Origin of the sequence: Porcincola intestinalis (assembly GCF_009696445.1) — a bacterium.
GTDB lineage: Bacteria > Bacillota > Clostridia > Lachnospirales > Lachnospiraceae > Porcincola > Porcincola intestinalis.
Map to the genome: position 1 here is coordinate 1 of NZ_VULZ01000007.1, position 57671 is coordinate 57671.

Consider the following 57671-nt stretch of genomic DNA (forward strand, 5'->3'; position numbering starts at 1 on the left):
CTCATGACCCCTGTTGAATACCATGAGAACTATTATGTAGCGGCATAAGAATACCGCCAGTCGATCATTCGACTGGCGGCACAAAACTTTTTAATTATTCACTGTCCTCTTGACGGGTAGCACAGCACAAAGCGGAGGTGTTTTCATTTCTCGTTTCGTCTGTTATCTGCTGTCTTTTTTCTGATCAATATCCCGGATACTGGATGGCTCTGTGTAGAAATAGTAGGTGTCCCACGGGCGCTGCCGGATCAGCCGCATTGCGCCGCGGTCGCCATGAAGTGCCAGCAGCCTGTCTGCTGCCTGCCCCTTATCCAGCCGGAAGGCTCCAGGCACGGTGGTGGTGACGGTCCGCTCTGTCTCATCTCGGACCGCCATGCAGCCGTATGGTTTGCCGGAGCAGATGCAGTCGCAGACAAAGCGGGTGATCTGTCCGGCATCCAGGTAGGGCATATCCGCCGCAAAAAACACAGCCAGCTGCGCATGATCAGCGATGGCCTTCCTCGTCCCGATCCGAATGGAAGAGGTGATACCCTCCTCCGCCATATGGTTTTCCAGATAGGTGATGTCGGGATCCTGCATGTCCGCAGTCTGCTGCATGATCTCCGGGTACCGGGTTACAACCCCGGTCCGCACATACACCTGGTAAGACCGGAGCTGCTGCACGGACTTTTTCAGATGCTCCAGCGCATGCAGATACAGCGGTCTGCCATGAAAGTCTGCAAGGAGCTTGTTCTCGCTTCCCGAGTACCGTCTTCCGAAACCGGATGCCATCAGAATAAATGTCACATCGGTGACGTGTTCCTTCTCTCCCAGGCGGTACATATCACTCAGATAATAGGTGCTTCGGATCCACGGATACCGGATCCGAAGCGGACGGATGTAGCACGCCTCCGCCAAATGACGCAGCTGCGCCTCCGTCAGAGGCGTCTGCGGCTCCTGATCTTCCGGCGCTGTAATCCCACCCGCTACTTTGAGGCTGTCTGCCGCTATGTCCCTGACTGATGCTTCGCTGCCGTCTGATACTGGACTGCTTTCTGCCGCCACGAGCCGGTCTGATGCTGGACTGCCGCCTGCCCTTGTGCCCCTTTCTGAGGCTGGGCTGCTGCCTCCTGATCGGGCTGCGGTTTCGAACCGGGCGGCGTCATAGTGCTGGCAGACGGCCCGGGACGGGCGGCCAACCGCCTGCCGTCCCATCACAATGACAACCTCGTCCGTTCCCAGCGGCAGGACAGGCTCCCCCTCAAGCGGGATTTTCGCCGGCATAGAGTGGCTTCCGTCCGCCTCCACGTAAACGACGTCGTAACGGCTGCAGATCTGCCGGAAGGCGTCCGGCGATACCGGGCCGAGCTTCCAGCTCTGCTGCGTATCTTCCGGCTGCCCATCCATGCCCTGCAGCCTGCCAAAGTATGCCACGCCCCGGACGACTGCCACCGGCTCTGCCTCATCTCCGCTCCAGCTTTCCCGGATTCCGTACTGCACGCAGGGGTTATAGATGTGGGTCGTTGTGGTCACAGCCACGCGCTTTCCTTCCCCGGCCTGCCTCTCGGCCTGCTGCCGGATATAGGTACTCTTCCCGCCGGCGCCGGCAACCGCAATCACAAGGGCATGCCGAAGGGCGCCTGTTTCCTGCTCCTTGTCTCTTCTCTGCCTCTGGTAGTACGTGATCTGTTTTCTTCTATGCGCCTTAGGCATCCTGCTGCCCTCTCTCGTTTCCACCCCGCTCTGCATGCCTTGCACTGTCTGCCTTGCTCCGTCCGGCTTTGTCCGCCTTGCTCTGTGTGCTGCCTGCTCTGCCCGCCTTGCTCCGTATGTCCCGCTCTTTCCGCTTTACTGAACACTGTTGATCAGGCTGAAGATTTCATCCCGGATCGCTTCATTCACTCTTGCTGCAGCCTCCGCACTCTCCTGCCGTGAATAGAAGTAGAACTTGATCTTCGGTTCGGTTCCGGACGGGCGGACCGCAAACCAGCTGCCATTGTCCAGGAAGAAACGAAGCACATTGGAGGCAGGGATATCCTCATATCCATCCTTGTAGTCGATCACCTGCGTGACCTTGAAACCTGCCACCTGTGCAGGCAGGTTCCCGCGCAGCCAGGTCATCATCCGTCCGATGCGCGCAGCTCCCTCCACGCCCTTCAGAACAATGTTCGGCTCCAGCTCATTGTAGAAGCCGTACTGCTCAAAGATCTCCTCCAGCACCTGCCAGAGAGTCTTCCCCTGCTTCTTGTAGTAGGCTGCGGCTTCCGCCACCAGCATACCGGCGCTGATGCCGTCCTTATCGCGGATCTGCGGGCAGGAGGCATAGCCGACCGACTCCTCATAGCCAAACAGATACTGGTAGCCGAGCTTCTCAACCTCCGGAATACGCCCGCAGATGTTCTTGAACCCGGTCAGCGACTCAAACATCCGGACACCGTAGGCCTTTGCGATCTCGGTGGAGAGCGTCGACGTCACGATGGACTTCACCATCGCCCCGTTCGCCGGAAGCGTTCCTGCCGCCTTTCTGCCCTGGAGGATATAGTTCACCAGCAGATAGCCCGTCTGGTTGCCGTTCAGCGGAACGTACTCGCCGTCATCCGAGAGAATCTCAATCGCAAACCGGTCCGCATCCGGATCTGTCGCCATGAGGAGCTCCGCACCGGTCTTCTTCCCGAGCTGTTCGGAAAGACGGAAGGCCTTCGGATCCTCCGGGTTCGGGTAGCCGACCGTCGTGAAGTCCGGATCCGGACTTTGCTGTTCCGGCACGATATGGAAGCTTGTAAAGCCCCGGTCGGCCATCATCTGGCTGAAGGGGACAGCCCCCGCGCCATTAAGCGGCGTGTAGACGATCGGAAGGGTCAGATCAAGCTCCTCGCCGCTGTGAATTGCAATCGATTCAATCTCGTCAAGGTACATGCGGTCATATTCCGGGCCGAGAACCGTGATCATCCCATCCTTCTTCAGGGCTTCGACATCCCCGCGGCGCACACCGTCAAAATAATCCACCTTCTCGATTTCCGCCATCATTCCGTCCGCCACGGCGGAGCTGACCTGGCATCCGTCCTCCCAGTAGGCCTTGTAACCGTTGTACTCCTTCGGATTGTGTGAGGCCGTGATGTTGATGCCCGAGACCGTCCCAAGCTTCCGGATCAGGAAGGCCAGCTCCGGGGTCGGTCTGAGATCCGGAAAGGTATAAACCCGGATTCCTGCTCTTGCAAGGATGCCGGCTGTCAGCTCAGAGAATTCCCTCGAAAAATGACGCGGGTCGTGCGCGATGATGACGCCTTTTTTCTTTGCCGCCTCACCCTGTGCGCAGATATAGTTCGCGATGCCCTGCGTCGCCCGTCCGACCGTGTACACATTCATACAGTTCGTCCCGGCGCCGACAATGCCTCTCAGGCCGGCCGTACCGAACTGCAGATCCTGGATGAACCGCTCCCGGATCTCCTTCTCATTTCCTGCCAGCGCCTCAAGCTCCGCCCGCAGCGGATCACCCTCCGGCAGCTTTTCCATCCATATGCCGTACCGTTCCCTGTAATCCATCTGTCCCTCCTTGACTGATTTCGTCGTGTATATATTAATTAACATCTTACCGCATTTCAGCAGCAGATGCACCTGCAGATTCAGGAGGCACTGGGTATAGCCGGCCTATAGCCGGCAGACAAACCAGCACCATAACCGTACCATAACCACACCATAACCCAGATCCAAAAAAGCAGTGTGAATGTCATATTTATAACATTATTGGTCAATTCTCTGTATCATTTTTAAGCATCTGGATATTATAATGTAATCTCAATTGAGGCAGTTTTCCTAGCAATTTTCCAGGGAGGTTATTCATGGCAGAGAAAAAAACATGGTGGAAGGAAGCGGTTGTCTATCAGATCTATCCGCGCTCCTTCTCGGACAGCAACGGAGACGGAATCGGCGATCTGAAGGGAATCACGGCGCATCTTCCCTACCTGAAGAAGCTTGGGGTCGATGTGATCTGGCTATCCCCGATCTATCGCTCCCCCAACGATGACAACGGATACGACATCTCCGATTACCGCAATATCATGACGGATTTCGGAACTATGGAAGATTTCGACGAAATGCTGTCGACAGCACACAGCCTTGGTCTTCGGATTGTCATGGATCTGGTGGTCAACCATACATCGGACGAGCATCCGTGGTTTGTGGAAAGCCGGAAGTCCAAAGACAATCCGTACCGCGACTTCTACATCTGGAAGGATCCGAAGGGTGGAAAGGAGCCCAACAACTGGGGGTCCTGCTTCTCCGGAAGCGCCTGGCAGTTTGACGAGGCAACCGGCCAGTACTATCTGCATTGCTTCTCAAAGAAGCAGCCGGATCTGAACTGGGAGAACCCGAAAGTCCGCGATGAGGTCTTCGACATGATGAACTGGTGGTGCGGAGAGAAGGGTATCGACGGTTTCCGCATGGATGTCATCAGCATGATCTCGAAGGTCCAGTCCTTCCCGGACGGCAAGGTAACGGATGGCCTTTACGGGGACCTGTCGCCGTATGTCTGCAACGGCCCGCGTGTCCACGAGTACCTGAAGGAGATGAACCGCCGTGTGCTTAGCCAGCATGACATCATGACGGTCGGTGAGGCTGCCGGCGTCACGATCGACGAAGCGAAAAAGTACGCGTCCAGCTCGGGCGATGAGCTGAACATGGTATTTGAGTTCGAGCATGTGGATCTGAAGGGCAAGCCGATTGTCGGAAAATGGTCGACCGGCCGCTGTTCCCTGAAGGAGCTCCGCGCTGTCCTGAACAAGTGGCAGCTCGAGCTTGAGGGCTCAGCCTGGAACAGTCTTTTCTGGGATAACCACGATCAGCCCCGCGCTGTCTCCCGCTTCGGAAACGACAGCCCGCAATATCGCGTTGTCTCTGCCAAGATGCTGGCGACCTGCCTGCACATGATGAAAGGGACGCCTTACATCTACCAGGGCGAAGAGATCGGAATGACGAACATGCATTTCTCCTCCCTAAAGGACTGCAGGGATATTGAGGAGATCAATGCCTGGAAACAGTATGTCGAGGACACAAATATAGTTTCGCCGGAGACAATGCTGTCCTGCTTCGATGCCTATGGCCGCGACAACGCGCGGACACCGATGCAGTGGGACGACAGCGAGAATGCCGGCTTCACGACTGGTACGCCGTGGCTTGCCGTGAATCCCAACTATCGTGAAATCAACTGCAGGGCAGCGCTGGCTGATCCAGATTCCATCTTCTACTATTATCAGAAGCTGATCCGCCTGCGTCACGAAAACCCGGTGATTGTCTACGGTGTCTTTGAGCCGCTGCTGGAGGATTCGGACAGCATCTATGCCTACAGACGCCATCTGGACGGCCGAACGGTGACCGTTGCCTGCAACTGGACCGATCAGACGCAGCCCTGCAGTCTGTTTGACGCGTTTGGCAAAAACCCTGTCGGCGCACAGGAGCTGATCTCCAATTACAGCAGCCACAAGGCGGGTGCCCTGCAGCCGTACGAGGCGCGGGTTCTGCTCGAGGAATAACTGCTGGATATCAGTGCTGGATGGTTGAAAAGGGGGATATGACCAATATGAGTGTACAATCACTGCCGTCTTCTCTGAAGGAAACCCGGACCCAGGGCACTGTGACATTTCCGTGCACGGTTTACAGGGCGGATGCCTCCGCCTCAGAAGTCCCCCACCCTTTCATCACAAAAGTTCACTGGCATGACGCAGTGGAGATTCTGCACTTTATCCAGGGACACTTCCGTGTCCGCATCGGCATGGAGGAATACGATATCTGTCAGGAGGCATTCTGTTTTGTCGGAAGCGGGAAGCTTCACGCGATCTACAGCGCGGACGGCTACCTGGAGGAGGCTCTTCTTTTTTCTCCGTACATCCTGGAGTCGCCGGGTGTCGATTCCGCGGAGCGGGATCTGATCGCCCCGCTTCGCCGCGGTCAGCTCGCCCTCCCACTGATGATCGACGAGTCTTCCCCTGCCTTCTGCCAGATCCGGCATGAGTACCAGGTCTGCCAGGCCATCTTTGAAAGCCGGTCGAGAATCCAGGGCGACCAGCATATGCTGGAGGACGCCGCCTCGCAGCTGCGTGTGAAAGCCGCCCTGATGAACATCCTGGCGACACTCAGTGAAACCAGGCTTTTAGGCGAGCCGTCCGGCAAGGAGGATCCGCGCCTGGAAACCCTCAAGAAGGTTCTGGGCTATATCCGCGATCATTTCTCAGAGAAAATCTATCTGTCAGATCTGGCGCAGCTCATGAACATGAACGAACAGTACTTCTGCCGCTTCTTCCGGATGGCAATGGGAAAGACACCTCTGACATACATTAACGAAACGCGCATCCGTCAGGCATCTGTACTCCTGCAGAGCAGCGAGCTTCCGGTTGCGCAGATTGCCGAGGACTGCGGCTTCTGCAGTCCGGGTCACTTTATCACAGCGTTCCGAAAGTTTACCGGCACCACGCCGAAGCGGTACCGGAATCAGCAGCGGGTGCATCCCGCTTCATTCTGACCAGGAGGTCTGATTATGAATCGAAAATGGTGGCATGGAAAGGTTGCCTACCAGGTATATCCGAAGAGTTTCTGCGACAGCAACGGGGACGGGATCGGCGATCTGAAGGGCATCATCAGCAAGCTTGATTACCTGAAGGATCTGGGGGTTGACATCATCTGGCTGTCCCCCTGCTATGTCTCTCCGCTTGCGGATCAGGGCTACGACATCGCCGACTACTACCGCATCGATCCGCGTTTCGGCACCATGGCGGACATGGACGAGCTCATCACTGAAGCGAAAAAACGCGATATCGGCATTCTCATGGATCTGGTAGTCAACCATTGCTCTGATGAGCATGAATGGTTCAAAAAAGCCTGCGCGGACCCGAACGGACGCTATGGGAAGTTCTTCTACATCGAAAAGAGACGGCCGGACGGTTCGCTCCCCTGCAACTGGCGCTCCTGCTTCGGAGGTCCGGTCTGGGACAAGCTTCCCGGGCACGAGGATCTTTACTATCTGCATACCTTCCACAAGAAGCAGCCGGATCTGAACTGGGAGAATCCCGATCTGCGAGAGGAAGTCTACAAGATGATGAACTGGTGGCTCGACAAGGGGCTGGCAGGGTTCCGGATCGACGCGATCATCAACATCAAGAAGGTACTTCCCTTCAAGGACTACCCGGCAGACCGGAGCGACGGTCTCTCCAGCATCAACAATATGCTCAGTGAGCAGACCGGCATCGGCGCCTTTCTCGGTGAGATGAGAGACCGGACCTTCAAGCTTCACAATTCGTTCTCGGTTGGCGAGGTCTTCAACGAAAGACCGGAAGAAATTCCGGAGTTCATCGGGGACGATGGCTATTTTTCCTCGATGTTTGACTTCTCGGAGACTGTCTTCGGAAGAAGTCCGCTCGGCAGCTATGCGGACAGCGGCATCACCCCGGACGACTACAAGCGCTGTGTTTTCCAGACGCAAAGACGGATCGGTGATATCGGCATGATCTCCAACATCATCGAAAACCACGACGAGTCCAGAGGTGTCTCCCGCTATATCCCGGAGGAAGATGTAACCCCGACCTCCAAAAAAATGCTGGCGGCGCTTTATTTCCTCCTCAAGGGGCTTCCTTGGATCTATCAGGGGCAGGAAATCGGCATGGAGAATATCAGCTTCGACAGCATCGACGAGGTCGATGACATTTCCACACTTGACGGATACAAAGTAGCGCGCGCTGCAGGCCTCTCCGAGAAGGAAGCCCTGCGTGCGGTTGAAAAAAGCAGCCGCGACAATGCGAGGACACCGTTTCAGTGGGATGGATCAGAGAACGCTGGCTTCACCACCGGGAAGCCATGGCTGCGAGTCAACCCCAACTATACTGAGATCAACCTGGCGGATCAGAGGAATGACCCGGATTCCGTCTTCAATTTCTACCGCCAGCTGACAAGGCTGCGCAAGAATCCGGACTACCAGGAGACCTTTACATACGGAGAGCTGGTGCCTTATCTGGAGGATCGCCACAATGTGATGGCATACCTGCGCAAAAGTGAGAGCCAGTGCATCCTTGTCATGGGCAACTATCAGAAAGAGCCGCAGACCCTTCCGCTTCCATCCGCCCCGAAAAAGATCCTGCTGAACAATCTGCATGATCTGAAGATAGACGGCGGCTGCGTCGCGCTTGACGGCTACCAGGTGATTGTGGCGGAGCTGTAAGTTGTGATCCCACATTGTTGCGTGCACAGTCGGTTGTGCACGCAGCTATATGCAGCTATATTCTGCTCTGTTTTTGTCGTTGATACTTTTTGCCGTTATTCCCCACGGGGAGCAATACCCATGGTGAGGAAAGAACCTGTGTGCAGTACCGCTCAGAAGATGCAGGAGATCAGCGTCAGGATGGCCAGTCCGCCCTGCATCAGGATGATCTTCGGATTGCTGGTCAGGCTTCCATACAGAGCAACCGCCACAATGTACGCCATCAGAATAACGACGGCTGCCTTGCTGGCGAATGCGAACACCGCAAGCAGGATCAGCACGGAGAGCAGACCGTTATAGACGCCCTGGTTTTTGAACAGGACCTTCACACTCTTCTGGCTGAGTTCCTCGGTCGTCATGCCAAACACGCTGGATGTTTTTTCGGAAGTTGTCGCCAGCGTCTCCAGATAAAAGATGTACAGAAATTCCAATGCTACAAGAACTGATAATACTTTTGTGATAACATGCATAACTTATGGTTCCTCCCTGATCATATGGTCGCTATACATTTATGTATGCGGTTCAGTTCACTTTGCATACTGTTTATAACACCATGCCGCAATCTCTGCAATCAGATCTCCTGGCAGCGGCTGGGAATATGGTAACCGGATCGTTCCCTTACTCACATCATAATTCGTCAGTTTATCAGCAAAAACCGTAGTTGCTTCTCCACCCGGATAAAGTCCCAGATGCTTTTTCGACGCCGCGAAGTGAATGAGGTTCTGTCCCTTCCAGTATGTGGGCATACTCCACGAGATCTTCTCCTGTGCTTCCGGAATAGCGCTGCGGATGATCTGGCGGACTTCATTCAGGTACGCCCTGACGGTCTCATCCTGTTCTTCAATGTACTGATCTACTGTTTCGATCTTGCCACAATAATGCCCCTGTCCTTCACGACTGAAACTCCGACCACATTTCGAGCATGTCCACATATTCTTACTCCTCCACCTCGATCACCACATGGATCATATCGCCATCATGTTTATTCAGTTTGTTCCGGATCGTCTTCAATACGCCGATGATATAGCAGACAGAACCGTCCGGATTCTTCACGCCCATGTTGACGATGCTTCCGTCATATGGGATACCGTCAAACAGCGCGTGAGCCTTCACACGCCCCTTGCCAAATTCTTCCCGGACATTCCATGGAAAAGGTACATAAGCACCGCCACTATCATCCATCTCATGGAGAATCGTGTCGTATTCATATTGTTTCATTCTGATCACCGCAGCACTTTATCAAGAGGCTTGCCTTTGGACAGTTCATCTACCAGCTTGTCCAGCCAGCGGATCTTTTGCATGATTGGATCTTCAATGGTTTCCACCTGTACTCCGCATACTTTTCCTTTGATCAGTTCAGCCCTCGGATTCATGGCAGGCGCATGACTGAAAAAATCTCCATAGGTCATATCCTGATCAACCTGCTTCATATCGTATCCTGTCAGCCATTCGATGGTGGCATCCAGTTCTTCCTTTGACCGGCCTTTACGTTCCACCTTCTGCAGCAATAATGGATAGATTTTTGAAACCCTCATGTCAAAAATGCTCTGTCGTGCCATAGTATCCCTCCTCATACCCGATTCTACCATGAGCGTATATTGTAACAAACGTTTTCCGTTGAGCCAATCGGTATTCCTGTGTTCTTGAGCATAAAAAAACAGCCTCTCACTGGATGTGAAAGACTGATATGTATCATCAGCTATGAAGTTTTCAGTTTGACAAACTGGAATGCAGCCAATCTGATAAATTATGAATCTTGATGCCTTCATAGTCATAGGTCTCATGCCTCCAAAGGATAGTGCTATGAAAAAAGATATGGGGTGCGGACGCGGCAAGAAGAAAAAGGAATACAAGCCATATGAGCTTTCCAGATCCCTAGGCGCAATCTTTATTCGCATAGCAAAAGCGCACCCATGCCTACTATTTAGTAAAACACGAGTGCGCCCATAGTTTCTAATGATTATTATACATTCATAACAAGTTCAATTTCATCTTCATCCTCAACTCCCGTAGGCGAAAAACCAATATTTTCATATAGCGCTTTGGCTACATAATTATTTTTATTACAGGTTAGTGCAATTCTGCCAGAATCACCGAATGGTTTTTCTTTTATATATTCAATAATTTGGTTAAGCGCAGCTCTACCATAACCTTTACCTTGCAAAGATTCATCAATCATCATATGCCAAATATCATACTCAGGTACATCATAATCATATATCACCATGACATACCCAACCATCTTTTCATCAGCATATATCCCAAAGGGTTGACATTGACTCCTATATACATAAGCCTGCGCTAGACTTCGTACCGGATGAGAAACATACTCCTCTTGACCTTTAGCTAACTTGAGATTAAATGCATCTACAAAATTGTCCTCGTTAATTGCCTTCAAACTAATCATAGTCTTCCTCCATAAATATTCTGGTTCACTGATTCATTTGATCTTGTATGAATATCTACGAAAGCCATGACCTTTTCAGATGTCTGCCCGTGCAATTAGGGTAGTCGCTTAACAGTCTTGTGGTATAAAAAAGCCGTGGCAAAAGTCCACGGCATCTACTCATAATAAATTAAACAAAGATTACCGAGGGCTTCATAAGATATTCAGGTATAATATTTATTCCACTTGTCATCATCATGAAGCACCTCCTCTCTGAATAAGGATAATTTACTACAATATTTGCAAATCTGTCAAAAAAATGCATTCGTAAATTGCAATAACAAGTTGGACACCCTCCGCTAGGCAGTAGCCTGGTAGATTCGGTCGATTTCCTCCTCAAAGATTTCATCCGGGGTCTTGTAACCCAGAACCTTCCTTGGAAGGCAGTTACACCAGGTCTCCACATCGGAGATCTGCTGACCGGTAAAGTCATCAATCCGCTTACCCTTTGGTATGAACCTTCTGATCAGGCCGTTATGCCGCTCTACGGTTCCCTTATCGCAGGACGTGTAGGGATGAGCATAGTAGACAAGCGTATCAGCCATCTTCTCAAGCTCTGATAGGTCGGCGAATTCCGAACCATTACCGGTCGTGATTGTTTTGAACACTTCACTGAAGTGTTCGCTGTAAGTCTCCTGAAGCTGTTTGATTGCCTCCATGACACACCCTGATGTCTTATTTGAAATCGGAAGCATCAGGAACTCACGGCTTTTGCGTTCAGCAAGAGTGAGCAGAGCCTGATCATCCAGGGTCTTAGCGCCCAATACGAGGTCACATTCCCAGTGCCCGAATTCCTCACGGGATTCGATCTCCCTTGGACGTTCCGTGGTGCTGCGACCTAGCTTTTTCTTATTGATCCGAGATCTATGGTTCTTGAACTTACGCTTCAGCTTTTCGGGAAGGTTATGGTTCCTGATGCCAAAGAGTCCAAGATCAACATAGCGGTAAAGTGTTTTTGTGCAGACGATCTGTCCTCTGGTAAATGATAAGGGGGTGCGGACATTTTCTTGGACTGCCTAAGTAGCAATTCCAAGACTACGTCTGTACTCCAAAGGGCTCATGTTACCAAGTGATACCTTGATCCGTTTTTCATTATACCAAACGAGGTAATCATTTAAGATACTCATGAATTCTGGCAGGGTGATATTTTCCCATTTCCGGCTATAAAACATTTCGTTCTTTAGTCTTCCAAACAATCCTTCACAAGCTGAATTATCAGGAGAGCACCCTTTCTTTGACATGGACCGTTTAAGACCTGCTCTGTTCATGCGTTCAATCCATCCCGGCCAACGATAGTGGCAGCCTCGATCACTGTGGATCAGAGGATACTCTTCCTTGGATAAAGTAGCAATAGCCTTATCCAGCATTTCATTTACCAGAGCTGCGTTTGGTGCTGTGCTTATCGTCCATTCAGGAAGCATGCCATCAAAGCAATCAACAATAGAAGAAAGATATACTTTTCCTGCAGGAATTGCGAATTCTGTGATATCTGTCGGCCACTTCTGATTGGGGCATTCCGCATGAAAATCCCGTCGTACAAGATTTGGCACTTCAGGAGATATTTCCCCTTTATAAGAACTGTATTTTTGTCTCGATTTGATTCTCAGAAACAGCCCTTCTTCCCGCATCAGTCGACGCACTATTTTTTCAGAGACTGTGAACCCATTCTTTTTGAGCACGGCATGAATCCGCCTATAACCATAGCAAGTTAAAATCATTGGCAGCGTATATCGATCTTTTAAGGCGTCAACGATTGCTGCCTTCTCCTTGTTCTTCAATGGAGCTTTGCTGACGCCTGGGGCTTTTTTTAAGACATTGATGGTCTCTTTCAGTATATCTATCTCAAGCTGCATTTCCACCATCTGTTGCTTGAGCGAAGAGATCTCGTTCGTTGAAGAAGGTATTCCCTTCTTAAGTATACCTCTTGGATCATCTTTGGAATTCATTAGTCTTGCCGGCCTTCCGGATAGATATTTTCGACGCCATGTATAAATGGAAGCGCGACTGTATCCTGTTTCTTCTGAGACTAATTGTACGTTTTCTCCTTCGATAAAGCAACGATGGAGAATAGCAAGCTTTGTTTCAAATGATGGATGAAGGGGATGATTTGGTGCATTATTTATTTGTTTTCGTTCAGCTTTCTTCTTGGGAGGAGCATTTCGTTGCTTTAACCATAGATACAAACCTGCCCGACTCTCTGGATACCCCAGCGATTGCATGACTTTTGTGACGGAATGGCATTTATCATACAATGCCAACGCTTTTTCTCGTTGTTCTTTTGAATACATTTCGTGCTCCCTTTCAGAGCCCTTCAAAGTCCAGCTTTTTGTCCGCCCCATCGATTCAATGCTTCATCAGATTGTAAATGCAGAAGACTTTAACGGTTCAAGCCGAGTTTGTCTTTTCAGCACATTGTGTGATATTCAATTATGTTGGCACCGCCGGGATGACCGGCGGATTTTTCGGTTCCTTTATTATCTTAATAGTAGCGCCATGCTTACCTGCTTCATAGTACAACTCTGCCTGACATTTCGGACAGCGCACATATGATTTCGTACCACCGAAGGATTTGCTTAATACGGAGCCACAGCTGCTACAACATACCGTTTGCAGGAAGTCCTCACTCATAAGCATCACCCCCTACTTTAGATAATCAGCAATTATACTTCTTACTTCTGGAGAAATCTCTGCATCCATTTCCTGTGATTGCACAAGGTGCATTAGTTCCTCCCCTTTGTTTTCTATTACACGGAACCTGTCATCACTTGAGTAAAAGGCTTTCTCAACGATATATCCAGGTTTACCTTTAATCATCATAGGTGTAAGAAAAACAAAATCAAAGAAATACGAGTCTTTTTTACCATCTATCCCAAAACCGATCATTGCAAATTCCTTACCGTCTACAATTGACGCACAAGTATAGACATCATCTGCAAGTACAAACTTATAATCTGGGTTCATATGGTCATTCGCATGATATACAACCTTACCGTTTTCTTCCTCGGTAAACACCTCTGTATTCCTTAAGGTGTCGGAGAGATAACACACTGCACCACCACGATTTTCCCACTTTATATCGTTCCGAGCAGTCTGCTTACAGAGCTTATCAAGAAACTGTGTGACTAGCTTTGCATTACTATTCGGGATCATCAAATCGGCTTCAATAAGAGTCCTTATGTCGATCTCAAACAGTCGTGCTATCTTCCACACAACATCAATACTGAGCTTTTTTGCCGAGTTTTCCTTTGCTGTACGAGAGATATATCCTGCGCTCACGCCGATGAGTTGCTCAAGTTCTCCCATACGCAGATTAAGCTTTCGCAGAAAATAATTGATATTGCTTATCAAGTGACTGTTGTCGTATTCACCCAGAGAGTCGATGTACTCTTTGATATAACCCTCCTGCTCCTGTAAAAGGTCATCGTAGCCGCCTGGTTCCTCATCATGCATTAGGCCGCTTAAGTATGTTTCCAGTGCTGCCTTTACTTCCAATGCACGAATCAACTCGTCTATATTCTCAGGCTCTACAAGCCTATACTCTTCACCGTAGATATCGAAACGACCTTCCATCGCTTCATCAAATTGTCGAGACATAATATCCCTCCTTCTTATTACTTGTGCCGTCATTTTATAATTTGATCCATAGAATGTCAATAGTTCAAACGATAAATAAAGTTGAACCTGTACGGGGTTGTAATAACAAAAAATGCCTGTCGAGACAGAATTCCTCTACTAAGGTTCTCTGCTCATCAGGCGCTGGTAGTTATGGTGATCGATCATACTCCGATTTGCTCAGTACGAACTTTTTTCTTCATAAAGATAACCCGGATGACATTTCCGCACCGCTGGCATATTATAACGATCGCACCAGTAGTCTCTGGAGTAAAGTCAAATAGTCGTTTGTTCTTACAGCAGGGGCAGCCACCCGGGATTGATTGATCCTCGGTCATGCGTCCCCTCCTGTTGTTGTCTTCTTAATATTCAATTGCAGTATTTTTGTTTCAGGCTCAACCTGTATGGTCTCCGTAGGTTCCGGAACTATCGTTCCTTCCCGTAATCCCATAAGATCAGTCAAATCCTTGTCTGAAAGAAGGATTCCATATTTTGCAAACTGCACTCTTAATTCATGGGAGTCAAGGTAACCACCCTCAAATAGAATGTCCAAAGCACCCTGGAATATTGTACTGTTAAGATCCCCAGGAGCATCACCAGGTTCATGTTTTCTCCATCCATTCTTCGATACCTGACGCATCATATAAGAAAACTGATTTCCAGTGATAATACCAAGCTGTCTAGCCCTATACATCATGGCCTGCATCGACACACGCCACTTTTTCTTAAGATGCCTGTAATAATCAATCTCTGTAGCGTATGCTACTATATCCCTTCTGAACGCCCGTTTCGGAAGAAGAAGAGCACTTGCAAACATATTCGCCTGATCCTCACGCGCCTTAAAAGCATCTTTATCCAGGTCCTCGTTGCTTTCTTCCCAGGGATGAAGCAGAATGTGTCCCAACTCATGAGCCATATCAAACCGTAAACGCTCTATCGGTTTCTCCCCCAATGCCAAAGCAATAATGAAAACATATCCTTGCTCTCGACCTTTACCCAAGCGAACTCTCTGGCTGAAAGCATCTATTTCTGACGCCACATTTCGGGAACTTGTGACAATGATTCCATGAGATTCCAAAACATACTGGAAATTATCTATCGGTCCGGTTCCAAGCCCCCACTGTTGCCTCACCTGATTTGCTATCTCTTCAATCTTCGCAAACATTTCCGGAGAGTTGGTATAGTTCAAGTCATCATTCTGTTCAAACTCTATCTTAGGAAGATCCAGCTGTGGCAATTCCACATAATCCAAAATGACATCGTACATTTTTGCCACATATTCCATTTTTATTGCCTGCGCTCTTTGTGCGGTCTTGGTGGCTGCTGCCTGTGAACGGAAATATGTATTGTCAGTCGCAGTGGTACACAGATCTTCTACCATAAAATAATCCGCAGGAAAATCCAAAACCTGAGCAATCTTTATAACATTTTCATAGGGCGGCACATTTAACCCATTGGCGTAATTGGAAAGGGATTGTTTTTTGATTCCGATCTTATCCGCAAGCTCGGTCATTTTCATTCCCCTGAATTGCAACGCCTCCTTTAATCTTGTGCCATTAAATTTCCTATTGTTCATAATAATCAGAAACAGACTACATTATGCCTGTTTCCCAACCTCCTCACGTTTTGTCGAGATTTCCGGCTTTTTGTCCGGCTCATTGGAATTCTTACTCTTGATGTCTTTTCTTACCTTAACAAGACTGTGGGCATCCCTCTTCTGAGGTGCTTCCTCCACAGCAGCAACCTCAGCTGTCAATGTGCTAAAGTCAGGTTGCAGAAGATCCATTAGCGAAATATCTTTTACGACATCCAGATCCGCATCAAGAATTAAAAGTGATAGACTTTTTATCTCCAACCGCTCGGTTTCATAAGCAATAACGCAATGACGGTACCCTTCGTCTTGGCTGATTGCCGCCGCATCAATGATGCTGTCAAAGTCAGCTCCATACACTTCATCTGCGAACGGCGGATCAAAATCAACGCCTTCCATATCCGCAAGTGTCATCTGCTTGCATTCAGCTTTAAGATCCCCGTTAAGCACATGGCACATAGACTGCAGATAATGCGGATTCTTTCTCCCTTTTACTCCCTTGATTCTGTTCAAAGTTGGTCTGGCAGAAATCGTAATTGTGATATTATGCTTCCGATCTATCAGAAGACTTCCTGTCCACACAAAGCGCTTGAAGTGTTTCAGTTCGAGATTATCATTGATGGCGACCACCATATCCCGAAGGTTTGTGTTGATAAAATCCCCCCTGAGAAGTATGATCGCATTGTTAGTGTCCATATTGCTCCCTGTAAGGTAGCTTCTGGTATCAAGACCAATAGCCTTGGCAAGAGCATTTACAATCAACCTAAGCTCGGGTTGGATATCGATCACATCAAATTCATCCATAATATTCAAGGTGATTTCTCCTTTCAGAATTCTCTATTATTCATTTTACATAAATTCTTTGATTTGTCAATCGTGAATGCATGTTTCCAGTAATTTTGTCCATTTTGTTCCAATATAGTTTAATTGTTGCTTATAATCCGTTGCTTTAAATTCCGTTTACTTTTATAATGTTTAGCCGGAGGTACAGAAAAATGATTCAAGAAGAACTCGGCAAACGAATTCGTGAACTCAGAACCAGCAAAACTGGCTTGAGCCAAGAAAAGTTTGCTCATAAGATAGAGATGGACCGGACATACTTTGCCTCTGTTGAAGCAGGCAAGCGTAACATTTCAATAACAAACATTAAGAAGATTGCCGATGGCTTGGATGTAACGCTTAGTGAACTCTTTACCGGCCTGTAAATGGAGGGTATATGCCAGAAATCATCACTCTTGACATGAATACTGCTTCTATACAGTATCTATGCGCACGCGACAAAAGATTAGCTAAGGTTATCAGCATGGTCGGGCCAATAACATACTCACCGCATGAAGATGCCCCATACCGTTTCCTGATCCACGAGATTATTGAGCAGATGCTTTCTGTAAAGGCCGGTCAAAAGATATTCTCTCGATTAGAAGAATTATGTGCGGGAAACGTTGATCCAGATAACATTTCAGCTCTAACTGATGAACAGATACGAAGTACCGGAACTTCAAATGCTAAAGTTGAGTATATCCGAAACCTGACGAATGCTCTGGAATCTGGTACCCTGTCCTTCGATAACCTCAACGTAATGTCTGATAAGGATGTTATCCGAGAAATGACTAAGATTCGCGGGATTGGTACATGGACAGCAAAAATGTATCTAATGTTTGTGCTTAATCGCCCCGATATACTTCCTGTAGAGGACGGCGCTTTTCTTCAGGGATATCGGTGGGCTTATAAGACAGGAGACTGCACGCCGGCAAGCATAGCAAAGAAATGTAAAAAGTGGAAACCATATTCATCGGTAGCATCCAGATTCCTATATCGCGCACTTGACGATGGATTAACCAAAACTACTTTTCATCTATATAAATGAAGGAGGAAAAATGCCAAACTTTGATTTAGCCCGTCAACCCCAATACCCTATCAAAACTCTCGATACTGATAATGTCATACCGTCTGATCAGATTGCCTCATTATTGTCAACTTATCATCAAATAACTCTCTGTGTCAGATCAGAAAACGGGCATCCAAGAAGGGGCGGTTATTATTTTTGTATATCAGAAAAAAGCGCCAACACATACGATCTGGAAACAATAGAAGGCGTATATGTTGACACTTTTTCACTTGATGATCTAACCACATTAATCAACCATGCTTCAGGGAAAAAGTTCAATCAGGAAATGCTCGATTACTGTCAAAACAGCATCAATTTTCGTACTGATTGATAATATCTACGACATTTTTAGGCTTTTCATTCTTGGCGATTTCTTCGAAATCTCCGTCTTGTTCCTTATAGACAGTACACTTATATTTTTCAGTCATAACCACAAGATTGGAAAGCCTATAATATGCCGCAATCCTCAGGGCTTGATTCTTTCTTACATTCATCGCATATGCACTGCGATCCAATAAATATCCCAAATCTTGATCATCATACATAAGTGGATCAATTGTACCAGTTCCCAGCTGCCGCAGCTGTCGTTTCGCAAGAATTTCAAATCCCTTTAGAACTATTTCTTTCTGAAACAATAAGTATTCACGTTCCGTATCCAATAATTCCGGTGTTTCAACAGGCCTATAATCAAAGCCTTCCTTCCAGATTCTTGTTAGTTTTCCATAATTGCCCTGTTCCTTAGAATAGGTTCCTCCGGAAACTGTAACCGCATACCTAATATCAAAACCTTGATACCCATTCCCCAAGTTTGTCGGCGGCTTATTGAGCCAATAAGTGTCCCTTAGCATCGCCAAAGAATATGCATGAAAGACATATATTTTATACAGTCTGGGAGCTGAATCCCACTCACACTCTTCTTTTCCTGCATCATCCCAATCCCAAAGGCAGACAATCACATAATCGGTATTCGGATTAATGTCTTTTATAAGTGTGTCGAAATTAGCCGACTTCTCTTCCGCTATACATTGCAGGCTTTTTATTTCTAAGCGTAATAACCGATTTCCGCTATTTTCTCTTATTTCAAGATCAGGAAATCTATTCGCCACAACATAACTCCAGAATATATCAGTAATCCCTAATTCCGGTAAAAGCTCATTGGAAATACGTGCTAATTCAAACTCAATCAGAACACCCATTCTCGTCCTGACATCCGTTAGGTTTCTCTCATTTGCCGGTATCTGCTCATTTTGATATAAACCAAACCTCTTCCGAGAAGCTTCAGAATTGTATCGTTCCATGATTACTGGAAAATACTCATTCCGTAACCACTGACTAGTCACATCCGGTCTTTCCTCCGCATGTAGCATTTTAATAAATGTTTCTTTGTCCATTATCTACCTCCCGCCATCATAACAGCGACATCATTCAGTGTCCTTTTACTCAATTCCTCCGCCTCTTCACGTAATGCCTGGGCTTTGTCACGTAACTGTTTTTCACACTCTCGGTTTGTGTAAAGATTCTCCTTTACTCTTTTTTGCAACGTCTTATCCGGTAACGGTATCCTGATTTTTCTTAAATCCTTTCCGCTAATTCTTGGCCTTCCAATACCTGTTACATATGGCATTATTTGTCCAAACACAAAATCAGAGCGCAAAATTGCAGAGAGAATTTCCGGATCAATCAAAGGATCTCCGTTTTTATCAATTCTCACTGTAAACACAGAACATTCGGAAGAAACATATCCACCTTCATCCGTGCTCATCACTGCCACTTTACGTAAAGCAGGTCTCATCTTAGAAAAGATAATATCATTAGGTTCATATCTCTTTACTGAGCTTTTTATAGATGCCGCTGGTGTCAATTCTTGAACGGCTACCCCTGTATTGGATTCTATATTTGCTAATCCAGTAAATAAAATAGTAGTGGCAAGATGATCTGCCGCAGGAATATATGATTGATTCCGTTCATCGCACAATTCCGCCAATGTTACCAGTTGAGATTTGGATCTGCTTAAAAGCTCACGGCTCTCATTACGAACAGGATGATGGAACATATAGTCCATTCTGAGGCTCTTGTCTTCTTCCTTGTATTCTTCAATGTCTGCAACGAAACATCCCTTCTGCATTTTAGAGTAATCGCCATCTAAATAATAATTCCAGCATTCCAAAATTAGTGGCAAATCACTGTTCAATCTTGGTTTGCCGGTTGATGAATAAACAATATCGTCATCACCGTTTGTTTTTCTTCCTATGCTGTCAGACTTGGCAAAGAAGGTTTTTTCTTGTCGGATTTCTCCAATTTGCTTCTGTAAAATCAGAATAGACGAGCTTACATTTGCATAAGGTAAAAATGCACTTTCAGGCAAATCTATAATTCCTCTCACCATAAAATGTGATAGTATAAATTTCCTTACATCCGAATTTGTAGCTGCATTAAGAACTCCTTGATCGATTATAATTGCAACATAGCCACCTTCTTTTAATAGATTCCACGCCTGCTCAATAAACAATATACCCCGCCTTCTGGATGTCCTATTTTTTCCCAGCTCAAAATTATTCAATATGTCTGGATCCGTATAGTCACTACCAAAGGGTGGATTGGTTGTAATGACATCAACCTTTCCAAAATACTTTCTCGCAGCCTCTCCTAAGCTTCCGCCATTTTCCAAACATTCGATATTGAATGCCTCCTTTTCGTGCAATAGTAAATTAAGCGTTGACACCCAAGCTAATCGTTCATCGACTTCTAATCCGAGAATACAGATACCATTATCATCGGGAGCTTTAGTTAAAAAACCTGCCGTACCGCAAGCCGGATCACAAACGGTTCCATTCATAAATCTTGATAATGCATCTACCATAAAATCTACTATTTGATACGGCGTAAAATATTGCTGGTTATCACTTTTATCAAATGTACCTCTAATTGTATCCTCATAAGCGAGACCCTTGATATCCACTTGTCCTTCATCAATGGATGTATTGAATAGTTCCTCGCCACACAACTGTAACGCTTTCCCTTTTAACAGAATTTTACTAAACCTCTCCGGAATTGTTTTTCCAGATTTCTGCACCGCCTCCGAGTATTCTCTTTGTATACGTTCATAATAGTCTGATTCCGACTCATTCTTTATTGGCTTAAAAACACTTTTCCCAGACATCAAACGCACAAATAATAGCTTTGATATTTCATCAAAACGAGTTACTATATTACTATTAGCATCACTGTCTCTAATTATGTTATGCAGTTTGCTAACGACCTGCTTTACTTCCTTGCTTCCAGAAACATTAATTTTAACGCTTGTAAGATGCTTTTTCTCCACGGTATTGGCTCCTTGTACCTTTTGTTTTATGGCAATCAAATCATCAAGATCATATTGCCTATATCCGTTTATCGGATTTCTTATCGCCGGCAACTTCCCGTCAGAATCCCAATTACGCAATGTAGCCTTACTAACTCCAAGAAAGGTTGCTGCCTCCGTTAAAGATACCTTTGTTGACATGTTTTATAACCTCCTAACATTACTAAACATATTTTATAATTTTCGTACCTGCCCGTCAACTATATCATTCGCTTATTTTACGACCGTTCATTTGCCACTGATCATGCGACCGGATGCTTCGAACCGCCTGTCGCAGGGTGTTCTCCCTGCCGTGCTGGTGATACGGATGTGAAGCCTTATGCTTGTGGAATATGATCACCGTCCCCTGATCCGGATACTCCGGATTATGCAGATACCAGTAATGACCGGTATTCCTGGACATGATCGTCACATCATAAGCATCCGTGGTTATGATGGAGAAATACTGTGGATCCAGACATTTCAAGTCTTCACTGCTGAACATTGGCAGCCTCCTTTCCGGAGAACCTCGCATCCGGGGCCTTCATGACCAAATCCGTCCGTTCCTTCGCCTTCATTCCAGAGAAATACTTTTCCTCTGCTTCTGCTGGTATCTTTACGCTCACCGCTTTTGCCTGAGCAGATCCCCTGACCGGATGCAGGATCTCTTCCAGTTTATCTTCTGTCAGTTCGCCTCCTGCCGCCATGATCGACTTTGCCGTTTTCTCATTTATCGCCGCATCCTTCTCTGCCACAATGATCTGTTCATCTTCGGGCAGATACGAAAGCTCCACTGCCGCTGTCAGGGTCAGTTCGCCAGCATCCAGACGATCCTTGAATGGCCGGATCAGCTTGTCCACCCTCATGTATCTGGCGATGTTCCTGCCGGTCATCCCACACTCTTCCCCGATGCCGTCCCGGCTTCTCGACTTGTGGACATCATGTCCACAAGTTCCGATCTCTTCGATCTCCTGCAGGATATCATTGCGCCTGCCCTGACTGATTACCTTCTCATATCTGGCAGACAGCACAGCCGCCTTTTCGCTCGGAGTCAAATCTGTGAATGACCTCTGGATCACATTCGTCTCAATCACATAGACATAGGCTTCTTCATCGCTCAGATCCGCCTTGACGATGGCGGGAACTTCCGTCATCCCTGCTATCTGTGCCGCGTTCATCCTGTTATGCCCTGCCAGCATCTCATACCCGCTGTAAACCTTCCGGACGATCACGGGATTCAGTATCCCGTGATCTCTGACGCTCTGAACCATGTCATCCAGACGTTCTCCTTCATACAGGCGAAAGGGGTGGTCCCTAAATGCTCTGATCTTTTCTATCGGTATCAGCTGTACTCCGGCGATATTGCCCGGAGCATTCGGTGATTCTTCTTTCAGAAGTTCCACCGCATCTGCAATCGCTTTTCTTATCGTCGTGCTCGTCTTTATTCAGATTCACCGCCCCTCCCGTCTCTGCCTTGAAGCAGATTTCTTTTTGCCATAACCGGCTTTTCCTTCCGCCACGCAGAGCACCGGCTACACGGTCTCTTCTATCGCTTCTTCTTTCATGATAATGATCCGGCCGTCCTCACACTCCACTTTGACATGCGTGCCAATGTCAAAACTGAACTCGCTGAGCCATTTGTCCTTCAGCATCACAGTCGGCGTAGCCTGATACCCGTACCCGCTCTACCAGATCACCTTCAGGTTCCTTGTCGTTTTTACTTCGTTTGTCATAAATTTTCTCCCTTCTGCCGTTCTCGGCTGAAAATAAAATAAGCTGTTGATACGTAATCTTTTCTTACGCATCAACAGCTAAGTTTTTATCTCGATATACTATTTTGGTCTTATGAAGGGTTTTTTCTCCACCTCCTCGGCATCCCTGATCTGATAATAGTCGTCCATATTGACGGAAACTTTTATCGTATCATCGGGTTTTCGTCTGCCCAAGAGGCACACCGTTTCTACATGTTGTTCACTGTCCAAACCATCTCCAACGGATATTATCATATCCTTCTCGATGATTGGCAGACGGAAGGTGATCGACTTCAGCCATTGACCGTTTGGCTGGCGCTCTTCGCAGATCTGGATCTCCTCAATAAGCGACTCCATCAGCTTACGCCGTTCCTCCTCATTCATCAGTGAATAGAACTTATCAAAGTAAATCAGGATTTTATAGATGTTGTCCCCGGTGATCTTTTCGGATTCGATGGATTGCTTTTTCGCCTTCGCCTCTATGAGACTCTGCTCCTGGTCATCGATTTTATCATACATCCGGTACAGACGGTCATCCAGGTCTGCTTTCAGGCGATTATAGTGTCTACCGTCCGGATCCAGCGCCTCAATCTCCTCCAGTGTTTTCCGCTTTACGGCATAGGACTGTTTCAGCTGTTTTTCCAGAGCCGTGATCTCCTGATCAATGACGGTGGTGTCCACCTTCATATTGATCTTCTCCTGCATCATGGATGCGAACCGGGGATTGGCCACCAGTTTTGTGATCACTTCCACTACGGCCGCATCCAGAACATCTTCATTGATCTGCTTTTTATAATCACACTTATGGCCTCTGGTCATCGTTCTGTGCTTGCAGCCATAGTAAAAGAAATCCTTATACTTTGTACCGTCTTTGCGGTGCTTGATGCTCTTGTTGCCATACATGCCGGCTCCGCAGATCGGACACTTCACCAGTCCTGAAAGCAGGTGTGCCCTGGTATCCTTGGCCTTATTCACATGCTCGTATTTCTTTGCCTGAGCGATCATCTTGACCTGGGCCTGATTCCACATTTCTTCAGGCACAATGCCCTCATGCAGACCATCAACCACAAGATAATCATCCTGTTCGACCAGCTTGTACTCATTACGGGTACCGTGAACCTTCTCCGTCTTCCGGCGGCCATAGGCGATCTTCCCGCAATATACCGGGTTCTTAATGATATTGCGGATCAGTGCCGCATCAAACAGAGGATTCTTCCCGTTGTGTCTGGGAATTTTACGGATTCCATGGTTCTCCAGATATTTGGCAAGACCGTTCGCACCGATATCCGTGGAGACCCACTGTTCAAAAATAGTACGGATTGCAAGGGCTTCCTCCTCATTGATCTCCAATACGCCGTCCTTAAGACTGTAGCCGTATGGAGGGAAGCCGCCGTTCCACTTTCCATCTCTTGCTTTCTGAATCCGTCCTTCCATGGTTTGGACACGGATATTCTCACGCTCGATCTCCGCCACTGCCGATAAGACCGAGATCATCAGCTTACCGGCGTCCTTTGAGGAATCAATGCCATCTTCCACGCAGATCAGATTAACTCCGAAATCCTGCATGGTCTGCAGTGTGGAAAGGACATCGGCAGCATTCCGCCCAAAGCGCGACAGTTTAAAGACCAGCACAAAGGAAACATCATCCTTCCCGGTCTTGATATCCTCCATCATTCGGTTGAATTCATCCCGGCCTTCTATGGATTTTCCGGACTTGCCGGCGTCTTCATATTCTCCGGCGATCTCATACTCATTGAATTCAGCGAAGGCCCGCATACGGGTGCACTGTGCCTCCAGGGAGTACCCATCGATCTGCATCGCGGTCGAGACACGGGTGTAAATATACACTTTTGCTTTCAACTTATCCATTATTCATATCTCATAAAAAAATACCATTCATTAAACGCTACAAGAAAAATAATGTTCTCGATTATTCCAAAAAGTAGGGCTTAATCAAGTAACATCCCCCACGGAATAACTTCTTTGGCTTTCCCGTTCGGTTTATCTCTCCATGTTGTAAAAAGGAACTGATCAAAGTTATAAAAATCTGTTTCTCTATAGGGATACTGACGATCATAACTACCTATATTATTGATAAATCCAGTTCTCACAGTTCTTAGCTCGTATTGCTTATATTTTAGCGATGGCAATAAATTTTTATAAACTGCGTAATTAAAAGCGTCATCTATTTTTATATGATTGACTATATCTGAGTACTCTTTTTTATAATTAACAAATATAGACAAATTTATTGCACAGCGAGCAAAGGCTTCATCATATACTCTCTTCGAATAATATGCCACGCCGTCATACCCCATTTTTTTACATGCCATCATTACTGCTTGAGAAATGATATATTCTGATTTAAATGTTCTATTAGTCTCATTTATCCTATATGAAGTTGCAATAACTATCATTAGAAGTTTTAGCCATATATGGACTCGTTCACCTTCAAACTCGTTTAAACGTGTAAAATCTCTCACTGAGAGTACCAGATTCAAAACTTTTTGTGTTCCATCAAGTAATATAGGAGAAACATTGAACTCATTATCCGAAGGAAAACCTGTTTCTATCCAGCATCCATACGAAGAATTTGAAAGATATAAGCTCGGATTTCCTGGGATACTAAATCTGTAATTTCCTGATTTTGCTCTAAGAGACCGTGGTAAATGGAGCATCTCTTTTGCTGAAAAAGCATTTGCGGGGTTTCCTATCCTACATCTGAATAATTGTAGCTCTGAACCAATTTCACCTGGAAATGCATAACTTGAATTAAGAGCTGATATGGCAAAGGGATGTTCACCGATGTCTCTTAACAAATTCCTTATTATCGTATTACATTTTCCTATATCTGCACAATAATAGCACTTTAGCGCTTCTATTATTTTCATCCTATATTTTTTTATTATTAAAACACTATCTGTGTCTGCCCCCGCATTAATAGCTTGATTCAGCAACAAAGAATATCTCTCAGCTAAATCAGTGATATAATCGGTATCTTTTTCTACCGTAAAAGGAGCATATAGATCCTTACAAATAAAGCCATCATTCAACCATGTCAATCTCATATTTTTCTCCGAATAATCACACGTTTTGTCAGTACCGCATATTCTAAAGTCCCTATACTCAAAGAAATGTTTGGACTTACTTTTCACGTTCATCTTATCATATATGCACTCTGATTTCAATAAAAAAGCAGCCGGTCCATTGGTCAAATACTAATGCATAAACCAATGAACCGGCCAGTACTTATACCGCTTTACGTGCCAGCGCACTCAGCTGCATATACTTTCGATACATTTCTTTGATTCTATTCAGCTTATAATAATTATCCGGATCCGGCAGTGTGTCCAGATCCATCTTCCCGGCGTACTTCTCTATCATATTTGCAAGGAAGTCCGTCAATCCGCTCCATTCATCATTCCAGGGCATCTCTGTTCCTCCTCTGATTTCTGCTTCTGTCTCTATGCTGACGTCCCGCATAGATTTCCAGTATCTCCGGCGGTATCCGTTCCAACAGGGCGACCGCCTGTTCATAGTCCCTGCGAAGCTGCAGGTCCCCCATCCTCTTCAGAACACTTTCCTGCCGGCTCTCCTTAATATCAGCTGCCAATTTCTCATTTTTCCGGACAAGGGCTTCATTCTCTGCAGTCAGATCCTGAAAGGCACCCTTGTACTTCTTCATCTGGGTGCTCATCCGCTCGACATTCGGGATATACTTGTCCAGATACCTGCAGATCTCTGCCGCCTTTGCTTTGGCATTGAACATGCTGACCTGGGAGAGCAGCTTATCCAGCTTCTCGCGCTGTTTGTTCAGTCTTGTCATTTCCTTGAACATCCGGGGCGGGATGTGATCCCGACCAGTCTCGCCGGCACTCATGCCTCTCTCCAGATCCGGAAACTTTCTAACCATCTGTTCCCAGAAAGCATCCTGCCACTGCGTCAGTTTCTTCTTATTCCCGATGATCTCTTTAGCGCAGAGCCTGCCGTCCTCCGTCAGCGGGACAAAAGAAAGGTGCATATGGGGCGTTTTCTCGTCCATATGCACCACGGCTGAAATAATCGTATCCGGATTCTGTTTTTGTTTGATAAAGTCCAGCGCCGTCTGGAAGAAGATCCGAATCTCCTCCTGCTTCTTGCCCTTAAAGAACTCCGGGCTGGCAGTCACCAGCATCTCCACAAGCCTTACGCTGTCTGTCCGTGTCCGGCACCCGGCAGCAGTAATCTGCCGTTCAGCCTCTGCCCGGTACCGCCCAGACGGCTCCACCAGATGAAAGTTCAGGTGGCTCCGGCTGATATCCACGTCCGGATTACTTGCATACTTCTCTTTTGTTCTCTCATTGTGGGCCTCGATCCCGCTGATCTCAGGACCCTTATATTTCGCAAATCTCATAATCGCATATTGTGCTCCCATAGTGTCCTCCCTGCGTTTTTCCACGTAATAAAAGTCTTCATTTTTTGCGTTCGTACGTACATGCGTACATTTGATGGATGATTACTCAGTGTACGCTTGTACGCACGCACACAGCTTTTGCGCTGTTTTATAAAAACGGATTGTTGTGATCGATGATCTCTACGCCGCGATATCCCCGGCAGCGTTTGCCTTTCCCTCTATAAATGTTGTTATCAGGTGTCAGGTGATGAGTCCCTGAATAATGAGAAAGATAGTTGGCAAAACTCTTCATGGACAGCGCGTTCTCCGCATTATCCTCGCACCATTCTTTGTACGCCGCGTACAGATCGCTTGTCGCCGCTTTACTGTCCTCATGGAAAGTGAGATATCCTTCGGAAGTCAGGAACTCCGGAATGTTGTTGGCATCCTTTACAATGGCGGCAATATTCGCTTTTGACCGTTCGCTAATGGTGAAACGATAGTCATTAGCAATAAGACGCTGCAGGCCTTCCAGACACCACAGGAAAATTCCCTCTTTTTCAGCAGCCAGTTTGTCCATCAGGTAGGGGTCATCGACACGATCCGCCGGTTTGTCCTTCGTCGTGATCACGATCTGCCGGCGAAAGAATCCGTCAGACCGGTCGTGGAGTGCGGTGAGGGCACCATTCCCGAAACAAAGAAACCGGACATAAAGGAGTGTCTGATAGCTCTGCTCATGCTTTCTTTCGACATCCATCTGACATTCGGAAGTGACGATCGATTTGATATAGTTCGTTTTGGTCAGTGCGCTCATATCCATGTCGTCATCCACCATAAGAAGCCGGTCTTCCAGATCCGCCCGGGCAAAGTCATTTTTTTCAACCTTCTGGATACTGGTGGTATTCATATTGATTCCAAGAAGAGATCTCATGACAAGGCCAATGCGGGACTTGCCTTCACCGCCTTTACCGATCAGCATCAACATCTTCTGTGCTTTGGTAGTCGGGATCAGGCAGTACCCCATATATTCCTGCAGTGTCAGGATATCCTCCGGTATCAGAAGTTCCGAAAGGAATCTCAGCCAGACAACCGGCATGTCTGCATCCGGGTTGTAATCGACCGTCAGCCGGTTGCGGCAGTATTCCTTTTCCCCGATGAAACGACCATCCAGATACCAGGTGCCGTTTGCCACATGGATCCGGTCATAGTGCAGGGGGATGTCCTCCGAATAAGCCATGAGCTTGATCGTTTTCAGCAGGTCGTCCACTTTCCTGGCCACGCCGCTTTCCTTCCATTCACTGATATCATCAAAGATGATCTGTTTCAGGCCGCCTTCATCAGGCACAAGACCGTCCACTGTAAAAAACCTTCCGTGAATACATTTCATGGGATGTACCGACAGAAAGCTGCAGGAATAAATCAATTCATTGATCTGCCTGTCCTTTGTGACCCATGCCGGTGCATCAGCCGGCAATACGTTCGTTCTCGCCATACTCTGTTATCCCCCTTTCCTTTGTGCAGTCACGGCGGACCTTTTCCTCCAGTCCGCCGATCATTCCGTCCTTCATCAGATCCTTTACTGTCACTGTCCGTTGCTCCAGAGTCCCCACTGTCAGGATGTCTGCCAGATATTCAATGTAATCGAGCATCTGGCAGGCTTCCACAAACCGGTCATCAAAGTCTTCGTCCATACTTTTGGGCGCATACCGCACCTTCCAGTCCTCCAGAAGGTGCAGATAATCACAAAGCACCCTCTGACAGTATCGTTCGTCATCACGAAACGCACTGATCATCGGGTGCTTAGGTTTTGCAAATGCCGCTGCGGGTGAAGGCTTGTCCGGATCGATCCCAAAGTCCACAGCCAGCTTCCTCGCCGCTTCATAGGGGCTTAGAACGAAGAGTCTCCCTGTCAGATCGATCACATCCCCGGTGGCCCCGCAGCCGAAACAGTAGAAGTAATCTTCATTCAGCTTCAGGCTGGGATGCCGGTCATCATGGAACGGGCACCTAACCATGTCATGGTGATTTGGCTGCAGCCCGTACATCTTTGCCGCGTCAGGTACGCTCACACTTGCCTTTACAGTTTCAAATAGATTCATAGTCTGGTTCCTCCTTTGGATTTTATTTGGATATTTGATCCTGATGTCTTATACGGAGGAAAACCGACGGACTTGAAAAATTGGGCGATATTGAGATTTGGGAGGAGTGAACAGCAGAGAAATTGCAAAAACGCAATTCATTGTCCAGTCATTTGGACAGATATATGAGTATGATAGGGTCATGGAACTGAACTGGTTAAGAAAATCTCTACTGGACAAATTTTTGATTGCAAAGAATATTGTCCAGTAATAATGGACAAAAACAGAATTCTAAGGTAAAATGTCCAGTAGAAAAGATTGGCTTTTTGGAGGCATATGAGATGATTAAGCGTGAAAAATATATGAAACCTATCCGCGAATTCTATGATGGTGATCTGATCAAGGTCATTACCGGCATTCGTCGGTGTGGAAAATCCGTCATTTTAAAGCAGATAATAGAGGAAATCAAAGAACGGTCGGATAATATTATCTTTCTTGATTTTGAAGATACGGCTGTTTTAAATGCAATCCCGGATGAAATGGCACTGTTGGACTATATTGAAAACCATCGCAGGGAATCACTGTGCTATGTGTTCCTTGACGAGGTTCAGCGTGTAGAGGGGTGGGCCGGAGCATGCAGAACGCTTCGGATCAGAAACTGCTCCGTTTTTATCAGCGGCTCAAACTCGAAACTTTTATCCCGGGAGTTCACAAAGGAGCTTTCCGGCAGGTATGTGCCTTTCCGGATTCGGCCCTTTGTATATAAAGAACTCTCAGAATACGGGAAAGAACTCGGCAAAGAAATCAGTCTCACCGATTATATTATCTGGGGAGGTTTTCCGAAGAGGATCGAATTCAGCGGCGAGAGCGGCCAGCGAATCTATCTGAATGAGCTGAATGAAACCATCATTTTGAATGATATCATTAACCGCTATAAGATCAGGAAAACTGAGGTTTTCAAACGGCTGGCCAACTTTGTCTTCCTTTCAAATGGAAGAATCCTCTCCGCGAGATCCGTGGAAAAATATATGAAGGGTGCAGGTCTCCCATGCTCAGTGACGACGATCACAAAGTATATCGGTTACCTGGAAGAAGCATACGCCATTGCGACAGTCAAAAAATACTCAGCCAAGTCGAAACGTGAATTGGAGTATTACCTGAAGGTTTATGATGAAGACGTTGCGTTAAACTCGATCCGTGTCATGAATAACCGTTACGATTTAACACATAACTTTGAAAACATCGTATACAACGAATTGATCTACATGGGCTATACTCTCCAGGTATATAATGACGGAGCTCATGAAATCGATTTTGTGGCCAATAAGGGTAACAAGCAATACTATATCCAGGTTGCCTATTCTGTAACCGAAGAAAAGGCTTATGAGCGCGAGTTTGGAGCTTTTGCCAAACTTGATAATTCGTGCCAGAAGATTGTAATTACCAACGACGATATCGACTACAGTACGAGCACCGTCAGGCATATTCAATTTAAAGATTTTGTTTTCATGAATGAACTATAAGGAGACACTATGTCAGGAGCATATCTTCCCGGCGATACGCGGCAGCGCATCCAGGACTTAATCAAAGACAGCAGCATCACCCAGGCCGAGCTGGCAGGCATCATCGGCCTTTCTGAAAGTGCGCTCAGCCGCTACCTGAAAGGCCAGACGGAGATGCTCGGTGACGGGTATATCATTAAGATTGCAAAGCACTTTAATGTATCCACAGACTTCCTTCTGGGAGAGACGGACATCCCGGATCGGAAGAACTATGATATTGAAGAACTGGGGATATCCGTGGAAGCCGCAAAGCTTCTTTACACAGGCAGACTGGATTCCCGTGTTCTGAACCTGCTTCTGGAAAATCCTCATTTCCCCCAGCTCCTTGCTTTGCTGGCTCGCTATCAAAAAGAAATCGTGAGATCCGGTATCGCTGCCATGAACCAACAGCTCACTTTTATCAATTCCCTTCTTCTGGAACAGGCTGAATCCGTCCCGGACAGTGCTGGTGCTGCCACTCAGCTTGCAGCTGACCTCAGAGATGTCCACATGCCGGTGATCAACGCAGATACAACTGCTATTCAGAATCTTTTCATGTTGATTGTCAGGGATATCAAAGAGCAGGGTGAAACAATTGCTGCAGATAGTAATGCAGTCACAGCACAGGTATTGCAGCGCTTACGTGAAGAACTTTCCAAGGGTCAGGACTCTCTTGACCTCAGAAGAATAACCGCTGAAGATCTGACCGGAGCAGTCATGCGGGCAGTTTCGATCGCGGATATTCCCGAAGATGCTCTGCAGGGCCTGGGTTCTGCATTCAAAACAGTACTAGATGAAATGAGGAACTCCACCCATGACGAATGAGCAGCTCTGTTCTCTCGCCAGGGAAGGGGATAAAGCTGCCGAAGCAGCCCTGATTGAAAATGTTCTGCCGCTCATTCGGATCACCGCCGCAAATATCCAAAAGCGTTATTCCGGCATCCTGCTCGAAACGGATGACCTGGTGCAGGAAGCCCTGATTGGAGTGCTCCGGGCTATTAAGACCTATGACCAGGAAACCGGAAATCTGTTGCTGACCTATGCGCAGAAAACCGCAGAAAACGCGATGCTCGATTATGTGCGGAAATGCGCATCTGCGATTCCGGCTTCCGGCAGCATTCTCAGTCTAGATGCCCCGCCGCCGGGATTTGATTCCGAAGCAAATGTAACTTACGCAGATATCCTCCCGGACGATTGCAATAAAAATCCCGAGCAGCTCTTTATCAGAAAAGAGACGATCACAGAAGTCAGAAATGCCCTTGGAGAAATCTCTGATCGTGAACGGGCCTATCTCCATTACCGCTTTGGTTTTCTCGATTATGTTCTTCATGATCAAAGCGAAACCGCAGCGCATTTTCATCTCAGCCTGAGCCGGGCAAGGCATACGGAAAAAGGCGCATTAAAGAATGTCCGCCGCGCGCTCCCCGGGCAATAATCGTTCCTTTCGTTTTTTTGATATACCTCTATTCCGCAGACCGTGCCGGTACAGGTTCCGTGACATACGTCACTTCGCCTGTACCTTTTCTTTGCTCAAGATTCTCCCTCTGCGGGATCAGCCTTTCGCACAGAAAAAATACGGAAATGAATCGTGCTTCAACCGGGCACTCATCATTTCCGTATTCGGTCTGCTTCATAAAGGTATAACACACTAGACTTTGCAAGCAAAGTCGTGTGCCAAAAGGGACGCTGTCCCCTTTGGAATCCTCTGCCACGAAACCTAAGATTTCTTTGGATTTTTCCTTTTCTTCTCCGGTAGTTCTTCCCACATATTCCGAACCAGCTCACACAAGAACTCCCGATTATCCACATCATCAACCAGAATCATCTCCTTCGCCCCGTCATAAGGCAATTCCAACTCTGCATACGGAATCAGCTGCACCGCCACCGAAACCGGCTTTACCAAAAGCCGGTCATCGTATATTCCGCCAAACACCTTTCCGCGATAATAGAGAATATATTCCCCCATCATCGCCCGGCTGCTGACTTCATCCAATTCTGATAATTGTTCCAGAACAAAGTCCAGATACTCTTTTGTTGATGCCATCTGAGCCTCCTATGAATTCACAAGCTTCAGGAACTTCTTATCGTTCATCTGCTCATTCGTAATATATTCTCCGTCATAAAACAGCGCGTAGTTTGTGATCGGAGTCGGCGCGTTCTGTGCTTCCTCTCTGCTTTCAATATGAATTGCATGGAAGGGTATGTTATTCTCTTTAGCGGTCTGCTCCAGAACCGGAACATACTTTGCATTGAACGGGCACTGACTGGTGTAATACAGAACATATCCTTTTTCTTCTATGTGAGAATACTTTGCACATTCCCTGAACTCAGGCTTGTCTGCTTCCTTCCCAAAGGGCAAGTACCACAACTGAATCCCATTATCTGCCTCATCACATACGGTAAACCCTTTATATTTCAGGAACTTAGGATCGGCAAGGAACGGCTTCTTCTTAGCCGCTGTCAGTATACACAGTCCTTTCTTCCCCTTTTCTTTACTGTCTTCGATACAGGCGTTCAGTAAGTCTGTAGAGTATCCATGCCCCTTGAATGAACCGGATACCCACAGACAGTCGATATACATATATCCGTCAGCATTGATCGGAACCCATGCATTCTCTGCCGGAATATACTCAATAAAGCACTTTCCGCGCTCCACGCTCTTCAGGAAAACAAGTCCTTCATCAAACCTGTCAGCCAGCCAAGCCTTCTTAGAAGAAACCTGTACATCCTTATTATTGGAAATGGCACAGCAGATATGCTCTTTTTCCAGATTATCCATTGTAACTCTGATATACTCCATATGTTCAGCCTCTCTCTTTACAGGTCAAATATACTCATCTGCGGGTATTTCTCCGGCAGGTCATTCATAAACCGGAAACAATCCTCCGGACTTGACAGAATCCCGTTTGCCTTACAGATCCTTTGAAATATCTTAGTCAGTTCCCCGGCTTGGGGACTTGGCAGTTCATACGCGTTTCCATATCGTTTGATGTAGCGTTCCTGCATCCCCGGAAAATGCTTGTCCAGCGCAGCATAATAATATTCCCGGTCACCTTCCCTGAGTGTCAGTCCCATTCCAAAATCTATAATCCCTTTGACGCCGACCTGAACACACGCATGCAGGATAGATGTAATATTTTCTTCCGTATCATTGATGAACGGCAGGATCGGAGTCAGCCAAACTACAGTAGGAATTCCCCTTTTCTGCATTTCTTCCAGAACTTCTACCCGCCGCTTTGTATTACAGACATTCGGTTCCAGTACCTGGCACAAGTCATCATCCCATGTCGTGAGCGTCATCTGCACCACACATTTCGCGGAACGATTTATCTCCTCCAGCAAATCGATATCCTGAAGGATACGATCCGATTTCGTCTGTATCGCGGCACCGAAACCATATTGCAGTATGATTTCAAGACACTTCCTTGTCAGCCGCAACTTTTCTTCACAATGCATATACGGATCTGACATTGCACCGGTTCCGATTATACCCTTTTTTCTTTTTGAGCGAAGAGCCGACTCTAAAAGTTCCGGCGCATTCTGCTTGACTTCTATATCTTCAAAAGGATGCGTAAATTGATAACACCGACTGCGACTGTCACAATAAATACAGCCGTGGGAACATCCTCTGTATATATTCATTCCATAGTGACCACCGCTCCCGGTAAGCAGTCCTTTCGCATCCACAAAATGCATATTACATTTGATCTCCTTTTATTTTTATCGGATATATAATTCTTTGTATTCCTTCTTATAATCAAACGCCATGCTTTTTTAACTCTCCGTCAAATCCTTCTCTTCATAAGGTTTATTCCAGGAACCGATCTCAATCAGATTTCCTTCCGGGTCAGCGATATAACAGGTTCTCTGTCCCCATGGCTCAAGCTCCGGCTCCAACACAGATGTCGCACCATTTTCAACGGCTTTCTTGTAAGCCTCATCCACCTCTTCGAATGTATCCACATACAACGCCATTTCAAAATGACCGTTCAGCCCCTTGATATACTCATATCGCCGGCTTGTCATCTTCTCAAAATCCTTTCTGCCGTAAAGCAGAAAAAGTGTTCCGTCCTTTACAAGATAAACATTAGAAGTATTCTCTTCTTCCTTGATTTCAAATCCGAGAACATCTCTGTAAAAGCGAATCATCTTTGCCATGTCCTCAACAAACAATCCAAAGCCATCTAATCTCATTAAGCTAATCCTCCATAGATTTTTAATGTTTCTTCGGCATTCCTGCGGATAATATTCCGCGCTTCTACAGGCTCTAACACCTCTGCCTTTGCTCCAAATGTCATAAGCCATGTCACAAGGTTTTCCATATCTGTATAATCTGCCGAAAAGAGCAGCCTTCCGTCATCGGCTTCCGTAAAGCAGTGCGGTCCGAATTCTTCAACTAGCCGCCACTTCATATCCGGTGTAAAAAGAGCCTTTACTTTTATACCACCCGGAAAGATCTTTTCATTCGACAGATCCGGCATAGGTACATTTCGGCAAGCAAATTCCTTATCCGTTTCTCCAACACGATCCATGCGATTCAACTTGAACAGCCTGTAATCTTTGCGGTCTAAGCACCATCCCCATACATACCAATTTGACCATTGGAAAACCAGATAATACGGCTCTATCCTTCTGTTACTCTCTCCGGATGGTGCGTAATACTTAAATTCTATAAGGTGCCTGTTTTCTATTGCGCCCTGGATTACTTCAATCTTCGGAGCGAGAGAGCCCTTATACCATGAGGAAAGATCTATTAGCATGGAATCCCTGCCACTGATGAACTCAGATGATCCGGTTTGAATCTTTTCCATCAGCTGACTATAGTACTGGCTTCCGCTCACACTGTCCAGGCTCCGCAGTCCTGCAAGGATCACTTGCATATCCTTGGAAGTCAGAATCGTCCTGTCCATACGGTATCCATCCATAATGCTGATACCGCCGCCGGTTCCCTGAGCAGTCCTTATAGGAATTCCCGCTTTACAAAGATCTTCAATATCCCGGTTTATTGTCCTGCGTGATACCTCAAACCTTTCCGCCAGTTCAGGAGCCGTTGTCTTTTCTTCCTGCAGTAAGATTGACAATATCCCGATCAGCCTGTCTATCTTCATAATCTCTCACACCCAATACATATTGTAGCAAGTTAAACACGACATCTATATGTCATGTTTATTATATCAGTTTTGATATACATGTAAATAAAAAGCAACCGATGAAATGATTTTCTTCCACCGATTGCTATTTCTATGATATTTCGATATTGCTTTATATTATCATCTGGAAATGTTTCAAGGCTTCCTCTATGGCTTGCTCCTTCTCTTCCGGACATCCGGGCTGTCTGCTATCTTCAGACTTAGGTTTGTTATAATTCTCCCGTTCAATAATCCCATGCTTTCGTTTCACCTGCGCGATATTCAGATGTGTCACATGGAACCTGTACTTCTCCTGCACCCATTCCTGGATTTCCTGGTATGTCGCCTTACTCTCCGCCGCCGTCAGATCCATTTCATCCATATCGACCTCCACACTGATGTGATTCTTGACTTCAGAGAGTTTGGACAATAGACATACCGTCTCGACGTGAACCCCCTGGGGGAACATGTCAACTGGCTGAACTTTCCGTGTCTGATATCCTTTCTGAGCAAATATTGCCAGATCCCTGGCGAGTGTCGCACTGTTGCAGCTGATGTAGACAACGCGCTTCGGTGCCATGGCTGCGATGGTGTCGATCACACCACCCTCCAGCCCCTTGCGGGGTGGGTCCACAACAATGACATCTGCGTAGATCTGATGTTCCTGGTACTCGCGCGGAAGCACTTCCTCCGCTTTTCCCGTCAGGAACTGTACGTTATCGATATGATTCAGCTTCGCATTCTCTCTGGCATTGTCGATGGCATCCGGAACGACTTCTACCCCGTACACCTGCTTTGCATATGGCGCCAGAAACAGAGATATGGTTCCCGTCCCGCAGTACAAGTCCCATACGATTTCTTCTCCCGTCAGCTCTGCGTATGACCGAGCTGTTTCATACAACGTCCGGGTCTGGTAGGGATTGACCTGATAAAAGGACAGCGGAGATATCCGGTACCGGATCGCACCGATTTTGTCCTCGATTGAATCATGTCCCCAGAGCGTCCGGTTCTTCCGTCCGAGGATGACATTCGTCCGCTCCTTATTGGTGTTCAGGATAATCCCGGTGATAATGCGTCCCGCTCCGTATGGATCCGACACCGAATCCACTTCTCCTATGGGATTCTCTGATGACAAATGAGCGCCACCCAGTCGATTTCCCGCCAGGCGGCTTTCTCTTGAACAACTTCCCGCACGGCATAAATCCGTACCTGTGCATTCTGTCTTCGGCAGGGCACCGCAGATCTTCTTCACGAGTTCCGTCTCGTGCGGCAGGCGATCTGCATTGGCGACGATGACGACCATGATCTGTCCGGTCGAAAACCCGCACCGGATCATGATGTTCCGGACCAGGCCTTTCCCGGTTTCTTCCTGATACGCCGGGATGTGAAAGGTCTCCATCCAGCCAAGGACAGCATCCAGAATCGGCTGATTCTCCTCAATCCCGATCACGCACTGTGCTCCGCTGACGATGGTGTGTGTTCTCCCGGCATAGAATCCAGCGACCAGTTTGCCGTTCTTATCCCGTCCGACCGGATATTCAGACTTGTTGCGGTAGTGAAAGGGCGCACTTGAGCCGATAATTGGGTAAAACAGGGCCCACTGCTTCTGCCCGGATTCGTGGTCTTGCGCTGACGGACGCACCTGCTCCGATTCCGGGCCTTGCTCTGATATCTGCTCCTGTCCCGATTCCGGACCTTGCTCTGCTGTCTGCTCCTGCCCCGCCTTCCGGCATGCGATTCCGCCGATCCGCCGGATATTGCCGAGGACCTTATTCTCCTTGAAATGAAGCTGCGCAAGGTAGGACATCTCCTGGATCTGGCAGCCGCCGCAGGATCGCGCGACAGGGCAACAGGGCGTGACACGGTCTGGGGAGGGAGTCAGAATCTCTGCGACGCGTCCGAAGGCATATGTTTTTTTGACCTTTGTGATGGATGCGCGGACACTGTCGCCGATCACTGTGTCCTTGACGAAGACTGCAACCCCTTCATCCGTGTGGCCGATTCCGAGTCCCTCGTCCGACATGTCCTCGATCCGGAGTGTCACAATTTCATTTTTTCTCAGCATACATATGCTCCTCTTGACTGCCTGCCGGCCGCTGCCTGTCAGTACCCCCTCTTCCGTCCTCTGTCCAGTCTGCCCGGAAGGAGCATGACGTTGCTGTTTCCATACTGCGCCTTCAGCTTTTGCAGCAGGCTTCTGGTGATATACATCCGTGCGGTGAAACGCAGATTCCTGACGCTCTTCTGCTCCTTCGCATAGACAGCAATCCTGGAAAGTGCCACCGGTACGTCTCGGGACTGCGGGTCATTTGTTTTCTGCCCTTCGATCAGCAGGCTGTTCAGCTCGTCCGCACGCCCCGCGTAGGCTGCCTCGTCCGGGAACTGGAACCACAGCTCGTACGGAACATCCTCAAACCGCCAGATTTTTTCTGCCAGAAGCTTGCTGGGCTTGTCATCCTCCACCGAAACCCTGCCCTCGATGAACAGTTTTTCATCCGCATTCAGAAGCTCGGAATATTGCTCGTAAAGCTTCGGAAAGACCAGCACCTCGACGCTTCCGACCAGATCCTCCAGGGTGATGAAGGCCATGGTCTGACCCTTTTTGGTATACTTGATGGTTTTCTCCTGCAGAATGCCACCGATCACCTGGTCTGAGGAATCCTGCAGCCGGTCTGCCTGACCGGTCTCGTCATTGATCGCAAAGTCATGGGATTTCGCGGTGATATTCTTCTCCCACACGCTGATATCCGACTCCAGCGGATGGCCGCTGACATAGATGCCAAGAACCTCCTTCTCCATCTTCAGGCGCTGATCCCTGCTGAACTCCCCGACATCCGGCATCGGAATCTGCCCTGCGCCGGCATCCTCCTCTCCGTCCTCAGGTTTCAAAAAATCGAACAGGGACAGCTGACCACTCACCTGGTTCTTCCGTTCTCTCGCCGCCGCATCAAAGATCTGCGCGTAGGTCATCATCATCTGCTTCCGGGTCGCCCCGAAGCAGTCGAAGGCCCCGGCCTTGATGAAGTTCTCGGCGGCACGCTTATTCACCTGATCCCCGACCCGCTCCGCAAATGAGCGAAGCGAGGCGTACGGTCCGCCTTTCTGCCGTTCCTTCAGGATGGCGTCGATCAACGGGCGGCCGATCGACTTGATGGCATCCAGCGCATAGCGGATTGCGCCGCCGGACACAGAGAAGGATGCCTCTCCCTCGTTGATGTCCGGAGGAAGAATCTGGATCTTCATCGAGCGGCAGACCATGATGTATTCTGCCACCTTGCCCGGATTGTCGATGACCGATGTCATCAGTGCCGCCATGAACTCCACCGGGTAGTAATACTTCAGCCAGGCCGTCTGGTAAGCCACGTAGGCATAGGCCGCCGCATGAGACTTGTTGAAGGCATACTTTGCGAAATCGGTCATATCGTCGTAGATCTTGTTCGCGGTTTTCTCATCGATTCCCTTCGATATGCAGCCCGGAACATGCTCGGCTTCATTTCCATAGACGAAATTCTGGCGTTCCTGCGCCATGACGACAGCTTTCTTCTTGCTCATCGCGCGCCGGACCAGATCCGCTCGTCCCAGCGTGTAGCCGCCGAGGCTCCGCACGATCTGCATGACCTGCTCCTGATAGACAATGCAGCCATAGGTCGGCTCCAGGATCGGTTCAAGGAGCGGGGTATCGTAGGTGATGAGCTCCGGATGCTGCTTGCCCCGGATGTACTGGGGGATGAAATCCATCGGTCCCGGCCGGTACAGCGAAATTCCTGCAATCAGATCCTCAATGCTGCCGGGCCTCAGCTCTTTCATGAAGCTCTTCATCCCGGCCGACTCGAGCTGGAAGATGCCCTCGCACTTCCCTGTTCCGATGTAGGCGTAGACCTGCGGATCGGTGTAATCGATCTGGTCGATATCGATCGGGCGGCCCTCCTTCTTCGAAGCCATCGCGACCGCGTCCTGGATCACCGTCAGCGTGCGAAGCCCCAGGAAATCCATTTTCAGAAGACCAAGTTCCTCGATTGTCGTCATCGTGAACTGCGTGACGATTCCGCCGTCCTGAGAGCGCGCGACCGGCACAAAATCGTCCACACGCCGCTGGCAGATGACGACACCCGCCGCATGGACGGAGGTATGGCGCGGCAGTCCCTCGAGCCTCCTCGACATATCAATGAGACGGTGGATGGTCTCGTCCGTCTCGTACATCGTCTTCAGCTCCTGGCTCTCCTCCAGCGCCTTGTCGATCGTGATGCCGAGCTCCTGGGGAATCATCTTGGAGATCGAATCGCAGAGCGAGTAGGGCAGGTCCATGACCCGCCCTACATCCCGGATGACGCCCCTCGCCGCGAGGGTTCCGAACGTGACAATCTGCGCCACATCGTCCCGTCCGTACTTTTGCGTGACATAGTCGATGACTTCCTGACGGCGCTCATAGCCGAAGTCGACATCAATATCGGGCATCGAAACGCGCTCCGGGTTCAGGAAGCGCTCAAACAGCAGGTTGAAGCGGATCGGGTCCAGCTTTGTGATGCCGAGCGTGTAGGAAACGAGCGATCCGGCGGCAGAGCCGCGGCCCGGCCCGACTGCGATGCCGACCGAGCGGGCATAGCGGCAGTAATCCCAGACGATCAGGAAATAATCGACGTAGCCCATCCGCTCGATGACGCCAAGTTCATACTGCAGCCGCTCCTGGAGCTTCTCCGTGACCGGGTGGTAACGTTCCTCAAGCCCCTTCTGGCAGAGCTCCTCAAGGTACTGCTTCGAGGTTTTCCCATCCGGGACGTCAAACTTCGGCAGCTTGGTGTGGCCGAACTCGATCTCCACGCTGCAGCGCTGCGCTATCCTCTCTGTATTCTCAATCGCCTCCGGCGCGTAGGGAAACAGAGCCGCCATTTCCTCGGGGGACTTGACATAATACTGCCCGCCCGGATAGCGCATGCGGTCTTCATCGGAGACCTTCTTTCCCGTCTGGATGCAGAGCAGCACATCGTGCGCCTCCGCATCCTCCGCGCGCGTGTAGTGACAGTCATTTGTCGCAATGAGCCCGATCCCGGTCTCCTTCGACAGACGCAAAAGGCCTGCGTTCACCTGCTTCTGTTCCTCGAGACCGTGGTCCTGCAGTTCCAGGTAAAAGTGATCTTTTCCGAAGATGTCCTGGTACTCCAGCGCCGCAGCCTTCGCCTCCTCATACAGACCGTTAGACAGATCACGCGCTACCTCTCCTGCAAGGCAGGCAGAGGACGCGATGATGCCTTCGTGGTAGGTTCTCAGGATCTCCTTGTCGACGCGGGGCTTGTAGTAATATCCGTCAAGAAAGCCCGTGGACACAATCTTCGTCAGGTTTTCATACCCCTGATTGTTCTCCGCGAGCAGGATGAGATGATAGTAGCGGGCATCCGACTGCCCGGGCTCTCTGTCAAACCTGGAGCCGGGCGCCACATAGACCTCGCATCCCAGAATCGGGCGGATGCCCTGGGCCTTGCATTCCTTATAAAAATCGATCACGCCGTACATGACGCCGTGATCGGTGATGGCAGCCGCATCCATCCCGAGTTCCTTCACCCGGGTGACATAGGCCTTTATTTTATTCGAGCCATCCAGAAGACTGTACTCCGTATGGCAGTGAAGATGTGCAAACTTCAACCGTGTCCCCCTTCGGTCCTTTATCTTTCATATTGGTTACTGCATGGCAATGTTGATGCCGATAAAGACGATCGGGATCACAAGGCTGATCAGAAGTTCCGGCGAGAATGTTCTTCCGTCCTTTCCTCTCAGGCGGTCTCTTCCGTGCAGCGCATCGCGAAACTTCTGCTCATTGCCCCGGACCTTTGCCAGATGACGGATGACCATGACGGCGAGAATCACACAGGCTCCGGCAATCACAGCCAGAACAACGAGATACACGATAGACGATACGTCCGCCCTGGCCTGGTTAACTTCCCCGACCAGATTCTCCGGCAGATTGCCCACTGCAATGTACATCAGGATGACATTCAGGCCATTCACGATGCCATGAGAGATCATCGATGAAAAAACGGAACCTGTTGCCTCATCAAGCATCGTCCAGAAGATGCCGATCACAAACGCGTACAGAAACTGGTTCAGATTCAGGTGCGCCAGGCCGAACATCAGTCCGGTCAGCAGCGCAGTCTTCCAGAGTCCGCAGGGGCGGAAATACTGGAACAGCACGCCTCTGAAGATGAATTCCTCCACAACAGGAGGCAGAACGGCGAAGTACAGCAGGCTGACCCAGAGCGGAAGCGAGGTGGACGCGCCGAGCATGGCAGCTGCCGCATTGGGCACCAGGAACTGTGTCAGCAGATTCAAAAGTGCCATCACCGGAAGAAGCAGCAGTGACAGCAGCATGGTCCACAGGATGGTCGGCATTCCGATCACGCGAAGCTTCATGCCCCGCAGCGGTTCAAAGCGGTCCATGAACAGGATGACCAGAACCGGTACCAGAAAGATGGCCTCCGAGATTGCGATATCCCCTGTCATTCCGAAATCCGGAAGAGGCAGCTTTGTTATCAGACTGCCAAGCAGGGCAATCGCGACAACGACGATCATCATAATCAGATAAAGCTTGCCGCCCTGTTTTGATCTATTCTGTGTCATATGTAAACCTCCGATCCCTGAGCTTGTCTCATTCTAGCACGAAGCCGCGGGAAAAAGAAGAGCCGGATCGCTCTGATCCGACTCCCTCCCAGATCTGTACTTCTTCTGCCAGGTCATACGGAGCGCTGAGGGTCGCACCTGCAGACAGGCTCCCTCCGGTCTCCTTCATCCCGCCAGATACATGCACACGGTCACGCTGCCGCTTTCTCAGCCGTTCACCATGAAATTGAAGAGCTTCTGCACATCCTCCGGATCGTATGCGACAATCTCCATCTCCGGGATCTCCGGCACGCCGTCCTTGAAGATACCGGACAGGGAAATATACTGGCTCAGCTTGGACTTGAGATTCAGTCTGTCGCCCTCGCCCGTGACCAGCTCGACCTTTCCCTTGCAGGAATCGACAACCTCAAACAGTTTCCTGACATCCTTGACATTCTGAAGCTTCATAATTGTTTTTCTCCTTTCGCGATTGACTCTGCACCTCAGCAGACGTTTTATCTGTACAGTAATATAATTCCGCCCTGAAATCAAGACGGTATCTGAAAACAGTCAGGGCAGCTGCCCTTTCCGGTATGATCAGACCCTATAGATCCGCTTTCCCCGGATCTCGGCCCTGCCCTCCTTCATCAGGTGACCGACCGCCCGCTTGAAGGCATTCTTGGACAGCCCCATTTCCCGCCGGATGATTTCGGGGGATACGTTATCGTCAAATGGAAGCACCCCTTCATATTCATCGATGACCTTCAGGACCGTCTCCGCATCCTCATCAAGCTGCTGGTAGGCTTTCTTCCGCACCGAAAGATTCAGCTTGCCGTCCGGCAGCACTCTTGTGACGCGGGCGGTGATGACGTCTCCAATCCGGAAATGTCCCGCGGCTTCCTGCGCCGGGATCAGCGCCGAATACCGGTCGTCCACCGCGACAAAGACGCCGAAGTTCCCGCTCGTCTGATAGATGCGCCCCGTCACCTCGCTGTCTGCCTGGTACGGTGAATCCGTGCGGAGGTAGGGGTAGACGTTCATCGTGGCACAGAGGCGGGAGCTCTTATCGATATACAGCGATACGAGTACCTCCTCGTCTGCCTTCACCTTCTTTGTCTGCTCATGGTACGGAAGCAGCAGATCCTTCTCCAGCCCCCAGTCCAGGAAAGCGCCGATCTTTGTCACTTCCTTCACTCGCAGAAGCTTCGTCTCGTGCAGGGTAATCTTCGGCTCCCGCATCGTGGCGACCAGCCGGTCTGACGAGTCCCGGTACAGGAAGACGTTAAGCTCGTCTCCAATCTCTGTGTCCTCCGGAACCTCCTTCACCGGAAGAAGGACCGTCTCGTTCCCCTCCCCCAGGTATACTCCGAAGCTCTTTCTGTGGTCAATTTTCAGTGTCTGGCGTTCTCCCAGCTTTAACATCGGTTATTCCGTCCTCTCCCGGAAATACTTGTATTTCCGCATATGTATATTCGCAGCCGCATGGCTGCCCCGCATCATCCTGCAAGTCTTCGATTGTTTCTCATGTCAGTCCGTCCGCAGCCGCAGGTTTGCGTAAGGCTCCCCGCTCAAGGCCCGGAGCGATATGGCATACCCGTCCTCTGTTCTCCGGACAACAGGCGTGATGGTGTCTCCCAGATAAGCCTGCTTCTTATACTCTACCAGAAGCTCTGCCGGCTTGATTGCGCGCGGCAGACACTCCATCGCCATCGCAACGTACTGGGCATTGTTCACATGATGGTTTGTGTCCAGGTTCTGCCGCCCTACGTTGAAGCTTTCCATGACTTCACCGCCCTCCATATCAGGGAGCTTTCGCGGGGCATACTTCATATCCGCCCTCGGGTGAATCCCGAAGGCATTCACGATGTTCTCCGGTACCCGGACCGGCTTCTGCGCCTTCGTATCGTACAAGAACCAGACGCTATTCGCGGTGACCAGGGTGTTTCCGTCTTTGTCCAGGAGCAGGCTGTTCCTCATCCCGAAGATACTCTGGAACTTCCAGCCCCAGGTCTTCACCAGGATCTCCTCGCTCAGCGCCGGCAGCCTTCCGATCTCGATCTGCCAGGAAGAGAGGAGCCACGCCAGATGCTGCTTTGCAAGATATCTCCACCCGATGCCGAGCCGGTCTCCGTGAAGCTCGGCGGCATCCTGAAAGTAATCGACAAGTGCCGGGAGGGACAGTCTCCCGCTCTCGTCTGTTTCGCTGTAGCGCACAATCGATGGCAGTGTCTGGATCATTCGGACTGGAGTGCTTTCATGGAAAGCTCTTCAAGAAGATCTGCCTTGATCTTGTAGAGCTTGTCTGACAAGTCGACGTACATCTCATGCGGATTCACGAAACGCTTTGTCTCATCCCAGAGCGAATCCTTCTCCCTCGTGCAGATGTCGCGGATCTCAAGGACGGAAGGCGACTCATAGACACACTCTCCGTTTTTGAAGATCGGGACAAGCAGCGGGCGGAGATCATAGGTTCCGGCCTTGATCTTTGTCTTCTTCCAGGTTTCCTTCGGATCGAAAATAATCAGATCCTGCTCCGGGTCAAAGACCTCGTCATCCATACTGATCAGATCCGCGCGGATCTTGTGATACTGCCTGTCGTAGATTCGCCAGACCTGCTTGTTGCCGGGGTTCGTGATCTTGTCGGTGTTCTCGGACAGCTTGATCTTCGGGATCAGGCTTCCATCCGGTCCCTCGATCGCCGCCAGCTTGTAGACACCGCCGAAGGCCGGGGTGTTCTTCGATGTGATCAGGTTTGTCCCGACGCCCCAGGAATCGATGCAGGCCCCCTGCGACTTCAGGGACTGGATCACGTACTCATCCAGATCGGACGAAGCGGCAATGGAAGCATCCGCAAAGCCGGCGTCGTCAAGCATCTTCCTTGCCTTCTTGGTCAGGTACGCCAGGTCGCCGGAGTCCAGCCGGATGCCGTACTTCTTCGGCTTCCAGCCCTTTGCCTTCATCTCGGTAAACACCCGGATGGCGTTCGGCACACCGGAGCGCAGCGTGTCGTAGGTGTCAACCAGCAGCACACAGTTGTCCGGGTAGTACTCGGCGTACTTTTTGAAGGCCGTGTACTCGTCCGGGAAACTCATGATCCAGCTGTGGGCATGTGTCCCGAGCACCGGGACATCGAAGAGCTGTCCGGTCAGGACATTGGACGTGCCGATGCAGCCGCCGATCACAGCCGCCCTTGCACCATACGTGCCGGCATCCGGCCCCTGTGCACGCCTCAGGCCGAATTCCATGATGCCGTCCCCCTTCGCCGCGTAGCAGACGCGAGCGGCCTTGGTGGCAATCAGGCACTGGTGGTTGATGATGTTCAGAATCGCGGTCTCCATGAGCTGTGCTTCCATGATCGGCGCGACCACCTTAACCAGCGGCTCCCGCGGGAAGATCACCGTTCCTTCCGGGATGGCATAGATATCGCCTGAAAAATGAAAATCCGCCAGGTACTGCAGGAAGTCCTCGTCAAACGTGTTCAGGCTTCTGAGATAGTCGATGTCCTCTTTGGAGAAGGTCAGCCGCTTGACGTAGTCAATGACCTGATCCAGGCCTGCGCAGATGGCGTAGCCTCCATCATCCGGATTTCTGCGGTAAAATGCATCAAATACGACCTTCTGGTGCATGCCGCATTTGAAGTAGCCCTGCATCATCGTCAGCTCATAGAAGTCTGTGAGCAGTGTCAGTTTCATGGTACTCATGTCATCTGTCCTCTTTTTCCCACCACTGGATTATTGCATATATGCGTATCTCAAGGCGCTGATGCTTCCCAACCGACTGTCTGATAGGCTGGCGCCTTGCGCAGTCACGATGTGATTATACCATCCCGGGAGGCATTTGAAACGCAAACTTTCCATTCAGCCTCTCTGGCCGAGCGGCACATAGTCTACATTGTCATGAACCGCGATGTAAGCCGGGCGGATGATCTTCCCGCGTCTCGCCAGCTCCTCCAGCCTGTGCGCACTCCAGCCGACGGAACGCGCGATGGCGAAGATCGGTGTGTAGAGCTCCCTCGGCAGGTCGAGCATGTCATAGACGAAGCCGGAGAAGAAGTCCACATTTGCGGAAACCCCCTTGTACATCCGGGATTTCGACGCGATGATCCGGGGCGCTGTCTCCTCGATCAGATGGTAGAGCGCCATCTCCTCTGCGCGTCCCTTCTCCTCCGAAAGCTGCTTCGCGAACCGCTCCAGAATGACAGCTCTCGGATCTGAGATGGAGTAGACCGCATGTCCGATCCCGTAGATCAGCCCGGAGTGGTCAAAGGCATCCTTGTTCAGAATCTTTGTCAGATACGCTGCCACCTCATCCTTGTCCGTCCAGTCCTTCACATTCTCCTTAATGTCAGCCATCATCTGCATGACCTTGAGGTTCGCGCCTCCGTGGCGGGGTCCCTTCAGGGAACCAAGCGCCGCCGCAAAGACGGAATAGCTGTCCGTCCCGGAGGATGTCACAACCCTGTCCGTGAAGGTGGAGTTGTTGCCGCCGCCATGTTCCATGTGCAGAACAAGGCAGATGTCCAGAAGCCGCGCCTCCAGATCGGTGTATTTGCCGTCCTTTCGCAGCATCTGCAGAATGTTCTCTGCAAATGAAAGCTCCGGCTTTGGCTGTCTGATGACGAGGCTCTTCCCCAGATAGTAATGCTGGTAAGTCCGGTAGCCGTAGATGGCAAACATCGGCATCATGGCGATGACCTGCAGACACTGCCGCAGGACATTCGGCAGAGAAATGTCGTCCGCCGATGCATCGTAGGAGTAGAGGGTCAGGATGCTTCTTGCGAGGACATTCATCATGTCACTGGACGGGGCGGTCATGATAATGTCGCGCACAAAATTCTGCGGGAACAGAGACTGGTTTCTGGCCAGAATGTCATGGAACCGCCCAAGCTGGTTTTGATCCGGCAGCTCGCCAAAGAGAAGCAGGTACGCCACCTCCTCATATCCGTACCGGCCTTCGGACGCAAATCCCCGGACAAGATCCTCGATGTTCCTTCCTCTATAATAGAGATGTCCCGCGTCCGGAACTTCCTTCCCGTCCACGATCTTTTTTGCCTGCACACGGGATACCTCTGTCAGGCCGGCGACGACCCCCTTTCCGTTGAGATCCCGGAGCCCGGGCTTGACATCATACTTCGTATAGAGAGCCGGGTCGATCTGATCCGTCCGCTCACACAGTCTTGCCAGCTCCATCATCTCCGGCGTGATTTCTGTGTAAGCTTCTTCATATGTCTTGTCATTTCCCATTGGATATACCTCCTCTGTCTCATTCTGACGTTCTGGAAAAAAGCTTATCAGAAAATTCGTTTCTCCACAACTGTGGAGAAACGAATTTTCTGTGAATCCGTCCGCCCGCCTTGCACTTCCGAAAAAACATATTCTTTAAAAATGATGCTTGCATTTCCCTCTGTCTTTGCGTATAATGACATTCGTCGCTGAGACATAGATACATAGGGCTATCGCCAAACGGTAAGGCAACGGACTCTGACTCCGTCATTTCCAGGTTCGAATCCTGGTAGCCCTGTTTTTTGAAAGCTTCCGGATGATCATCCGGAGGCTTTTTCAGTTTTTCATGAGTTGTTCATGACACCTGAGAGCATCCTTGCGACGATGTTCGAGATATGCGCGATCTGCTTCGGATCTGCCGTCATTCCCGGCTGCCCGTCCGCTTCTGTCTCAGCTATGGCCTGCGGCCGTTCGCCCCCGGCCAGGCTTGCGTCCCCGGCCGCCTCCGATGTCCTATCCACGCCCGGCTGGCCTGTCTCGCCCTGCTGCGCTCTGTCCACGCCCGACTGACCTGTCTCGCCCTGCTGCGTTCTATCCACGCCCGGCTGACCTTCCGTCTCTGTTTTCCCGGTCGTCTGCCCAACGCCGGTCCATCCGGGGATGTACTGCGTCAGCGCTGCCGCAGGAAAGCCTGCCTCCGCAAATGAATGCTCGGACAGCTTCTGGTCTTTGATGCAGTCCCACGGGGCGGGCGCTGCCGACTCCCCGCTCTCAGTCTCGGCCTCACTGTCCGCAACGATCCGGTCTGCAGCACTGCCGGCCTGCGTCCCCTCTGCGGCCGTTTTCCCCGCCTGACTTCCGTCTTCCGCAGCGCTTTCTGCCCTGACGCCTCCGTCTGCTGCCGCTGTCCCATTTTCAGCCTGAATGCCGTCCGGGACTGTAGCAGTTGCTTCTTCCCTGATGCTGAATGCGGCCTGCCGAACCCTCACCGTGACATCATTATCCTGCCCGTCCGAATTTGCCAGGACACAGAAGGTCTCCGGCACATAGCCGACCCGCTCCACATCGAGCACGCCCCTGATCCTCGCCTTCATCTCATCCGATAGCGTATTCACAAAATGCTTCGATCCGTACAGTCCGTCCTCCTCGCCGGACAGAAAGACAAAGCAGATGTCTGTGTCCGTCTTTATATTCTGAAGGACACGGGCTGTCTCCAGAAGCGCACAGGCACCGGTCCGGTCCGCTGTAAACGGATCCCCCTTTTCTTTCTTCCGCTTGGTGTCATAATGCGTGACAACCAGAAAGATGCCGTCTGTCCGGTTTGTCTCCGAGTCCGCTCCGCGCTCTGCGATGATGTTAAGCCCCTGCTCGTCATTTCCGGTCTCATCGACAAAGCCCTCATGGAAGGGCTGTGTCTCAACCGTATAGCCATATTCCTTCATCTTCCCTGCGATGTAGTCTGCCGCGCGGAGCTCATCGTCCGACCCGGTCATGCTGTCATAGGCAGACAGCGCCTGCAGCAGCTGACGGACGCTCTCCGGATCCGCCATCCCCGGAATCTCAGGCTCCAGCGCAGCTGTCTCGGGCTGGGTGCTCTCCCCGCCCGTGCCGCTTCCGGTTTCGCCCTCCGCAATTCTGCGCAGCGCATCCTGATCCCCGCTGTCCATCGCCTTCTGAAGCTCATCCATTGAAACGCCGGAATCATTCTGGACAGCATGACCCGAATCCTCAATCAGGGCACTTCCCGGGGAAGCTCCGCCGTCCTGTCCAATCTGCTCATCAGATGAATCCACCAGCTCCTGGTTCACCTGGGAAGATGAGATCTCGCCAGCCCAGAGACAGACTCCCGGCAGGAGCGATGCCCCTCCTGTTCCGGTAAGCACGACTGCCAGCGCCGCAGCCGCCACGCGGTGCACTTTCCGGTTTTTTCTGTTTCTATATGGATTCATTTTGATACACTTTCTGCATTTTTTCGCTGTTTATCAAAATTGTCAGTCATAATTATTATATTGATTCACTCTCCGAAAATCAAATTGGGACATCTGGCTCACCGGCCTGCCGATCAGCAATTTTCCATGCGGCAACTTCTGCAGGAAGCTGTGCATGTCGCCGCATTTTATTCGGAAATATCAACAATTTTCGTAAATAATAGATGTTATCTCAAAATTTGAGGTATGATTGTTTGACTCCTGAAATAGCTGGTGGTACACTCTTCCCTGATACAGGCACACAAAGCATGCAGGCCTCCGTCCAATTGCCGGCCGCTGCTGCCTGCACCGCTGATGCAGGCGCGCAGGCTATAAAAACGTGTGCATGGAATGCCGTGTCAGAAGGTTCTGATTCAGGAAAGTGAGGGGTTTTCAAATGGTTGCAAAAAAAGACATCGACTGGGGTTCTCTAGGCTTCGGTTACATCAAAACCGACAAGAGATTCGTTTCCAATTATAAGAACGGCGCGTGGGACGAGGGTGTTCTCACGGATGATGCCAATGTCGTCATGAGTGAATGCGCCGGCGTCCTTCAGTATTCACAGTCCTGCTTTGAAGGATTGAAGGCATACACGACGGAGGATGGAAAGATTGTCTGCTTCCGTCCTGATCAGAATGCTCTCCGTATGAAGAGCTCCTGCGAGCGTCTCGAGATGCCGGTCTTCCCGGTTGAAAGATGGGTGAAGGCGGTCGTCGATACGGTTCGCGCAGATGAAGCCTGGGTTCCGCCATATGGCAGCGGCGCAACACTCTATATCCGTCCCTATATGTTCGGATCCAACCCGGTCATCGGTGTCAAGCCGGCGGACGAGTACCAGTTCCGCATCTTCACCACGCCGGTCGGTCCGTACTTCAAGGGCGGCGCGAAGCCGATTGTCATCCGGATCTCCGACTTTGACCGTGCGGCGCCTCATGGAACCGGCCATGTCAAGGCAGGTCTGAACTATGCGATGAGCCTTCATGCCATCATGGATGCCCACAGAAACGGGTTCAACGAGAATCTCTATCTTGACCCGGCGACCCGCACGAAGATCGAGGAGACCGGCGGTGCCAATGTCCTGTTTGTCACGCCTGACAAGACGCTGGTGGTCCCGAAGTCCCCAAGCATCCTTCCTTCCATCACCAGAAGAAGCATCGTCTACATCGCTCAGAACATTCTCGGCATGAAAGTCGAGGAGCGCGAGGTGCTGTTTGACGAAGTGAAGAAGGGTTCCTTCGCAGAATGCGGACTCTGCGGTACCGCTGCCGTCATTTCTCCGGTCGGAAAGATCTACGACCACGGCACCGAGTATGCATTCCCGTCCGGCATGGAGGAGATGGGCCCTGTTCTGAAGAAGCTGTATGATACACTGACCGGTATCCAGATGGGACGCCTCGAGGCTCCGGATGGCTGGATTCAGGTCATTGACGGCTGAAATCCGATCTGACTTTGTAAGGTGTAAAACAGCCCCGAGGACCAGATGGTCCCCGGGGCTGTATGTTTAGCGTCTCATGTATGTTTTATCTGGAAGTCTGCTTTTTCTCTTTTCCGACAAACTCCTCATAGATTGCCTGGATCGTCGTCTCAAAGTCCTCATCCCGGACGCCGACGATGATATTGAGCTCACTTGACCCCTGATCGATCATCTTAATGTTTACACCGGCGCCTGCAAGTGCATTGAACAGCCGCCCGGCGGTTCCGGTTGAATTGACCATTCCACGCCCGACGATCGCCACAAGAGCCAGATCCGACTCCAGATAAATCCGATCCGGGTTCACCGCGCGGTGAAGTCCTGCCAGCACGTCCTGCTCCTTGTCCGCAAACTCACTCTGATGAACGATGACGGAGAAGGTGTCGATCCCCGAAGGCGTGTGTTCAAATGAAATTCCATTTTCCTCAAAGACCTGCAGGACCTTGCGCCCGAAACCGATCTCGGCGTTCATCATCGCCTTGTCAATGTTGACGCTGCAAAAGCCTTTCCTGCCGGCAACGCCTGTGATGACATGCGCCGGGCTCTTGACCGTCGACTCGACAATCAGCGTGCCCTCGTCCTTCGGCCGATTTGTATTCCGGATGTTGATCGGAATTCCCTCTGCCCGCACCGGGAAGATCGCATCCTCATGCAGCACGGAGGCGCCCATGTAGGAAAGCTCTCTCAGCTCCCTGTAGGTGATCGTCTGGATGGTCTCCGGATTCTCCACGATGTGCGGATCCGCGACCAGGCAGCCTGAGACATCCGTCCAGTTCTCATAGACATTCGCATGAACCGCACGGGAGACAATGGAACCCGTGATATCGGAGCCGCCTCTCGAGAAGGTCTTGATGCTGCCATCCGGCATCGCGCCGTAGAAGCCCGGAATGACAGCATACTCGACGTTCTTCAGGCGTTCTCTGCAGACCTCATTCGTCCGTTCCTCGTCAAAGTTCCCATGTGCGTCGAACAGGATCACTTCGGCTGCATCGATAAAACGGAAGCCGAGATAGGCGGCAAGCAGCTTGCCGTTCAGATACTCCCCGCGGGAAGCCGCATAGTCGCGTCCTGCCTGCCGTTTGAAATAATCTCCGATCAGCGCAAATTCCGCGTCGAGATCCACCTTCTTGACGCGCAGACCGTCAGCAATCTCCTGGTATCTGCCCCTGATCTCATCCAGTCTTCCGTCGATATCCTCTCCGGCAGCCGCTGCATCATAGCACTTGTAGAGCAGATCTGTGACCTTCGTATCATCCGAGAAACGTCTGCCCGGTGCAGAAGGAATGATGTACCTCCTGAACCTGTCAGCCTTCACGATCTCCCCGACCTTCGCCATCTGCCCGGAACTTGCGAGCGAACTTCCGCCGAACTTTGCAACCTTCAGCATAAACTTTGTCCCCTGTTTTCTACTGCCCCTGTAAGCGTGTATTTTAATCTGATCGTGTCTGCAGCCGGCGGCCGGCAGCCTTACCCTATTACATCCGCCATGCTGTAGAAGCCGGCCGGCTTTCCTGCCAGGTACTTCGCCGCCGCCAGAGCGCCCTTCCCGAATATGCTCCTCGAGTAAGCTGTGTGGTTGAATTCGATCACCTCGTCCTGTCCGGCGAAGATCACCTTGTGGATTCCAGGAATGGTTCCGCCCCGGACGGAGGAGATGCCGATCTCCTTCGGATCTCTCTTCTCGCGACGCTCCGACCGGTCATAGGTGTATGTGTAGACATCATCCAGTCCGTCGTTGATGCTGTCCGCCAGCGCCAGCGCGGTCCCGGACGGTGCGTCCTTCTTCTGATTGTGGTGAGCCTCAACAATCTCGATATCGAAGCCAGCCGGTGCCAGCGTCTTTGCGGCTTCCTTCACAATCTTCAGAAGAAGATTGATGCCGACAGACATGTTGGCGGAGCGAAGAACGGCCGTCTTTTTGCTGTCCTCCTTCAGTCTTTCGATCTGTTCATCGGAAAGCCCTGTCGTGCACACCACAGCCGGCGTCTTTGTCTTCACCGCATAGTCCATCATCCCGTCAAATGCCTTCGGTGAACTGAAATCGATGATTGCGTCGGCATGCTCCTGAAGGTTATCCTCAAGCTCCGTGAAGCTTTTATAAACCGGGAAGCTGCCACTGCCCTTTCCGGCAATATCAACACCGGCTGCAATCTCCACATCCGCATCCGCCGCTGCAAGGTCTGCAATCACATGTCCCATGCGGCCATCCGCGCCGCTCAGTATCACCCTCACCATTTCTCTTCCACCACTCGTCTTTCTCTATCTGCTGAATGCCATACGCCTGCACGGCTTTCAGTCATTTCAGCCGGTATGCCGTATCGTCTGCCCCGCTTCTTACAGAATCCCGTACGCCTGCATGGACTTCTTCAGGCGCTCCACATTCTTCTCTTCCATCTCACACATCGGAGAACGGAGCGGTCCGACCTTTTTGCCCATCAGATTCAGCGCCGTCTTGACCGGAATCGGATTCACCTCGCAGAACAGCGAATCAATCAGATCCACTGCCTCGAGCTGAAGCTTCGCCGCCTTTTTCACGTCTCCGTCAAACCAGCTCTGGCAGATTGCGTGTGCCTTCGCCGGAGCAACATTCGACAGAACGGAGATGACACCCAGTCCTCCCAGCGACAGAATCGGAACGATCTGGTCATCATTCCCGGAATAGATATCCAGATCATCTCCTGCCAGCGACTTTGTCTTCGCGATCTGGCTCAGATTCCCAGATGCAGCCTTCAAAGCGCGGACGTTCTTTGTGTTCTTTGCAAGGTAGGCCGCCGTCTCCGGCTGAATGTTGCAGCCTGTCCGGCTCGGCACGTTGTACATGATGATCGGCGTGTGCACAGCCTCCGAGATGGCCGTGTAGTATCCGATCAGTCCCTTCTGAGTCGCCTTATTATAGTAGGGCGTCACGCAGAGAAGCCCGTCAACCCCGTACTCTTCCGCCTTCTTTGACATCGCGATGGCATCGCGGGTGCAGTTGGACCCTGTGCCCGCAATGACCGGCACCCTGTGCCCGACATATTCCACACATTCTTTAATCGTTGCCAGGTGCTCTTCCACCGTCAGGCAGGCAGACTCCCCGGTCGTTCCGCAGATCACGATCGCATCGGTTCCGCCGGCAATCTGTTCATCAAGCAGCTCATTCAGCTTGTCATAGTTGACAGTCTCATCGTCATTCATCGGTGTGACGATTGCCACTCCGGCGCCCTTGAATATCGCCATTGTAAACCTCCTTCCAACAAGAAAGAAGAGCAGACGCCACCGCGCTGCTCACAGGCCATTTACAAAATATTAACATTCCGCCCCTGCACTGTCAACAGAACGAAAATTTTCGTAGTTGTACTGTTTCATACCTGGGGCAGTGCGGAACAATCATCGATTTAACCGAAACACCGCATGAAGCGCATAAAGCATGAAATGGAAGAGAGGGGCCAGCCTTTCCTGGTTAGCTCCAGTCCGGGCTGTCCCCTCTATTTCTGAGATATTCCTTCTCACTTGATTGCTGAACGCCTTCCGCAGAAAACGTCGTCAGCGGCTTGCAACGTTTGAGCGGACCAGCGCTCTCTTGAGCTTGGCCTCCGCCAGCGCGATCTCCTTGTCACTGAGCTTATTCTTCTCTGCGAGACGCTTTTCCGCCGCCTCCTTCGCCTTCTGGGCGCGGGCATAATCAATCTGATCCTTCCACTCCCAGGTGGTTGCGATCACGCGGACCTTCCCGTCCATGACATTCAGCATACCGCCCATGCAGGCGGCGGTTCTGACCGAGCCGTCCTCCATGGTGACCTTCGCCTCGCCCATTCCGAGCGCTGTGCAGTAGTTGGTATGTCTTGCCATGACGCAGACATCCCCGGCAATCGTTCTGACGATGATACGGACCGCCTGTCCGTCAAACTCTGAGCCATCCGGCGTGACAATCTGCAGATGAAATGGAGTTGCCATGAGCGCCTCCTTCCTTACTGATTCTTTGCCTTGGCGAACGCATCATCGATCGTTCCGCAGAACAGGAACGCAGACTCCGGAAGCTCATCGCACTCGCCGTCCAGAATCATCTTGAATCCTCTGATGGTCTCCTTCAGCGGTACATAGGCGCCCGGGATACCGGTAAACTGCTCTGCCACATGGAAGGACTGGGACAGGAAACGCTGGATCTTGCGGGCGCGGCTGACCGTCAGCTTATCCTCGTCGGACAGCTCGTCCATACCCATGATCGCGATGATATCCTGCAGCTCTCTGTATCTCTGGAGAACCTCCTGCACCCCGCGTGCAACCTCATAATGATCCTTCCCGACAATCTCAGGACTCAGGATGCGGCTTGTGGAATCCAGCGGATCCACTGCCGGATAGATACCCTGAGAAGCGATCTCACGGGAGAGGACGGTCGTTGCGTCCAGATGCGTGAAGGTTGTCGCCGGTGCCGGGTCGGTCAGGTCATCGGCAGGGACATAGACTGCCTGCACCGATGTGATGGAGCCATCCTTCGTCGATGTGATGCGCTCCTGAAGCTCGCCCATCTCGGTTGCCAGCGTCGGCTGGTACCCGACGGCGGAAGGCATACGTCCCAGAAGAGCGGACACCTCGGAGCCTGCCTGCGTGAAACGGAAGATGTTATCGATGAAGAGCAGGACATCCTGCTTCTTCACGTCACGGAAATACTCCGCGACCGTCAGTCCCGAAAGACCAACTCTCATACGGGCTCCCGGCGGCTGGTCCATCTGCCCGAAGATCAGAGCTGTCTTGTTGATAACGCCTGACGCGCTCATCTCTCCATAGAGGTCGTTTCCCTCACGGGTACGCTCGCCGACACCCGTGAACACGGAATAGCCGCCGTGCTCAGTCGCGATGTTGTGGATCAGCTCCTGGATCAGGACGGTCTTGCCGACGCCTGCGCCGCCGAACAGACCGATCTTACCGCCCTTCAGATACGGGCAGATCAGGTCAACGACCTTGATTCCGGTCTCCAGAATCTCGCTGGAGGTCTTCTGATCCTCATAGGACGGCGCCGGACGATGAATCGGCCAGTAGTCATCGGCCTTGACCGGCTCCTTGTTGTCGATCGGTTCGCCGAGCAGGTTCAGGACTCTTCCCAGATCCCCCTCGCCGACCGGCATGCGGATCGGAGCGCCGGTGTCCTTCGCCGGCGTTCCCCTTGTCAGCCCGTCTGTTGACCCCATAGCAATGCAGCGCGCGACATCGTCCCCGATATCCTGCGCAACCTCCACCACGAGTTTTTTGCCATTGTTATCGATCTCAATGGCGTTCATCAGATCAGGCAACTGTCCGTCTTGAAATTTAATGTCCAGTACAGGGCCCATGATCTGAACCACAGTACCGATATTTTCTGCAGCCAATGCGCTTTCTCCTTTTTTGAACTATAAACGGTGACTGAAGCTTCCGTCTCCGGATCAGCCCTCCGAGCCGGCAGCTCCTGACACAATCTCCGTGATCTCCTGCGTGATTGCAGCCTGGCGTGCACGATTGTAGTGAAGACTGAGCGTATCGAGCATGTCGGACGCATTGTTGGTCGCATTTTCCATCGCCATGCGGCGCGCGCCCTGCTCAGAGGCGGAACTCTCGCACATGACACTGTAGATCATGCCCGCGATGTACTCCGGAATGATTGCGTTGAATGTCTCTGCGCTGCCCGGCTCATACAGGATCACCTCACGGTGTCCTTCCACCGGCTTCGGCGTAAAGGGCAGAAGTTGAGTCGTCACTGGAATCTGCGACATCACCGACTTGAAGACGGTGCCAGCCACGTGAATTTCATCATAGTCGCCATTCACATAGCCCTTACAGACAATCCTGGCCATCTCAAAGCAGTCGCTGACGGAGATCTCCCCGACCAACGGAAATGCATCTGTGACCACTTCCCTGCCGCGCTTTGTGAAATACTCGAGCGCCTTCTTGCCGACCGGGAGAAAACAGCAGCTTTCCCCTTTCGTCTCGGCCTCAATCATCCGGAACATGTTGCTGTTATAGCCGCCGGCAAGCCCCCGGTCTCCCGCGAAGACGATGTAGAGCTTCTTTTTGATCTCCCGCTTCTGCATGTACATCGAGGTAAAATCGGAGTTGGAATTCGCAATGTCGCTGAGCGTGGCGCTGAGCGTCTCGTGATACGGGCGGCTTTCTGTCACGCGCTGCTGTGCCCGGCGGAGTCTGGAGGAAGCAACCAGTTTCATGGCTCTGGTTATCTGCATGGTGCTCTGCACACTCTTGATGCGCAGCTTGATATCCTTCATCGAAGCCATGATTTACACCTCCTTCCTTCCGTCAGCCTCTGAAGCGGCCTGCATATTTTGTCAGCGTATTCTTCAGGCTGTCCTCGACCGTCTGATCCCAGGCGCCCGTCGACGCGATCTTCTCCATCAGCGTCTTCGCCTCTGAATCGGAATCCAGGAACACGAACAGTCCTTCTTCATAAGCCTGAACCTTGTCAACAGCAACATCCTTCAGGTAG

The 57671-nt window shown here is 50.2% G+C and carries 52 protein-coding genes, 1 tRNA gene and 2 pseudogenes (1 of these 55 running past the window's edge); 11 read left to right on the forward strand and 44 right to left on the reverse strand.

From position 1 onward, the window contains the following. Positions 1–162: 162 nt before the first annotated feature. Positions 163–1692 carry a selenium cofactor biosynthesis protein YqeC gene (gene yqeC / locus FYJ35_RS07500; RefSeq protein ID WP_205839763.1) on the reverse strand — a complete coding sequence of 510 codons (1530 nt, stop codon included), beginning with the start codon at positions 1690–1692 and terminating at the stop codon, positions 163–165. Positions 1693–1827: 135 nt separating this feature from the next. Then, the gene (locus FYJ35_RS07505) at positions 1828–3522 is read right to left on the reverse strand and encodes a phospho-sugar mutase (RefSeq protein WP_154525168.1); all 1695 of its coding nucleotides are present in this window, start codon (positions 3520–3522) and stop codon (positions 1828–1830) included. A 296-nt stretch (positions 3523–3818) separates the two neighbouring features. Here FYJ35_RS07505 and FYJ35_RS07510 point away from each other — a divergent pair, with 296 nt between their 5' ends. Genes FYJ35_RS07510 through FYJ35_RS07520 form a run of 3 tightly spaced genes read left to right on the forward strand, consistent with a single transcriptional unit; the run spans position 3819 to position 8182 of the window. Beyond that, a complete protein-coding gene (locus FYJ35_RS07510) occupies positions 3819–5507 on the forward strand; it encodes a glycoside hydrolase family 13 protein (protein ID WP_154525170.1) in 1689 nt (562 codons plus the stop codon). A 47-nt stretch (positions 5508–5554) separates the two neighbouring features. After that, positions 5555–6493 carry a helix-turn-helix domain-containing protein gene (locus FYJ35_RS07515; RefSeq protein ID WP_205839764.1) on the forward strand — a complete coding sequence of 313 codons (939 nt, stop codon included), beginning with the start codon at positions 5555–5557 and terminating at the stop codon, positions 6491–6493. Positions 6494–6508: 15 nt separating this feature from the next. Continuing rightward, positions 6509–8182, forward strand: a complete 1674-nt coding sequence (locus tag FYJ35_RS07520) for a glycoside hydrolase family 13 protein (protein WP_154525174.1) — start codon at positions 6509–6511, stop codon at positions 8180–8182. A gap of 152 nt (positions 8183–8334) precedes the next feature. Here FYJ35_RS07520 and FYJ35_RS07525 read toward each other — a convergent pair whose 3' ends face one another. From FYJ35_RS07525 to FYJ35_RS07570, 10 genes and pseudogenes are all read right to left on the reverse strand, one after another. Further along, a complete protein-coding gene (locus tag FYJ35_RS07525) occupies positions 8335–8691 on the reverse strand; it encodes a DUF1304 domain-containing protein (RefSeq protein ID WP_154525176.1) in 357 nt (118 codons plus the stop codon). A gap of 57 nt (positions 8692–8748) precedes the next feature. Then, complete coding sequence (locus FYJ35_RS07530; RefSeq protein ID WP_154525178.1) at positions 8749–9153, reverse strand: iron chaperone; 405 nt, start codon at positions 9151–9153, stop codon at positions 8749–8751. A 4-nt stretch (positions 9154–9157) separates the two neighbouring features. After that, positions 9158–9439 carry a DUF1905 domain-containing protein gene (locus FYJ35_RS07535; protein WP_154525180.1) on the reverse strand — a complete coding sequence of 94 codons (282 nt, stop codon included), beginning with the start codon at positions 9437–9439 and terminating at the stop codon, positions 9158–9160. Between the two features lie 5 nt (positions 9440–9444). Further along, the gene (locus tag FYJ35_RS14975) at positions 9445–9996 is read right to left on the reverse strand and encodes a DUF2200 domain-containing protein (protein WP_328597063.1); all 552 of its coding nucleotides are present in this window, start codon (positions 9994–9996) and stop codon (positions 9445–9447) included. Between the two features lie 188 nt (positions 9997–10184). Next, on the reverse strand, positions 10185–10628 hold the full coding sequence (locus tag FYJ35_RS07545) for a GNAT family N-acetyltransferase (RefSeq protein ID WP_154525182.1): 444 nt from the start codon (positions 10626–10628) through the stop codon (positions 10185–10187). Between the two features lie 338 nt (positions 10629–10966). Continuing rightward, positions 10967–11635, reverse strand: a pseudogene (locus FYJ35_RS07550) (IS30 family transposase); the annotation flags it as partial. Positions 11636–11683: 48 nt separating this feature from the next. After that, complete coding sequence (locus FYJ35_RS07555) at positions 11684–12955, reverse strand: IS3 family transposase (protein WP_154525184.1); 1272 nt, start codon at positions 12953–12955, stop codon at positions 11684–11686. A 352-nt stretch (positions 12956–13307) separates the two neighbouring features. Then, a complete protein-coding gene (locus FYJ35_RS07560) occupies positions 13308–14261 on the reverse strand; it encodes a helix-turn-helix domain-containing protein (protein ID WP_154525186.1) in 954 nt (317 codons plus the stop codon). 352 nt (positions 14262–14613) lie between these two features. After that, complete coding sequence (locus FYJ35_RS07565) at positions 14614–15855, reverse strand: XRE family transcriptional regulator (protein ID WP_154525188.1); 1242 nt, start codon at positions 15853–15855, stop codon at positions 14614–14616. A gap of 21 nt (positions 15856–15876) precedes the next feature. After that, positions 15877–16674 (reverse strand): DUF5986 family protein, encoded by a 798-nt coding sequence (locus tag FYJ35_RS07570; RefSeq protein WP_235906458.1) that lies wholly within the window; start codon positions 16672–16674, stop codon positions 15877–15879. 191 nt (positions 16675–16865) lie between these two features. Here FYJ35_RS07570 and FYJ35_RS07575 point away from each other — a divergent pair, with 191 nt between their 5' ends. Genes FYJ35_RS07575 through FYJ35_RS07585 form a run of 3 tightly spaced genes read left to right on the forward strand, consistent with a single transcriptional unit; the run spans position 16866 to position 18089 of the window. Further along, complete coding sequence (locus FYJ35_RS07575) at positions 16866–17075, forward strand: helix-turn-helix domain-containing protein (protein ID WP_154525192.1); 210 nt, start codon at positions 16866–16868, stop codon at positions 17073–17075. 11 nt (positions 17076–17086) lie between these two features. Then, positions 17087–17737, forward strand: a complete 651-nt coding sequence (locus tag FYJ35_RS07580; protein ID WP_154525194.1) for a DNA-3-methyladenine glycosylase family protein — start codon at positions 17087–17089, stop codon at positions 17735–17737. A 10-nt stretch (positions 17738–17747) separates the two neighbouring features. Further along, positions 17748–18089: a hypothetical protein gene (locus tag FYJ35_RS07585; RefSeq protein ID WP_154525196.1), complete on the forward strand. Its 342-nt coding sequence runs from the start codon at positions 17748–17750 to the stop codon at positions 18087–18089. On the opposite strand, the gene FYJ35_RS07590 is transcribed toward FYJ35_RS07585, so the two are convergent. The 11 genes and pseudogenes from FYJ35_RS07590 to FYJ35_RS07640 all read right to left on the reverse strand — a co-directional run bounded on the left by FYJ35_RS07590 (position 18070) and on the right by FYJ35_RS07640 (position 29320). Then, positions 18070–19149, reverse strand: a complete 1080-nt coding sequence (locus FYJ35_RS07590) for a hypothetical protein (RefSeq protein WP_154525198.1) — start codon at positions 19147–19149, stop codon at positions 18070–18072. The genes FYJ35_RS07585 and FYJ35_RS07590 overlap by 20 nt on opposite strands. Further along, complete coding sequence (locus FYJ35_RS07595; protein WP_154525200.1) at positions 19149–21260, reverse strand: N-6 DNA methylase; 2112 nt, start codon at positions 21258–21260, stop codon at positions 19149–19151. The genes FYJ35_RS07590 and FYJ35_RS07595 overlap by 1 nt, the downstream gene beginning before the upstream one ends. Positions 21261–21324: 64 nt before the next feature. Further along, positions 21325–21603: a hypothetical protein gene (locus FYJ35_RS07600; RefSeq protein ID WP_154525202.1), complete on the reverse strand. Its 279-nt coding sequence runs from the start codon at positions 21601–21603 to the stop codon at positions 21325–21327. Beyond that, positions 21590–22501 (reverse strand): ParB N-terminal domain-containing protein, encoded by a 912-nt coding sequence (locus tag FYJ35_RS07605; protein WP_328597064.1) that lies wholly within the window; start codon positions 22499–22501, stop codon positions 21590–21592. Before FYJ35_RS07605 ends, FYJ35_RS07600 begins: the two co-directional genes overlap by 14 nt. Before the next feature lie 129 nt (positions 22502–22630). Beyond that, a pseudogene (locus tag FYJ35_RS15215) lies at positions 22631–22759 on the reverse strand (SymE family type I addiction module toxin); the annotation flags it as partial. Between the two features lie 171 nt (positions 22760–22930). Further along, a complete protein-coding gene (locus FYJ35_RS07615; protein ID WP_154525204.1) occupies positions 22931–24718 on the reverse strand; it encodes a recombinase family protein in 1788 nt (595 codons plus the stop codon). Between the two features lie 80 nt (positions 24719–24798). Next, positions 24799–25917, reverse strand: coding sequence for an RES domain-containing protein (locus FYJ35_RS07620; RefSeq protein ID WP_205839765.1), 1119 nt, complete (start codon positions 25915–25917; stop codon positions 24799–24801). Positions 25918–26098: 181 nt separating this feature from the next. Next, a complete protein-coding gene (locus FYJ35_RS07625; protein ID WP_154525208.1) occupies positions 26099–26281 on the reverse strand; it encodes a hypothetical protein in 183 nt (60 codons plus the stop codon). Next, positions 26268–27263: a MobV family relaxase gene (gene mobV / locus FYJ35_RS07630; RefSeq protein ID WP_154525210.1), complete on the reverse strand. Its 996-nt coding sequence runs from the start codon at positions 27261–27263 to the stop codon at positions 26268–26270. The genes FYJ35_RS07625 and mobV overlap by 14 nt, the downstream gene beginning before the upstream one ends. 127 nt (positions 27264–27390) lie before the next feature. Further along, complete coding sequence (locus FYJ35_RS07635; RefSeq protein ID WP_154525212.1) at positions 27391–28713, reverse strand: DNA primase family protein; 1323 nt, start codon at positions 28711–28713, stop codon at positions 27391–27393. After that, positions 28685–29320: a CHC2 zinc finger domain-containing protein gene (locus FYJ35_RS07640; protein WP_154525214.1), complete on the reverse strand. Its 636-nt coding sequence runs from the start codon at positions 29318–29320 to the stop codon at positions 28685–28687. The genes FYJ35_RS07635 and FYJ35_RS07640 overlap by 29 nt, the downstream gene beginning before the upstream one ends. A gap of 320 nt (positions 29321–29640) precedes the next feature. Between FYJ35_RS07640 and FYJ35_RS07645 the strand changes: the two genes are divergently transcribed. From FYJ35_RS07645 to FYJ35_RS07655, 3 genes are read left to right on the forward strand one after another with little or no spacing between them, the layout of a single operon-like run. Continuing rightward, positions 29641–30822, forward strand: coding sequence for an ATP-binding protein (locus FYJ35_RS07645; RefSeq protein WP_154525216.1), 1182 nt, complete (start codon positions 29641–29643; stop codon positions 30820–30822). A 9-nt stretch (positions 30823–30831) separates the two neighbouring features. After that, positions 30832–31665 carry a helix-turn-helix domain-containing protein gene (locus FYJ35_RS07650; RefSeq protein ID WP_154525218.1) on the forward strand — a complete coding sequence of 278 codons (834 nt, stop codon included), beginning with the start codon at positions 30832–30834 and terminating at the stop codon, positions 31663–31665. Continuing rightward, positions 31655–32275, forward strand: coding sequence for a sigma-70 family RNA polymerase sigma factor (locus FYJ35_RS07655; protein ID WP_154525220.1), 621 nt, complete (start codon positions 31655–31657; stop codon positions 32273–32275). The genes FYJ35_RS07650 and FYJ35_RS07655 overlap by 11 nt, the downstream gene beginning before the upstream one ends. A 282-nt stretch (positions 32276–32557) precedes the next feature. Here FYJ35_RS07655 and FYJ35_RS07660 read toward each other — a convergent pair whose 3' ends face one another. The 13 genes from FYJ35_RS07660 to FYJ35_RS07720 all read right to left on the reverse strand — a co-directional run bounded on the left by FYJ35_RS07660 (position 32558) and on the right by FYJ35_RS07720 (position 47800). Further along, positions 32558–32884, reverse strand: a complete 327-nt coding sequence (locus FYJ35_RS07660) for a TfoX/Sxy family protein (RefSeq protein ID WP_074782445.1) — start codon at positions 32882–32884, stop codon at positions 32558–32560. 9 nt (positions 32885–32893) lie between these two features. Then, the gene (locus FYJ35_RS07665) at positions 32894–33640 is read right to left on the reverse strand and encodes an N-acetyltransferase (RefSeq protein ID WP_154525222.1); all 747 of its coding nucleotides are present in this window, start codon (positions 33638–33640) and stop codon (positions 32894–32896) included. A gap of 17 nt (positions 33641–33657) precedes the next feature. Continuing rightward, positions 33658–34536 carry an SPL family radical SAM protein gene (locus FYJ35_RS07670; protein WP_154525224.1) on the reverse strand — a complete coding sequence of 293 codons (879 nt, stop codon included), beginning with the start codon at positions 34534–34536 and terminating at the stop codon, positions 33658–33660. Positions 34537–34614: 78 nt separating this feature from the next. Beyond that, complete coding sequence (locus FYJ35_RS07675; protein ID WP_154525226.1) at positions 34615–35034, reverse strand: VOC family protein; 420 nt, start codon at positions 35032–35034, stop codon at positions 34615–34617. Then, positions 35034–35948, reverse strand: coding sequence for a helix-turn-helix transcriptional regulator (locus tag FYJ35_RS07680; RefSeq protein WP_154525228.1), 915 nt, complete (start codon positions 35946–35948; stop codon positions 35034–35036). Before FYJ35_RS07680 ends, FYJ35_RS07675 begins: the two co-directional genes overlap by 1 nt. Before the next feature lie 154 nt (positions 35949–36102). Further along, a complete protein-coding gene (gene rlmD / locus FYJ35_RS07685; RefSeq protein WP_154525230.1) occupies positions 36103–38034 on the reverse strand; it encodes a 23S rRNA (uracil(1939)-C(5))-methyltransferase RlmD in 1932 nt (643 codons plus the stop codon). A 38-nt stretch (positions 38035–38072) separates the two neighbouring features. Next, complete coding sequence (locus FYJ35_RS07690) at positions 38073–41606, reverse strand: DNA polymerase III subunit alpha (RefSeq protein ID WP_154525232.1); 3534 nt, start codon at positions 41604–41606, stop codon at positions 38073–38075. A 36-nt stretch (positions 41607–41642) separates the two neighbouring features. After that, positions 41643–42578, reverse strand: a complete 936-nt coding sequence (locus tag FYJ35_RS07695) for a CPBP family intramembrane glutamic endopeptidase (protein ID WP_154525234.1) — start codon at positions 42576–42578, stop codon at positions 41643–41645. A 207-nt stretch (positions 42579–42785) separates the two neighbouring features. Next, positions 42786–43025: a polya polymerase gene (locus FYJ35_RS07700; protein ID WP_154525236.1), complete on the reverse strand. Its 240-nt coding sequence runs from the start codon at positions 43023–43025 to the stop codon at positions 42786–42788. 129 nt (positions 43026–43154) lie between these two features. Next, positions 43155–43979, reverse strand: a complete 825-nt coding sequence (locus FYJ35_RS07705; protein ID WP_154525238.1) for a CvfB family protein — start codon at positions 43977–43979, stop codon at positions 43155–43157. A 105-nt stretch (positions 43980–44084) separates the two neighbouring features. Beyond that, positions 44085–44795: an acyl-[acyl-carrier-protein] thioesterase gene (locus tag FYJ35_RS07710; protein WP_154525240.1), complete on the reverse strand. Its 711-nt coding sequence runs from the start codon at positions 44793–44795 to the stop codon at positions 44085–44087. Beyond that, the gene (locus tag FYJ35_RS07715) at positions 44792–46258 is read right to left on the reverse strand and encodes a nicotinate phosphoribosyltransferase (protein WP_154525242.1); all 1467 of its coding nucleotides are present in this window, start codon (positions 46256–46258) and stop codon (positions 44792–44794) included. The genes FYJ35_RS07710 and FYJ35_RS07715 overlap by 4 nt, the downstream gene beginning before the upstream one ends. Before the next feature lie 156 nt (positions 46259–46414). Next, a complete protein-coding gene (locus FYJ35_RS07720; RefSeq protein ID WP_154525244.1) occupies positions 46415–47800 on the reverse strand; it encodes a citrate/2-methylcitrate synthase in 1386 nt (461 codons plus the stop codon). A gap of 205 nt (positions 47801–48005) precedes the next feature. Here FYJ35_RS07720 and FYJ35_RS07725 point away from each other — a divergent pair. Continuing rightward, positions 48006–48077 (forward strand) — tRNA-Gln (locus tag FYJ35_RS07725). 46 nt (positions 48078–48123) lie between these two features. Here the strand turns inward: FYJ35_RS07725 and FYJ35_RS07730 are convergent. Beyond that, the gene (locus FYJ35_RS07730; RefSeq protein ID WP_154525246.1) at positions 48124–49728 is read right to left on the reverse strand and encodes a M28 family peptidase; all 1605 of its coding nucleotides are present in this window, start codon (positions 49726–49728) and stop codon (positions 48124–48126) included. A 415-nt stretch (positions 49729–50143) separates the two neighbouring features. Here FYJ35_RS07730 and FYJ35_RS07735 point away from each other — a divergent pair, with 415 nt between their 5' ends. Beyond that, on the forward strand, positions 50144–51181 hold the full coding sequence (locus FYJ35_RS07735; RefSeq protein ID WP_154525248.1) for a branched-chain amino acid aminotransferase: 1038 nt from the start codon (positions 50144–50146) through the stop codon (positions 51179–51181). An 85-nt stretch (positions 51182–51266) separates the two neighbouring features. Here FYJ35_RS07735 and FYJ35_RS07740 read toward each other — a convergent pair whose 3' ends face one another. From FYJ35_RS07740 to atpA, 7 genes are all read right to left on the reverse strand, one after another. Then, the gene (locus FYJ35_RS07740) at positions 51267–52604 is read right to left on the reverse strand and encodes an aspartate kinase (protein WP_154525250.1); all 1338 of its coding nucleotides are present in this window, start codon (positions 52602–52604) and stop codon (positions 51267–51269) included. A gap of 80 nt (positions 52605–52684) precedes the next feature. Continuing rightward, entirely contained in the window at positions 52685–53452 is a 768-nt protein-coding gene (gene dapB / locus FYJ35_RS07745; RefSeq protein WP_154525252.1) for a 4-hydroxy-tetrahydrodipicolinate reductase, read from the reverse strand. 99 nt (positions 53453–53551) lie between these two features. Beyond that, a complete protein-coding gene (gene dapA / locus FYJ35_RS07750) occupies positions 53552–54436 on the reverse strand; it encodes a 4-hydroxy-tetrahydrodipicolinate synthase (RefSeq protein ID WP_154525254.1) in 885 nt (294 codons plus the stop codon). Between the two features lie 306 nt (positions 54437–54742). Beyond that, positions 54743–55153, reverse strand: a complete 411-nt coding sequence (gene atpC, locus FYJ35_RS07755; RefSeq protein ID WP_154525256.1) for an ATP synthase F1 subunit epsilon — start codon at positions 55151–55153, stop codon at positions 54743–54745. A 14-nt stretch (positions 55154–55167) separates the two neighbouring features. Further along, a complete protein-coding gene (atpD, locus tag FYJ35_RS07760; RefSeq protein WP_154525258.1) occupies positions 55168–56562 on the reverse strand; it encodes a F0F1 ATP synthase subunit beta in 1395 nt (464 codons plus the stop codon). A gap of 54 nt (positions 56563–56616) precedes the next feature. Continuing rightward, complete coding sequence (gene atpG, locus FYJ35_RS07765) at positions 56617–57462, reverse strand: ATP synthase F1 subunit gamma (RefSeq protein WP_154525260.1); 846 nt, start codon at positions 57460–57462, stop codon at positions 56617–56619. 22 nt (positions 57463–57484) lie between these two features. Then, positions 57485–57671: the final stretch of a F0F1 ATP synthase subunit alpha gene (atpA, locus tag FYJ35_RS07770; protein WP_154525262.1), read on the reverse strand. The gene runs 1328 nt beyond the window's last position; the window shows 187 of its 1515 coding nt (coding positions 1329–1515); its start codon lies beyond the right edge, outside the window; it ends in the stop codon at positions 57485–57487.

What these genes read in the sequence shown, in the direction of transcription:
- yqeC (WP_205839763.1), bottom strand. Translation starts at nt 1,692, where the DNA reads ATGCCTAAGGCGCATAGAAGAAAACAGATCACGTACTACCAGAGGCAG.
- FYJ35_RS07505 (WP_154525168.1), bottom strand. Translation starts at nt 3,522, where the DNA reads ATGGATTACAGGGAACGGTACGGCATATGGATGGAAAAGCTGCCGGAG.
- FYJ35_RS07510 (WP_154525170.1), top strand. Translation starts at nt 3,819, where the DNA reads ATGGCAGAGAAAAAAACATGGTGGAAGGAAGCGGTTGTCTATCAGATC.
- FYJ35_RS07515 (WP_205839764.1), top strand. Translation starts at nt 5,555, where the DNA reads ATGAGTGTACAATCACTGCCGTCTTCTCTGAAGGAAACCCGGACCCAG.
- FYJ35_RS07520 (WP_154525174.1), top strand. Translation starts at nt 6,509, where the DNA reads ATGAATCGAAAATGGTGGCATGGAAAGGTTGCCTACCAGGTATATCCG.
- FYJ35_RS07525 (WP_154525176.1), bottom strand. Translation starts at nt 8,691, where the DNA reads ATGCATGTTATCACAAAAGTATTATCAGTTCTTGTAGCATTGGAATTT.
- FYJ35_RS07530 (WP_154525178.1), bottom strand. Translation starts at nt 9,153, where the DNA reads ATGTGGACATGCTCGAAATGTGGTCGGAGTTTCAGTCGTGAAGGACAG.
- FYJ35_RS07535 (WP_154525180.1), bottom strand. Translation starts at nt 9,439, where the DNA reads ATGAAACAATATGAATACGACACGATTCTCCATGAGATGGATGATAGT.
- FYJ35_RS14975 (WP_328597063.1), bottom strand. Translation starts at nt 9,996, where the DNA reads ATGACTATGAAGGCATCAAGATTCATAATTTATCAGATTGGCTGCATT.
- FYJ35_RS07545 (WP_154525182.1), bottom strand. Translation starts at nt 10,628, where the DNA reads ATGATTAGTTTGAAGGCAATTAACGAGGACAATTTTGTAGATGCATTT.
- FYJ35_RS07555 (WP_154525184.1), bottom strand. Translation starts at nt 12,955, where the DNA reads ATGTATTCAAAAGAACAACGAGAAAAAGCGTTGGCATTGTATGATAAA.
- FYJ35_RS07560 (WP_154525186.1), bottom strand. Translation starts at nt 14,261, where the DNA reads ATGTCTCGACAATTTGATGAAGCGATGGAAGGTCGTTTCGATATCTAC.
- FYJ35_RS07565 (WP_154525188.1), bottom strand. Translation starts at nt 15,855, where the DNA reads ATGAACAATAGGAAATTTAATGGCACAAGATTAAAGGAGGCGTTGCAA.
- FYJ35_RS07570 (WP_235906458.1), bottom strand. Translation starts at nt 16,674, where the DNA reads ATGGATGAATTTGATGTGATCGATATCCAACCCGAGCTTAGGTTGATT.
- FYJ35_RS07575 (WP_154525192.1), top strand. Translation starts at nt 16,866, where the DNA reads ATGATTCAAGAAGAACTCGGCAAACGAATTCGTGAACTCAGAACCAGC.
- FYJ35_RS07580 (WP_154525194.1), top strand. Translation starts at nt 17,087, where the DNA reads ATGCCAGAAATCATCACTCTTGACATGAATACTGCTTCTATACAGTAT.
- FYJ35_RS07585 (WP_154525196.1), top strand. Translation starts at nt 17,748, where the DNA reads ATGCCAAACTTTGATTTAGCCCGTCAACCCCAATACCCTATCAAAACT.
- FYJ35_RS07590 (WP_154525198.1), bottom strand. Translation starts at nt 19,149, where the DNA reads ATGGACAAAGAAACATTTATTAAAATGCTACATGCGGAGGAAAGACCG.
- FYJ35_RS07595 (WP_154525200.1), bottom strand. Translation starts at nt 21,260, where the DNA reads ATGTCAACAAAGGTATCTTTAACGGAGGCAGCAACCTTTCTTGGAGTT.
- FYJ35_RS07600 (WP_154525202.1), bottom strand. Translation starts at nt 21,603, where the DNA reads ATGTTCAGCAGTGAAGACTTGAAATGTCTGGATCCACAGTATTTCTCC.
- FYJ35_RS07615 (WP_154525204.1), bottom strand. Translation starts at nt 24,718, where the DNA reads ATGGATAAGTTGAAAGCAAAAGTGTATATTTACACCCGTGTCTCGACC.
- FYJ35_RS07620 (WP_205839765.1), bottom strand. Translation starts at nt 25,917, where the DNA reads ATGAGATTGACATGGTTGAATGATGGCTTTATTTGTAAGGATCTATAT.
- FYJ35_RS07625 (WP_154525208.1), bottom strand. Translation starts at nt 26,281, where the DNA reads ATGCCCTGGAATGATGAATGGAGCGGATTGACGGACTTCCTTGCAAAT.
- mobV (WP_154525210.1), bottom strand. Translation starts at nt 27,263, where the DNA reads ATGGGAGCACAATATGCGATTATGAGATTTGCGAAATATAAGGGTCCT.
- FYJ35_RS07635 (WP_154525212.1), bottom strand. Translation starts at nt 28,713, where the DNA reads ATGGCGAGAACGAACGTATTGCCGGCTGATGCACCGGCATGGGTCACA.
- FYJ35_RS07640 (WP_154525214.1), bottom strand. Translation starts at nt 29,320, where the DNA reads ATGAATCTATTTGAAACTGTAAAGGCAAGTGTGAGCGTACCTGACGCG.
- FYJ35_RS07645 (WP_154525216.1), top strand. Translation starts at nt 29,641, where the DNA reads ATGATTAAGCGTGAAAAATATATGAAACCTATCCGCGAATTCTATGAT.
- FYJ35_RS07650 (WP_154525218.1), top strand. Translation starts at nt 30,832, where the DNA reads ATGTCAGGAGCATATCTTCCCGGCGATACGCGGCAGCGCATCCAGGAC.
- FYJ35_RS07655 (WP_154525220.1), top strand. Translation starts at nt 31,655, where the DNA reads ATGACGAATGAGCAGCTCTGTTCTCTCGCCAGGGAAGGGGATAAAGCT.
- FYJ35_RS07660 (WP_074782445.1), bottom strand. Translation starts at nt 32,884, where the DNA reads ATGGCATCAACAAAAGAGTATCTGGACTTTGTTCTGGAACAATTATCA.
- FYJ35_RS07665 (WP_154525222.1), bottom strand. Translation starts at nt 33,640, where the DNA reads ATGGAGTATATCAGAGTTACAATGGATAATCTGGAAAAAGAGCATATC.
- FYJ35_RS07670 (WP_154525224.1), bottom strand. Translation starts at nt 34,536, where the DNA reads ATGCATTTTGTGGATGCGAAAGGACTGCTTACCGGGAGCGGTGGTCAC.
- FYJ35_RS07675 (WP_154525226.1), bottom strand. Translation starts at nt 35,034, where the DNA reads ATGAGATTAGATGGCTTTGGATTGTTTGTTGAGGACATGGCAAAGATG.
- FYJ35_RS07680 (WP_154525228.1), bottom strand. Translation starts at nt 35,948, where the DNA reads ATGAAGATAGACAGGCTGATCGGGATATTGTCAATCTTACTGCAGGAA.
- rlmD (WP_154525230.1), bottom strand. Translation starts at nt 38,034, where the DNA reads ATGCTGAGAAAAAATGAAATTGTGACACTCCGGATCGAGGACATGTCG.
- FYJ35_RS07695 (WP_154525234.1), bottom strand. Translation starts at nt 42,578, where the DNA reads ATGACACAGAATAGATCAAAACAGGGCGGCAAGCTTTATCTGATTATG.
- FYJ35_RS07700 (WP_154525236.1), bottom strand. Translation starts at nt 43,025, where the DNA reads ATGAAGCTTCAGAATGTCAAGGATGTCAGGAAACTGTTTGAGGTTGTC.
- FYJ35_RS07705 (WP_154525238.1), bottom strand. Translation starts at nt 43,979, where the DNA reads ATGTTAAAGCTGGGAGAACGCCAGACACTGAAAATTGACCACAGAAAG.
- FYJ35_RS07710 (WP_154525240.1), bottom strand. Translation starts at nt 44,795, where the DNA reads ATGATCCAGACACTGCCATCGATTGTGCGCTACAGCGAAACAGACGAG.
- FYJ35_RS07715 (WP_154525242.1), bottom strand. Translation starts at nt 46,258, where the DNA reads ATGAGTACCATGAAACTGACACTGCTCACAGACTTCTATGAGCTGACG.
- FYJ35_RS07720 (WP_154525244.1), bottom strand. Translation starts at nt 47,800, where the DNA reads ATGGGAAATGACAAGACATATGAAGAAGCTTACACAGAAATCACGCCG.
- FYJ35_RS07730 (WP_154525246.1), bottom strand. Translation starts at nt 49,728, where the DNA reads ATGAATCCATATAGAAACAGAAAAAACCGGAAAGTGCACCGCGTGGCG.
- FYJ35_RS07735 (WP_154525248.1), top strand. Translation starts at nt 50,144, where the DNA reads ATGGTTGCAAAAAAAGACATCGACTGGGGTTCTCTAGGCTTCGGTTAC.
- FYJ35_RS07740 (WP_154525250.1), bottom strand. Translation starts at nt 52,604, where the DNA reads ATGCTGAAGGTTGCAAAGTTCGGCGGAAGTTCGCTCGCAAGTTCCGGG.
- dapB (WP_154525252.1), bottom strand. Translation starts at nt 53,452, where the DNA reads ATGGTGAGGGTGATACTGAGCGGCGCGGATGGCCGCATGGGACATGTG.
- dapA (WP_154525254.1), bottom strand. Translation starts at nt 54,436, where the DNA reads ATGGCGATATTCAAGGGCGCCGGAGTGGCAATCGTCACACCGATGAAT.
- atpC (WP_154525256.1), bottom strand. Translation starts at nt 55,153, where the DNA reads ATGGCAACTCCATTTCATCTGCAGATTGTCACGCCGGATGGCTCAGAG.
- atpG (WP_154525260.1), bottom strand. Translation starts at nt 57,462, where the DNA reads ATGGCTTCGATGAAGGATATCAAGCTGCGCATCAAGAGTGTGCAGAGC.